The 54,964-nt window shown below is 67.1% G+C and carries 60 protein-coding genes, 1 tRNA gene and 1 other RNA gene (1 of these 62 cut by a window edge); 48 read left to right on the forward strand and 14 right to left on the reverse strand.

The window, feature by feature from the left end:
• Positions 1–2,204 (reverse strand): lamin tail domain-containing protein (locus tag PLZ73_06325; protein ID HOO77488.1); only part of this gene is annotated, 2,204 nt, incomplete at its 3' end.
• A gap of 143 nt (positions 2,205–2,347) precedes the next feature.
• On the opposite strand from PLZ73_06325, the gene PLZ73_06330 reads away from it, so the two are divergent.
• Positions 2,348–4,219: a phosphoenolpyruvate carboxykinase (GTP) gene (locus PLZ73_06330; protein ID HOO77489.1), complete on the forward strand. Its 1,872-nt coding sequence runs from the start codon at positions 2,348–2,350 to the stop codon at positions 4,217–4,219.
• A 22-nt stretch (positions 4,220–4,241) separates the two neighbouring features.
• Here the strand turns inward: PLZ73_06330 and PLZ73_06335 are convergent, their stop codons facing one another.
• Complete coding sequence (locus PLZ73_06335; GenBank protein HOO77490.1) at positions 4,242–5,489, reverse strand: acyl-CoA thioester hydrolase/BAAT C-terminal domain-containing protein; 1,248 nt, start codon at positions 5,487–5,489, stop codon at positions 4,242–4,244.
• A gap of 58 nt (positions 5,490–5,547) precedes the next feature.
• The gene (locus PLZ73_06340) at positions 5,548–7,206 is read right to left on the reverse strand and encodes a VWA domain-containing protein (GenBank protein ID HOO77491.1); all 1,659 of its coding nucleotides are present in this window, start codon (positions 7,204–7,206) and stop codon (positions 5,548–5,550) included.
• 622 nt (positions 7,207–7,828) lie between these two features.
• Here PLZ73_06340 and PLZ73_06345 point away from each other — a divergent pair.
• Both PLZ73_06345 and PLZ73_06350 read left to right on the forward strand, forming a co-directional pair.
• Positions 7,829–8,749, forward strand: coding sequence for a DUF1566 domain-containing protein (locus PLZ73_06345; protein ID HOO77492.1), 921 nt, complete (start codon positions 7,829–7,831; stop codon positions 8,747–8,749).
• Between the two features lie 17 nt (positions 8,750–8,766).
• Entirely contained in the window at positions 8,767–9,702 is a 936-nt protein-coding gene (locus PLZ73_06350) for a DUF1566 domain-containing protein (GenBank protein HOO77493.1), read from the forward strand.
• Between the two features lie 75 nt (positions 9,703–9,777).
• Here the strand turns inward: PLZ73_06350 and PLZ73_06355 are convergent, their stop codons facing one another.
• The 5 genes from PLZ73_06355 to PLZ73_06375 form a co-directional block, all read right to left on the reverse strand.
• A complete protein-coding gene (locus PLZ73_06355) occupies positions 9,778–10,875 on the reverse strand; it encodes a hypothetical protein (GenBank protein ID HOO77494.1) in 1,098 nt (365 codons plus the stop codon).
• An 84-nt stretch (positions 10,876–10,959) separates the two neighbouring features.
• The gene (locus PLZ73_06360) at positions 10,960–11,298 is read right to left on the reverse strand and encodes a NifB/NifX family molybdenum-iron cluster-binding protein (protein HOO77495.1); all 339 of its coding nucleotides are present in this window, start codon (positions 11,296–11,298) and stop codon (positions 10,960–10,962) included.
• Entirely contained in the window at positions 11,295–12,176 is an 882-nt protein-coding gene (locus tag PLZ73_06365; protein HOO77496.1) for an Mrp/NBP35 family ATP-binding protein, read from the reverse strand. The genes PLZ73_06360 and PLZ73_06365 overlap by 4 nt, the downstream gene beginning before the upstream one ends.
• On the reverse strand, positions 12,157–12,420 hold the full coding sequence (locus tag PLZ73_06370; protein ID HOO77497.1) for a DUF5320 domain-containing protein: 264 nt from the start codon (positions 12,418–12,420) through the stop codon (positions 12,157–12,159). The genes PLZ73_06365 and PLZ73_06370 overlap by 20 nt, the downstream gene beginning before the upstream one ends.
• 183 nt (positions 12,421–12,603) lie before the next feature.
• Positions 12,604–13,971, reverse strand: coding sequence for a sigma 54-interacting transcriptional regulator (locus PLZ73_06375; GenBank protein HOO77498.1), 1,368 nt, complete (start codon positions 13,969–13,971; stop codon positions 12,604–12,606).
• A 172-nt stretch (positions 13,972–14,143) separates the two neighbouring features.
• Here PLZ73_06375 and PLZ73_06380 point away from each other — a divergent pair, with 172 nt between their 5' ends.
• The 7 genes from PLZ73_06380 (at position 14,144) to PLZ73_06410 (ending at position 18,578) form a co-directional block, all read left to right on the forward strand.
• On the forward strand, positions 14,144–14,746 hold the full coding sequence (locus PLZ73_06380; GenBank protein ID HOO77499.1) for a DUF5320 family protein: 603 nt from the start codon (positions 14,144–14,146) through the stop codon (positions 14,744–14,746).
• 24 nt (positions 14,747–14,770) lie between these two features.
• A complete protein-coding gene (locus PLZ73_06385; GenBank protein ID HOO77500.1) occupies positions 14,771–15,118 on the forward strand; it encodes a DUF5320 domain-containing protein in 348 nt (115 codons plus the stop codon).
• A 104-nt stretch (positions 15,119–15,222) separates the two neighbouring features.
• Positions 15,223–15,708, forward strand: coding sequence for a NifB/NifX family molybdenum-iron cluster-binding protein (locus PLZ73_06390; protein HOO77501.1), 486 nt, complete (start codon positions 15,223–15,225; stop codon positions 15,706–15,708).
• A 64-nt stretch (positions 15,709–15,772) separates the two neighbouring features.
• Complete coding sequence (locus PLZ73_06395; protein ID HOO77502.1) at positions 15,773–15,973, forward strand: zinc ribbon domain-containing protein; 201 nt, start codon at positions 15,773–15,775, stop codon at positions 15,971–15,973.
• A gap of 39 nt (positions 15,974–16,012) precedes the next feature.
• Positions 16,013–16,885 (forward strand): ATP-binding protein, encoded by an 873-nt coding sequence (locus PLZ73_06400; GenBank protein ID HOO77503.1) that lies wholly within the window; start codon positions 16,013–16,015, stop codon positions 16,883–16,885.
• Positions 16,882–17,763, forward strand: coding sequence for an ATP-binding protein (locus PLZ73_06405; protein ID HOO77504.1), 882 nt, complete (start codon positions 16,882–16,884; stop codon positions 17,761–17,763). The genes PLZ73_06400 and PLZ73_06405 overlap by 4 nt, the downstream gene beginning before the upstream one ends.
• Complete coding sequence (locus PLZ73_06410) at positions 17,760–18,578, forward strand: HD domain-containing protein (GenBank protein HOO77505.1); 819 nt, start codon at positions 17,760–17,762, stop codon at positions 18,576–18,578. The genes PLZ73_06405 and PLZ73_06410 overlap by 4 nt, the downstream gene beginning before the upstream one ends.
• Here PLZ73_06410 and PLZ73_06415 read toward each other — a convergent pair.
• Genes PLZ73_06415 through PLZ73_06430 form a run of 4 tightly spaced genes read right to left on the reverse strand, consistent with a single transcriptional unit; the run spans position 18,575 to position 22,529 of the window.
• Positions 18,575–19,168: a hypothetical protein gene (locus PLZ73_06415; GenBank protein ID HOO77506.1), complete on the reverse strand. Its 594-nt coding sequence runs from the start codon at positions 19,166–19,168 to the stop codon at positions 18,575–18,577. The genes PLZ73_06410 and PLZ73_06415 overlap by 4 nt on opposite strands.
• Positions 19,169–19,211: 43 nt before the next feature.
• Positions 19,212–20,345, reverse strand: a complete 1,134-nt coding sequence (locus tag PLZ73_06420; GenBank protein ID HOO77507.1) for an N-acetyltransferase — start codon at positions 20,343–20,345, stop codon at positions 19,212–19,214.
• A gap of 5 nt (positions 20,346–20,350) precedes the next feature.
• Positions 20,351–21,532 carry an aminotransferase class I/II-fold pyridoxal phosphate-dependent enzyme gene (locus PLZ73_06425; GenBank protein HOO77508.1) on the reverse strand — a complete coding sequence of 394 codons (1,182 nt, stop codon included), beginning with the start codon at positions 21,530–21,532 and terminating at the stop codon, positions 20,351–20,353.
• 4 nt (positions 21,533–21,536) lie between these two features.
• Entirely contained in the window at positions 21,537–22,529 is a 993-nt protein-coding gene (locus PLZ73_06430) for an NAD-dependent epimerase/dehydratase family protein (protein ID HOO77509.1), read from the reverse strand.
• Positions 22,530–22,675: 146 nt separating this feature from the next.
• Here PLZ73_06430 and PLZ73_06435 point away from each other — a divergent pair, with 146 nt between their 5' ends.
• The 37 genes from PLZ73_06435 (at position 22,676) to PLZ73_06615 (ending at position 52,116) form a co-directional block, all read left to right on the forward strand.
• Positions 22,676–23,332: a hypothetical protein gene (locus PLZ73_06435; GenBank protein HOO77510.1), complete on the forward strand. Its 657-nt coding sequence runs from the start codon at positions 22,676–22,678 to the stop codon at positions 23,330–23,332.
• The gene (locus PLZ73_06440; GenBank protein ID HOO77511.1) at positions 23,332–24,162 is read left to right on the forward strand and encodes an XdhC/CoxI family protein; all 831 of its coding nucleotides are present in this window, start codon (positions 23,332–23,334) and stop codon (positions 24,160–24,162) included. Before PLZ73_06435 ends, PLZ73_06440 begins: the two co-directional genes overlap by 1 nt.
• Positions 24,159–26,435: a molybdopterin-dependent oxidoreductase gene (locus PLZ73_06445; protein HOO77512.1), complete on the forward strand. Its 2,277-nt coding sequence runs from the start codon at positions 24,159–24,161 to the stop codon at positions 26,433–26,435. The genes PLZ73_06440 and PLZ73_06445 overlap by 4 nt, the downstream gene beginning before the upstream one ends.
• Positions 26,432–26,911 carry a (2Fe-2S)-binding protein gene (locus PLZ73_06450; protein ID HOO77513.1) on the forward strand — a complete coding sequence of 160 codons (480 nt, stop codon included), beginning with the start codon at positions 26,432–26,434 and terminating at the stop codon, positions 26,909–26,911. Before PLZ73_06445 ends, PLZ73_06450 begins: the two co-directional genes overlap by 4 nt.
• Positions 26,911–27,765 carry a xanthine dehydrogenase family protein subunit M gene (locus tag PLZ73_06455; protein HOO77514.1) on the forward strand — a complete coding sequence of 285 codons (855 nt, stop codon included), beginning with the start codon at positions 26,911–26,913 and terminating at the stop codon, positions 27,763–27,765. Before PLZ73_06450 ends, PLZ73_06455 begins: the two co-directional genes overlap by 1 nt.
• Complete coding sequence (locus tag PLZ73_06460; GenBank protein HOO77515.1) at positions 27,762–28,397, forward strand: nucleotidyltransferase family protein; 636 nt, start codon at positions 27,762–27,764, stop codon at positions 28,395–28,397. Before PLZ73_06455 ends, PLZ73_06460 begins: the two co-directional genes overlap by 4 nt.
• A gap of 794 nt (positions 28,398–29,191) precedes the next feature.
• The gene (locus tag PLZ73_06465; GenBank protein ID HOO77516.1) at positions 29,192–29,953 is read left to right on the forward strand and encodes an imidazole glycerol phosphate synthase cyclase subunit; all 762 of its coding nucleotides are present in this window, start codon (positions 29,192–29,194) and stop codon (positions 29,951–29,953) included.
• A gap of 58 nt (positions 29,954–30,011) precedes the next feature.
• Positions 30,012–30,314 carry a (2Fe-2S) ferredoxin domain-containing protein gene (locus tag PLZ73_06470; protein HOO77517.1) on the forward strand — a complete coding sequence of 101 codons (303 nt, stop codon included), beginning with the start codon at positions 30,012–30,014 and terminating at the stop codon, positions 30,312–30,314.
• Positions 30,315–30,336: 22 nt separating this feature from the next.
• Positions 30,337–30,690, forward strand: coding sequence for a DUF1801 domain-containing protein (locus PLZ73_06475; GenBank protein ID HOO77518.1), 354 nt, complete (start codon positions 30,337–30,339; stop codon positions 30,688–30,690).
• Positions 30,691–31,094: 404 nt separating this feature from the next.
• Positions 31,095–31,709: a TIGR00730 family Rossman fold protein gene (locus tag PLZ73_06480; GenBank protein ID HOO77519.1), complete on the forward strand. Its 615-nt coding sequence runs from the start codon at positions 31,095–31,097 to the stop codon at positions 31,707–31,709.
• 158 nt (positions 31,710–31,867) lie between these two features.
• A complete protein-coding gene (tsaA, locus tag PLZ73_06485; protein HOO77520.1) occupies positions 31,868–32,335 on the forward strand; it encodes a tRNA (N6-threonylcarbamoyladenosine(37)-N6)-methyltransferase TrmO in 468 nt (155 codons plus the stop codon).
• 37 nt (positions 32,336–32,372) lie between these two features.
• Positions 32,373–33,239 carry an MBL fold metallo-hydrolase gene (locus PLZ73_06490; protein ID HOO77521.1) on the forward strand — a complete coding sequence of 289 codons (867 nt, stop codon included), beginning with the start codon at positions 32,373–32,375 and terminating at the stop codon, positions 33,237–33,239.
• 75 nt (positions 33,240–33,314) lie between these two features.
• On the forward strand, positions 33,315–33,827 hold the full coding sequence (locus PLZ73_06495; protein ID HOO77522.1) for a hypothetical protein: 513 nt from the start codon (positions 33,315–33,317) through the stop codon (positions 33,825–33,827).
• Positions 33,828–33,953: 126 nt separating this feature from the next.
• Entirely contained in the window at positions 33,954–34,283 is a 330-nt protein-coding gene (locus PLZ73_06500) for a DUF1330 domain-containing protein (GenBank protein HOO77523.1), read from the forward strand.
• 46 nt (positions 34,284–34,329) lie between these two features.
• A complete protein-coding gene (locus PLZ73_06505) occupies positions 34,330–34,728 on the forward strand; it encodes a hypothetical protein (GenBank protein HOO77524.1) in 399 nt (132 codons plus the stop codon).
• Between the two features lie 27 nt (positions 34,729–34,755).
• Positions 34,756–35,289: a GNAT family N-acetyltransferase gene (locus PLZ73_06510; GenBank protein ID HOO77525.1), complete on the forward strand. Its 534-nt coding sequence runs from the start codon at positions 34,756–34,758 to the stop codon at positions 35,287–35,289.
• Positions 35,286–36,077 (forward strand): hypothetical protein, encoded by a 792-nt coding sequence (locus PLZ73_06515; protein HOO77526.1) that lies wholly within the window; start codon positions 35,286–35,288, stop codon positions 36,075–36,077. Before PLZ73_06510 ends, PLZ73_06515 begins: the two co-directional genes overlap by 4 nt.
• Positions 36,078–36,126: 49 nt before the next feature.
• A complete protein-coding gene (locus PLZ73_06520) occupies positions 36,127–37,050 on the forward strand; it encodes a hypothetical protein (protein HOO77527.1) in 924 nt (307 codons plus the stop codon).
• Positions 37,051–37,069: 19 nt separating this feature from the next.
• Positions 37,070–37,330: a hypothetical protein gene (locus PLZ73_06525; protein HOO77528.1), complete on the forward strand. Its 261-nt coding sequence runs from the start codon at positions 37,070–37,072 to the stop codon at positions 37,328–37,330.
• Between the two features lie 13 nt (positions 37,331–37,343).
• Positions 37,344–38,090 carry an alpha/beta fold hydrolase gene (locus tag PLZ73_06530; protein HOO77529.1) on the forward strand — a complete coding sequence of 249 codons (747 nt, stop codon included), beginning with the start codon at positions 37,344–37,346 and terminating at the stop codon, positions 38,088–38,090.
• A 40-nt stretch (positions 38,091–38,130) separates the two neighbouring features.
• Positions 38,131–38,202, forward strand: a tRNA-Val gene (locus tag PLZ73_06535).
• A 42-nt stretch (positions 38,203–38,244) separates the two neighbouring features.
• Positions 38,245–38,976, forward strand: a complete 732-nt coding sequence (locus PLZ73_06540) for a C4-type zinc ribbon domain-containing protein (GenBank protein HOO77530.1) — start codon at positions 38,245–38,247, stop codon at positions 38,974–38,976.
• Between the two features lie 2 nt (positions 38,977–38,978).
• Positions 38,979–39,362: RNase P RNA component class A (gene rnpB / locus PLZ73_06545), an RNA gene on the forward strand.
• Positions 39,363–39,593: 231 nt separating this feature from the next.
• Positions 39,594–40,016 carry a division/cell wall cluster transcriptional repressor MraZ gene (gene mraZ / locus PLZ73_06550; protein HOO77531.1) on the forward strand — a complete coding sequence of 141 codons (423 nt, stop codon included), beginning with the start codon at positions 39,594–39,596 and terminating at the stop codon, positions 40,014–40,016.
• A 119-nt stretch (positions 40,017–40,135) separates the two neighbouring features.
• Positions 40,136–41,044 (forward strand): 16S rRNA (cytosine(1402)-N(4))-methyltransferase RsmH, encoded by a 909-nt coding sequence (rsmH, locus tag PLZ73_06555; protein HOO77532.1) that lies wholly within the window; start codon positions 40,136–40,138, stop codon positions 41,042–41,044.
• 2 nt (positions 41,045–41,046) lie between these two features.
• A complete protein-coding gene (locus tag PLZ73_06560; GenBank protein ID HOO77533.1) occupies positions 41,047–41,427 on the forward strand; it encodes a hypothetical protein in 381 nt (126 codons plus the stop codon).
• 91 nt (positions 41,428–41,518) lie between these two features.
• Entirely contained in the window at positions 41,519–43,168 is a 1,650-nt protein-coding gene (locus PLZ73_06565; protein ID HOO77534.1) for a penicillin-binding protein 2, read from the forward strand.
• Between the two features lie 2 nt (positions 43,169–43,170).
• Positions 43,171–44,628 carry a UDP-N-acetylmuramoyl-L-alanyl-D-glutamate--2,6-diaminopimelate ligase gene (locus tag PLZ73_06570; protein ID HOO77535.1) on the forward strand — a complete coding sequence of 486 codons (1,458 nt, stop codon included), beginning with the start codon at positions 43,171–43,173 and terminating at the stop codon, positions 44,626–44,628.
• Complete coding sequence (murF, locus tag PLZ73_06575) at positions 44,625–46,016, forward strand: UDP-N-acetylmuramoyl-tripeptide--D-alanyl-D-alanine ligase (protein HOO77536.1); 1,392 nt, start codon at positions 44,625–44,627, stop codon at positions 46,014–46,016. Before PLZ73_06570 ends, murF begins: the two co-directional genes overlap by 4 nt.
• A 4-nt stretch (positions 46,017–46,020) precedes the next feature.
• A complete protein-coding gene (gene mraY / locus PLZ73_06580) occupies positions 46,021–47,145 on the forward strand; it encodes a phospho-N-acetylmuramoyl-pentapeptide-transferase (GenBank protein HOO77537.1) in 1,125 nt (374 codons plus the stop codon).
• A 5-nt stretch (positions 47,146–47,150) separates the two neighbouring features.
• Entirely contained in the window at positions 47,151–48,527 is a 1,377-nt protein-coding gene (gene murD, locus PLZ73_06585; protein HOO77538.1) for a UDP-N-acetylmuramoyl-L-alanine--D-glutamate ligase, read from the forward strand.
• Positions 48,524–48,952 (forward strand): LysM domain-containing protein, encoded by a 429-nt coding sequence (locus PLZ73_06590; protein HOO77539.1) that lies wholly within the window; start codon positions 48,524–48,526, stop codon positions 48,950–48,952. The genes murD and PLZ73_06590 overlap by 4 nt, the downstream gene beginning before the upstream one ends.
• Positions 48,949–50,127: a putative lipid II flippase FtsW gene (gene ftsW / locus PLZ73_06595; GenBank protein HOO77540.1), complete on the forward strand. Its 1,179-nt coding sequence runs from the start codon at positions 48,949–48,951 to the stop codon at positions 50,125–50,127. The genes PLZ73_06590 and ftsW overlap by 4 nt, the downstream gene beginning before the upstream one ends.
• Complete coding sequence (locus PLZ73_06600; GenBank protein ID HOO77541.1) at positions 50,120–50,290, forward strand: hypothetical protein; 171 nt, start codon at positions 50,120–50,122, stop codon at positions 50,288–50,290. The genes ftsW and PLZ73_06600 overlap by 8 nt, the downstream gene beginning before the upstream one ends.
• Positions 50,287–51,378 (forward strand): UDP-N-acetylglucosamine--N-acetylmuramyl-(pentapeptide) pyrophosphoryl-undecaprenol N-acetylglucosamine transferase, encoded by a 1,092-nt coding sequence (locus PLZ73_06605; protein ID HOO77542.1) that lies wholly within the window; start codon positions 50,287–50,289, stop codon positions 51,376–51,378. Before PLZ73_06600 ends, PLZ73_06605 begins: the two co-directional genes overlap by 4 nt.
• A 105-nt stretch (positions 51,379–51,483) precedes the next feature.
• Positions 51,484–51,819, forward strand: coding sequence for a hypothetical protein (locus PLZ73_06610; GenBank protein HOO77543.1), 336 nt, complete (start codon positions 51,484–51,486; stop codon positions 51,817–51,819).
• A gap of 30 nt (positions 51,820–51,849) precedes the next feature.
• Positions 51,850–52,116 carry a SemiSWEET family transporter gene (locus PLZ73_06615; GenBank protein ID HOO77544.1) on the forward strand — a complete coding sequence of 89 codons (267 nt, stop codon included), beginning with the start codon at positions 51,850–51,852 and terminating at the stop codon, positions 52,114–52,116.
• Here PLZ73_06615 and murC read toward each other — a convergent pair.
• A complete protein-coding gene (gene murC, locus PLZ73_06620) occupies positions 52,094–53,521 on the reverse strand; it encodes a UDP-N-acetylmuramate--L-alanine ligase (protein HOO77545.1) in 1,428 nt (475 codons plus the stop codon). The two genes, PLZ73_06615 and murC, sit on opposite strands and share 23 nt — an antisense overlap.
• Positions 53,522–53,534: 13 nt before the next feature.
• Positions 53,535–54,065, reverse strand: coding sequence for an acyloxyacyl hydrolase (locus tag PLZ73_06625; GenBank protein HOO77546.1), 531 nt, complete (start codon positions 54,063–54,065; stop codon positions 53,535–53,537).
• A gap of 171 nt (positions 54,066–54,236) precedes the next feature.
• On the opposite strand from PLZ73_06625, the gene PLZ73_06630 reads away from it, so the two are divergent.
• On the forward strand, positions 54,237–54,964 hold the 5' portion of the coding sequence (locus PLZ73_06630) for a D-alanine--D-alanine ligase (GenBank protein HOO77547.1). 202 nt of this gene lie beyond the right edge of the window; the window shows 728 of its 930 coding nt (coding positions 1–728); its start codon is at positions 54,237–54,239; its stop codon lies beyond the right edge, outside the window.

Below are 54,964 nucleotides of genomic sequence, written 5' to 3' on the forward strand. Positions count from 1 at the left end.
GTCGGGCTCGGGGTGGGGGTGGCGGAGGGGGAAGGCGTGAGGCTGGGGCTGGGGCTGGGCGTTTCGTAGCCGTACGGGGAGGGGGGGGGGCTGATGGGCGAGGGGGTGACGGTGGGAGTGGGAACGTAGACGAAGGGTGAGCCGTCGATCCTGGTGCCGGGCGAATACAGGGAATCCTCGTCGCCGGCGGCCAGGGTGTGGAGCAGGAAACCCCCGTCTTCGTCCGGGCAACGGGTTAGGGACTGGTCCATGCCGCCTTCCTCTCCGTAGGTCACGGAGTCGAGGACCTCGCCGTCCAGTTCGAGGATGACGGTGTCTCCCCCGTTGGTGAGCCAGAGGCCGTACTCCGTGCCGACCGTGAAGACCGTGGCTTCGCCGAAAGCACCGGTGGGGGTGCCTCCCCCGAAGACCACCACCGCCGCCCCCGCTTCCAGGCTGAACCCATCGGGGAAGGTGAAGCGTTCGCTGGCGTTGTCGCTGATGGTCGCCCCGCCCAATTCCACGGGCAGGCCGGTCCGGTTGACCAGTTCGACGAATTCGTCCTGCCAGGAGGAAACCTCTCCGTCCCGGTTGGCGTCGCCGGCTCCCCAGTAGGGGGGGTCGGCCAGGATCTCGTTGATGACCACGGCTCCCAGGCGGGCGGTGGGAGAGGGGCTGGGGGTGGCGCTCGGGGTCGTGGTCGGAGTGGCGCTGGGGGTGGGGGTGACGGTGGGGGTGGTGGTGGGCGTGGGGGATGTGGAGGGAGTGGCGGAAGGGGTGGGCGAGGGCGTTTTGTAGCCGTAAGGGGTGGGGGAGGGGGTCTTCCCCCCCGTGGTCAGGGCGGAGACCTCGTTGGAGTAGCGGCTCTCGTAGCAGGTCTGATAGTAGGACTCCGTGTAGATCTGGCGGCAGGCCACCCGGTAGTAGTAGGTCCGGCCCGGAGTCAGGCCGGTGTCGGTGAAGCCGGGTTCGGTGACCAGGCCCGGGTTGACTTTTTCGTAAATCCCGGTGGCTTCGCAGCCGGGGTTGGCGTGCAGCCCGGCGCCGGAGTCGCCGCCGGAGACGTCGGAACGGAAGACGTCGTAGGAGTAGACGGAAGTGTCCTCTTCCCAGATCAGGGTAACGGTTTCGTCTCCGACCGATTCGACCTCGAGCCCGGCGGGCACGGCCGGGGGGGGGTAGACCATGTCGCTGGAGCCGCCGGGGGTCTCGGTCTCGTCGACGTAGGCGCGGGAACGGGTGATGTCGAAGTTGCCCCTGTCGTCGCATTTGACCAGGACGGTCCCGTCCAGGTCGACGCGGTAGACCACGCCCCCGGCCGACCAGACCCGGTCCAGGGCCTCCCGGGTGGGGTGGCTGTGGGACCCGGCTCCGTAGCCGTAGGCGACCGGGACCACTCCGTACCGGGGCGAGACGATATCCATGAAGTCCTGGTAGCTGGAGTACTTGCTCCCGTGGTGGTGGAACTTGTAGACGTCGGTGTCGGCCAGCTCGGCGCTCGCCCCCGCGTAGCTGTGGGGGGCGGTCTCGTTGACCAGCCAGTACTCCTGGTGGTTGCCGTCGGCGTCGCCCCCGGTGAGGAAGACGCTCTGGCCGCAGCGGATCTGGATCACCCCGGCCCAGTAGTTGTCGTCGGCCCCGTCCCAGGGTTCGTCGGAGTTGGCGCAGAGCACCCGGGCGCCGATGCGGGGGTCCCAGCCGTCGCCGACCGTGGTTTCGGTCCCGCTCAGCCAGTCGCCGGCGTCGTAGGTGTAGATGTCGGTTCCCTTGGCCTCGAGGGTCGCGATCAGGGTGTCGTAATCGGGTTTGTCGCCCTCGGGCCAGATCGTGTTTTCGAAGTAGCTGGCCACGGGGAAGTTGTCGGCCACGGCCTGCAACCCCCCGTAGTGGTCGGCCCCGGGGGAGGAGACCGACATGTTCCAGACGATCCCGTCCGTGCCGATCCGCTCGCGCAGAAAGGGGAGCAGGACGTCGTAGGCGAAGCCGGAGCGCCCGCCGTCCATGAGCAGGTTGCGGTCGTCCTCGGTGTCGAGGATGCCGTCTTCTCCGGGGAATTCGTAGAAGGCGCAGTCCCCGTAGAGCGCGGACTCTCCCTCGGGCACGTACTGGATATACCAGGCCCGCATGTAAAGGTCGTCGCCGGCGCGCGCCGTACGGCCCCCCCCGGCTGCGGCCAGTACCGCCAGCACCGCCACCGATATTCTTGACGGACGGATCCTCTTCATATCACGTAAGTTTCGCAGATTTAAGACTGCGGCGGAATAAAAACTCCCGAATTTTATTGCGCGACATGCCCCTGATCCGGATAATCCCGGTCTCCGGGGCCGCAGGGCCCGGGGCTGAAACGAGGATCGCGAGGAGGAAAACCATGAGCTCCGTTCATTCCGTATTGAAAGAAAAATGCGACGGGGACAGTCTGCGTCGGCTGCTGGCCCTGGAGAACCGCAAGCTGCACGAGTTCGTCGCCCACTACGCCGAAGTCTGCGACCCCGACTCCATCCGCGTCTGCGACGATTCTCCCGAAAGCATCGCCTACATCCGCTCCCGGGCTTTGGAGTTGGGGGAAGAGACGGCCCTGGCCATGGAAGGGCACACCATCCACTTCGACGGGTATTTCGACCAGGCCCGGGACAAGGCCCAGACCAAGTATCTGCTCCCCCCCGAGATGGACCTGGGTCCGCGGATCAACAGCATCGACGAAAAGAAGGGGTTCCAGGAGATGGAGGGTCTGCTCCGGGGGATTATGGCCGGCAAGCAGATGTACGTCCTGTTCTTCTGCCTGGGGCCGACCTTCTCCGATTTCTCCACCCCCTGCGTCCAGATCACCGATTCCGCCTACGTCGCTCATTCCGAGTACATACTCTACCGGCCCGGTTACGAGTATTTCCGGAGCATCGGCGATTCCCGCGACTTTTTCCGCTACGTCCATTCCGCCGGCGAGCTGGAGGGGAACGTCAGCAAGAACATCGACCAGCGCCGGGTCTATATCGACCTCAAGGAAAACATCGTCTTCAGCACCAACACCCAGTACGCGGGCAACACCGTCGGCCTGAAGAAGCTGGCCCTGCGCCTGGCCATCCGCAAGGCCTCGCGGGAAGCGTGGCTGGCCGAGCATATGCTCCTGATGGGCGTCCACGGGCCCGGGGGACGGGTCACGTATTTTTCCGGGGCCTTCCCTTCGGCCTGCGGCAAGACCTCGACCGCCATGTGCGCGGGCGAGGGCATCGTCGGGGACGACATCGCCTACCTCCGGGAAAAATCGGGGGTCTGCCGGGCCGCCAACGTCGAGGCCGGGATCTTCGGGATCATCCAGGACGTCAACCCCAAGGACGACCCGGTCATCTGGAACGCGCTGACCACTCCCGGCGAGGTTATCTTCAGCAACGTCCTCGTCGCCGGCGACGTCCCCTACTGGCTTGGAGACGGCCGCGACGTTCCCGAGGAGGGGGTCAACTACAGCGGGGAGTGGTACCGGGGGAAGAAGGACAAGTCCGGCAACGCCGTCTCCCACTCCCACAAGAACGCCCGCTACACCATCAGCCTCGCCCGGCTGGGGAACCTCGACGGCCGCGCCGACGACCCCGAGGGCGTCCCCCTCAGCGGGATCCTCTTCGGCGGCCGGGATTCCGATACCAGTGTCCCCGTACAGAAAGCCTTCGACTGGGCGCACGGAGTCCTGACCATGGGGGCGTCCCTGGAATCCGAAACCACCGCCGCCACCTTGGGGCAGGAGGGGGTGAGAAAGTTCAACATCATGTCCAACCTGGACTTCCTCTCCATTCCCCTGGGGCAGTACATCCGCAACTACCTGGCGTTCGGGAAACGGCTGGAAGTACCCCCCGCGATTTTCGGGGTCAACTACTTCCTGAGGGGCGCCGACGGGAAGTTCCTCAACGCCATCGAGGACAAGCGGGTCTGGCTGAAATGGGCCGAGTCGGCCGTCCACAACGACGTCGCCATGATCGAATCCCCCACCGGGTTCATACCCCGTTACCTCGACCTTCAGCGTCTCTTCCAGGAGGTCCTCGGCAAGGACTATTCCCGGGAAGATTACGTCCGCCAGTTCACCATCCGGATTCCGGAGAACCTGGCCAAGCTGGAGCGGATCGCGCACCTTTACTATGCCCAGGTCCCCAACACCCCCGACGTTCTTTTCTCGGTCTTCGAGGAACAGCAGGCCCGGCTGGACGAGGCCCGGCGACGCCTGGGGGAGTACATCTCCCCCCTGGACCTGCGCTGAGCCCGCCGTCGGCGGGGTTCGGTCAGAGGGTCTCGTCCAGGAACGCGACCAGCGCTTCCCAGGCGCGGGCTCCGGCGCGGCCGTCGGCTTCGAACGGCGCCCGGGAAAAGATCAGGTTGCGGCAGATCTGGGCCGGGGGCAGGTAGGGCAGGGCCACCAGGTGGCCGGCGTCCTCCACCAGGAGCCGGCACCCCGTGCCCGCTATCTTCCGGTCGGCCTCCAGCTCCCGAGCGAAGTCGGCGGCGGGCCAGACCCGGTCCCCGGTTCCGGCCACCGCCAGCACCGCTCCCCGGATCCTCCCCGCCGCGATGGCGGCGGCTCCCGGCGGCGCCGCGGCCAGTCCCCGGGAGTAGCCCCGCTCGAACGCCACTGGGCGCCCGAGCAGGAGGCGGGCGATGTCGCCGGCCGGGAGCCGGAAGGGAAGAAACGGCACCGGCGCGCCGCCCCGGGTCCAGGAGGAAGCCGGCCGGCCGAATTTCAGGCCCTGCCAGACCCGGGAACTCCCGGAAAATGAGGCCACGGCCCTGACCTCGGGGCGGAAGGAAGCCAGCAGCAGCGCCAGTTCCCCGCCCTTGGAGAACCCGTAGAGAGCCAGCCGCCGGTCGTCGGCGGCGGGATGGGCCGCCAGCCACGTCCGGGCCCGGTCGAAGAACTCCAGGGGAATTTCGCTGAGGGACCGGGGGAGGGAGCCCGAGCCGAAATAGGCCAGGGCCAGGGCGGCGTAGCCGCGCGCCGCCAGGAGCGCCGCCCGGGGTTCGCTCACTCCCCCTCCCGAACCGCTCAGGCAGACCACCACCGGCCGTGGGCCGCCCCCGGCCGGGTGGAAGAAGACGCCCGTCACCCCGTTTTCGTCGACCGGTTCCCGAACCACCTCTCCCCCCGGGGGGAGAAAGCGGCGTTCGAGGCCGGCGGCCGCCGCGGTCTGCCCGTCCGTCTCCAGGGACAGGTCGATCCGGACCGGCTCCAGGCCGTTCTTGCGGAAGAGGGGAACCGGGCCCCGCCCGCGGGCGGGGCGCAGGGACCAGAGGAGTCCGCCGGGGTCGGGAACGCTCCATCCTCCCGATTCCGGGGCCTGGAGGGAGAGGTCGACGTCGCCCCCGGCGTCGGCCCGGAAGACCCCGGCGGTCTCCCATTCCCGGCCGCCTTCGTCGACGGTTCGGGCCCGGACGGTGGCCCGGGAACCGGGTTTCAGCCCCCGGGCCATGACCCGGAAGGGCCGGTCGGCCTGGTCCCGCGCGGGGTACGCTTCCAGGAGGCAGGGCTCTTTCATATCCTCCTCCGGAGCCGGCCCGGCCGGCCCCGGGACCAGTTTACCACCGCCGAGCCGTTCAGTCCGCCGGAGACTCCGGTTTCTTGCCCCCGGAGTCCCGGGCGTCGTTCCGGCTGAGGATTTCCGCGGTCTCGGCCAGGCGGATGAACTCGGACCGGTAGCCTTCGGCGTCGGTCCCCTTCGCTCCCCGGGCCAGTTCCAGGACCTGGGGGTAGGAAGCGTCCCCTTTGTATTCGGAGCCGCGCAGGAGCAGTCCGAATTCGGCCACGGCGGCGGCGAAGCGGAAGTTCTCCGAGGACGCTTCCAGGGGTTCGGGGGTCCCTTCCACCGTCCGGGTGATGAGGATGCTCTCTTCCCCCTGGGGCTCCTTGTAGCGGAGCTTCACCGTCATCCACTCCCCGCTCTCCAGGCCCGCCGGGGAGATCCCGACGTTCTGGTACTTGAGCCCGCCGGCGTCGGGGACGGTCTCCTCGGACCCGGCGGGGATGATCTCGTAGAGGGCGGTTACGGAATGTCCGGCCCCCAGTTCGCCCGCGTCCTTGCGGTCGTCGGCGAAATCCTCGTTGTCGAGTTTACGGTTGACGTAGCCGATCAGGCGGTAGCCCTTGACCAGGGCCGGGTTGAACTCGACCTGGATCTTGACGTCCTTGGCGATGGTCAGGAGCGTTCCCCCCAACTGGTTGACCAGAACCTTCTTGGCTTCCAGGACCCCGTCGATGTAGGCGTAGTTGCCGTTGCCCTTGTCGGCCAGGGCCTCCATCTTGGAATCCTTGAGGTTGCCGGTACCGAACCCGAGCACGGTGAGGAAGATCCCGCCCCGGCGCTCGTCTTCGATCAGGCGGACCAGTTCCCCGTCGCTGGAGACCCCCACGTTGAAGTCGCCGTCGGTGGCCAGGATCACCCGGTTGTTCCCCCCCTCGATGAAGTTGTCCCGGGCGGTGCGGTAGGCCAGCTTGATGCCTTCGCCCCCCGCGGTCGACCCGCCGGCGTCGAGCTGGTCGATGGCGTCGAGGATGCGTTCCTTCTTGTCGCCCGCGGTCGAGGGCAGCACCGTTCCCGCCGCTCCGGCGTAGACCACGATCGCCACCCGGTCCCGGGGTCCGAGCTGGTCGACCAGGAGGCGGAAGGCTTTCTTCAGGAGGGGGAGCTTGTCGGGTTCGTCCATCGAGCCGGAGACGTCGAGGAGAAAGACCAGGTTGCTGTCGGGGAGGTCCGCCGTTTCCACCTTCTTCCCCTGGATTCCGATCAGGGCCAGCAGGTGCCCCCGGTTCCAGGGGCAGCCCGACAGTTCCGTGGTCACCGAGAAGGGGTCGGTGCCCTCGGGCGCCGGATAGTCGTAGGTGAAGTAGTTGATGAACTCCTCGATCCGGACCGCGTCCGGGGGCGGGAGCTGCGAGTCTCCGATGAACCGGCGGGTGTTGCTGTAGGAAGCGGTGTCGACGTCGATGGAGAAGGTGGAGAGGGGGTCGGCCACGGCGGTATGGAAACCGGTGTCCTCGATCCGCCCGTACTCCTCGGTGTTGAAATCGTCCCGGCCGCCCCTGAAGGGAACGGGCGCCACCGCCATCATGGGCGCGGACTCGGTCAGTAGCATCAATCCCAGATCGGGTTCGTCGGCGGCCGCCTTCGAGTCCTGTTTGTTTTTGTCCTCCGAGAGGTTGCTGCAGCCGGCGAAAAGTGCGCCCGCGAGGGCGAAAACGGCGAGCCGGGTTCTCATGGGTTCCCTCCTTTGCCCGCTGGCGGGCGTGCGCATGAAGAACGAACGGCACTACTTAGACGCGCCCCCCCCCCGGTTTGTTCACGGAGAAAGGAATTCACCATGTAGACATGCAGGGGCAGAGGGGAGGATTAGCCACAAAAGGCACAAGCGGGGAAAGGGTTGGCCACAAGAGGCGCAAGAGGCACAAGGATATTTTAAAGGTTTGATGACGGGCTGAAAATGCCCGGCGGCGAACAGTGGGAATACCCTACTATTTTTCAACCTGTGTAATTTCAGTCCCCCTATCTGTGTAAACCTGCCTGCCGGCAGGCAGGTCTGTGGACTCATTGAGGGGGGTCCAGGCGGAGGACCTGAACCCTGAACCCTGAACCCTCTCATCCTTCCCCCAATCAGAGTTAATCAGAGAAATCAGGTGCAAAATTCTCCTGGGGCCGTGGTGGGGGGCCTGAACCCTGACCCCCCCCTTTCCTCTACATGTATCACATGCTTATATGTGACAAAGGTTCAGGGGATGGGGTGGGGGCTACTGAATACTGGGTTCCGACTCCTGAAGTATCTCGGGGTTGGTTCTGTGATAAAATCAAGTAAAGGCATAGTTGTACCCCCTGGGAGGCGAATCATGAGATATCTCCGTTCGATCGTACCGGCGGCACTGGCCCTGGCGGCAGGGATAGCCTCGGCCGAGGATTTCAACGGGGACGGCACGGGAGACGTGGCCATCTTCCGCGATTCCTCGGGCCTCTGGGGGGTGCGGGGGGTGACCCAGTTTTATTTCGGAGGGGCGGGAGATCTCCCCAAGCCCGGCGACTATTCCGGCAACGGGACCGACACCCCGGCCGTATTCCGGGCAACGGCCGGCCTTTGGGCGGTCCGGGGGGTGACCCGGGTTTACTTCGGAGCTTCCGGCGACAAGCCCAAACCCGGCGATTACAACGGGGACGGAACGGAGGACATCGGGATCTTCCGGGAAGACGCCGGCCTCTGGGCGGCCCGGGGGATCACGCGTTTTTACTTCGGTGCCGCCGGCGACAAGGCCCTGGCCCCCGATGTCGCGTATGGCGAATTGCGGACCAGCGGCCTTCTCCGGACCGGTCAGACGACAATATATTATTCAGGCGACGACGGCGCCTATCAGGCGGGAAGAAGATTTTTCTATACCGACCACGGGGACGGGACGGTCACCGACAACGTGACCGGACTGATGTGGCCTACGGACGGGACCGGAGCGGGCTGTTTCAACGGCCAGACCGCCACCTGGGCGGAAGCTCTGGATTACTGTAATACCCTCACCTTCGCCGAGCACAACGACTGGCGCCTCCCCAACGTCCGCGAACTCCTCTCCCTTGCCGACTACGGTAGAACCACTCCCTGCCTGGACACCGGCATATTTATCAACACCATAGTCGGCTACCACTGGACCTCTACTCCGGATGACAGCGGGACCAGCGCCTGGAGCGTGCATTTTTACGACGGTGATTTGCACGTCTGGAATAAAACCGTGTACGGCCTTTATGTCCGTCCCGTTCGCGGCGGCATCTAACACCCAGGAGCCTTGAAATGAAAATAGCGGCAATCGGGATAACGATCGTTCTTGCCTTCTCGTTCATCCCCTCCGTGCCGGCCGCCGATTTTGACGGCGACGGCACCGGCGAGATCGCCCTCTTCCGCCCCTCCAACGGCCTCTGGGCGGTCCGGGGCCTGACCCGGATCTATTTCGGCGCTTCCGGGGACATACCGGAACCGGCCGATTACAGCGGGGCCGGATACGACCTTCCGGTCATCTTCCGGCCTTCCAGCGGGTTGTGGGCTGTGCCCGGCGCCGTCACCCGGATCTATTTCGGTACTGCCGCCGACAAGCCGAAGGCGGGGGATTACGACGGCGACGGGACCGAAGATCCCGCCATATTCCGGGAAAGCTCGGGGCTCTGGGCCGCCCGCGGCATCACCCGGTTTTACTTCGGACGCACCGGCGACCGGGCCCTCGCCCCCGACATCGCCCACGGCGCCGGCCCTGGGGGAGGGCTTCTCAAGACCGGTATGACCCGGATCGACCATACGGGAGACGACGGTTCCTACCGGACGGGGACGTCTTTTCATTACGTCGATCACGGCAACGGCACCGTCACCGATGTCGTCACCGGCCTGATGTGGCCCACCGACGGCGACGGCGTCGGCTGCTTTAACGGTCAGACGGCGACTTGGGTGGAAGCGCTGGATTACTGCAACGGCCTCACCTTCGCCGGGTACAACGACTGGCGCCTCCCCAATGTCCGGGAATTGCATTCCTTGGTCAATTACTCCTCGACTACCCCGAAAATCAGCACCACGATCTTCATCAACACCAAGAGCAACCGGTACGTCTCGTCCACCACCCATGCCGGTTTCACCGGCAGCGCCTGGTACGTTAACTTCAGTGATGGCGATATCGGGCCTTTGGGAAAAAATGACTTCGGGCCCATCTTCTACGTGCGCGCCGTCCGCGGAGGGGATTAACCACAAAGTTCACGGAGGGGTTTTCCCTATGCTCTCTGCTCCATGCTCTCTGCTTCTCTCCCCCGAACCCTCCCCCTATGCGCCCCGCGCCAGTATCCGCGCGGCGGCGACCTCGGCCCCGTTCAGGGGAACGTCGGCGAAGTCGTCCGGCTGGGCGAGCAGGTCCCGGGCGGCCGCGCCCAGTTTTCCGGCGCGCAGATCGTCCACCCCGATGTGGCGGCAGGGGAGGGAGGCCCGGGCCCCCTCGACCAGCACCGGGTATTCCCGGAATTCCCCGCGGTCGGTGTAGAGCATCCGGGTCCGGTTGGCGATGCATTCCGAAAGGATGCCGTAGCCGGGCTTGGTGGCGACGACGTCGGCGGCGCGGACCAGGTCGGGGTAGCCGAGACCGCGCGCCTTCAACTCCTCCCGGGAAACGTTGCGGATTCCCGGGACCCCGGCCCCGACCCGCTCGCTGGCCAGCCAGACCAGGCCCCGGTCGGCGCTCATGGCTCGGTAGAAGGCTTCGTCGAGGCTGAACCCCCCGAAAGAAAGGAGGACCACCGGGGCCCCGGGGTCGATCCCCAGCGCTTTCCGGGCCCCGGGGCGGTCGAACCGCGAATGCCGGCCGATCAGGGGGATCGGCTCCTGCCGGGGAAACGCCTCCAGCCCCCGGGAGAAGGGGAGGCGAAGGAGCATTCCGGCCTTGCCGTACCCGGCCCGGATCGTCTCCAGTTCTCCGCCCCGGCCGCCCAGGCGCTCCAGGTAGGGTTCGTAGATCCAGTCCCAGGAGAAGTTGGCCAGCGCCAGCGAGGGGACTCCGGCGCGCTCGGCTATCTCGAAGGCCACATGGGGGATGTCCCCGACCACGGCCCCCACCCCGAACTCGCGGACGAAGGCGGCCTCCTCTTCGATCAGGGCCGGGGCCTTCTCCAGGAAGCCCGCCAGCCGCTCGAGGGTCCGGCGGTAGAGGATGGTGAGGCTGTCGGCTTGGGAGACGCCGGGATCGCAGTCCCGGCGGTGGTAGGAAAAGGCTTCGCCGGCCTGCTCGCGCAGGAACCATTCCGGCGCCGAGCTGCGGACCGCGATCGCGATCTCCGGCGCGCGCGCCCGCAGGGCGCGGATGACCTCCGCCGAGCGGGCCGCGTGCCCGAACCCGTGGCCGGATATATAGAAGACGACGTTTCTGCCCATGCCCGCTCCGGTTTCGACGTCCGGGCGCCAGTGTAGCCCGGCCGGCCGCAATTTACCAGGGGGAGCCCGGGGCCGTAAGCGGGATCAGTGGTCGCAGGCGTTATCGCCCGCTTGCAGGGAACCGGCCAGGTAAGCCCGGATAAGATCCTCGGGCTCGTCCGAGGGCGCCCCGACCACCACCTCGATCCCTTGCCGGCTCAGAAGCATCTGAGCGGTGCGGCCCATGCCCCCGGCCAGGACCGTCTCGACCCCCTGCTCGTGCAGCCACCGGGGGAGGACCCCCGGTTCGTGTTCCGGCGGGGTCAGGTATTCGATTTCGGAAACGGTGCCCTTTTCGGGGTCGACCTCGGCCAGGGCGAACGCCCGGCAGTGGCCGAAATGCAGGCAGAGCCGCCCGTCGGCGGTGGGGATGGCGATTTTCATGGTTGTTCCTCCGTGGTGGTTGAGGCGCCGCCCGCTTCCGGGGCGGCCGCCGGCTTGGCGGTCAGGGCGGCGATGACGGCGCGCAGGGCCCGGGCGGGCGGCCCGTCGGGGTGCGCGCTGACGAAGGGACGGCCGGTCTCGCCGGAATCGACGATCCGTTCGTCCAGGGGGATTCGGCCCAAAAACGGGACCCCGGTCTCGGCCGCCAGCTTCTCTCCCCCTCCGCGCTTGAAAAGGTCGATATCCACGCCGCAGTGCGGGCAGACCAGGCCGCTCATGTTTTCCACGATCCCCGCCGCCGGCAGGTGCAGCATTCGGCAGAAGGAGACGCTCCGGCGAACGTCGTCCAGCGCCCGTTCCTGGGGAGTGGTCACCAGGACGGCCTCCGTCCCGGGCCCGGCGAGCTGAGCGATGGAGAGGGGTTCGTCCCCGGTGCCGGGAGGCGAATCGATGACCAGATAATCGAGCGAACCCCAGGCGACGTCCTTGAGAAACTGATGAATGGCCTTGTACTTCAAGGGGCCGCGCCAGATCACCGCTTCCCCCGTCCCCTGGAGAATCAGGCCCAGGGAAACCACTTCCAGCCCCTCGGGGGTAAGCAGGGGCCGGATCTCCCCGCAGCCGTCGGGCCGCAGCCGTTTCCCTTCCAAACCCAGGAGGCCGGGGATACTGGGTCCGTGCAGATCGACGTCGAGCAGCCCCACTCTGGCCCCTTCCCGGACCAGGGCCGTGGCCAGGTTGACCGCGAAGGTGCTTTTCCCCACGCCTCCCTTGCCGGACATGATCAGGAATTTCCGACCGATCCGGCGCATCCGGCCTTGAAGCTCGATCTCGTCCAACTGGCGTCCGAGATCGTCTTCAGTTTCCGCTTTTTCCATCCCGCATCTCTCCTTTCGGGGTTTCGCCCCCCGCCGCCGGGCGCTTTCGATCTTCCAGGTATTCTACCCGACCGCGGAGAAGACGCACCTGGAAACCGATCTCCCGGATCCGATCTTCCAGTTCGGCCGCCGGGCCGCGGGAGCTTTCCCCCGGGCCGGCGCCGAGCTTGAGGACGCAGTATCCGTCTCCACCTCCGGTCAGCGGTCCTTTCCCCGTCGGTCCCGTTCCGTCGAATCCGGGCATGAGTCTTCTTCCTCCCGGGCGTTCGCCCCGTACGCACCTGAATTAAAGCAAGGAGTATGCCAATACCGGCGGATGGGGAAAAAGCTCGGATTCCGGCGGCCGGCCAAGGGGAACGCCGCCTTTCCCGCGTTCTTCCGGCCCCGGTCGGTGCGCGGGAAACGCGGGATAATCATGCAGATTGCATCAATCCTGCCGGCGCCCCCGTCCGTCTCGAGCGGGTGGGCGGATGCCGAGGCTCTTGATTTTACGGTAGAGGGTGCTGGGATCGATTCCCAGTTCGAGCGCGGCCGTCCGACGGTTGCCGCCGGTCCGCGCCAGCGCCTCGGAGATGAGGGCGCGCTCCATTCCCGCCAGGCTCAGCGTCCGGCGCCCCGCTCGGGCTTCCCCTCTCCGGGCGCGCAGTTCCGGGGGCAGGTGGTCGAGTTCGACGATCTCGCCCCGGCAGAGGACGAACCCCTGCTCGATGATGTTCTCCAGTTCCCGGACGTTTCCCGGGTAGTCGTGGTCCATGAGCGCGGCCATGACTTCGTCGGAGACCCCGGCGACCGTGCGGTTCTGGAGGTGGTTGAACTTGGCCACCAGGTGCTCGACCAGCAGAGGAATGTCCTCCCGGTGCTCCTTCAGGGCCGGGAGCCGCAGGTGAACCACCCGGATGCGGTAAAAAAGGTCCTGCCGGAACACGCCGTCCGCGACCAGGGCGTCCAGGTCCCGGTTGGTGGCCGCGATCACCCGCACGTCCACCGGGACCGGTTTCACGCCCCCCAGGGGCTCGATCACCCGTTCCTGCAGGACCCGCAGGAGCCGGACCTGCAGGGCCGGGGAGACGTCCCCGATCTCGTCCAGGAAAATCGTCCCCCCCTCGGCCAGGGCGAAGCGGCCCGGTTTGTCCCGCTTGGCGTCGGTGAAGGCGCCGGCCAGATGGCCGAAAAGTTCGCTCTCCAGGAGGGTGTCGGGGAGGGCGGCGCAGTTGACCGCGACGAACTTCTTCTTCTTCCGGGGGGAGAGGTCGTGAATGGCACGGGCGAAGAGTTCCTTCCCTGTCCCGCTGGGACCTTCGATCAGGACCGTACTGCTGCTCGAGGATATCTGGGGGAGCAGATCCAGGAGCCTGGTCATGACGGCGCTGCGGCCGACGATGTCCTGAAAGGTGTATTTCCCCGTCAGTTCCTTACGGAGGCGCTCGATCTGGGTCAGGTCCTGAAACGATTCCACTCCGCCCACCACCTCTCCCCGGTCGTTTCTGAGAAGGGCGGTGGAAACCCGGATCGGTATCTGTTCCCCGGTTTGGTTGACGATGCGGGCGGGGGCGTTGACGATCGGTTTCCCGTCGGCCATGGTCCGGCGCAGCACGCAGTGTTTCTCGCAGATATCGGTTCGGAAAACGTCGGAGCAGGAACTGCCGATCGCCTGCTCCCGGCTTACCCCGGTGATCCGTTCCGCCGCGCTGTTGAAGGCGGTGATCCGCCAGTTCAAGTCCACCGTGAACACGCCCTCGTTGAGCGAGTCCAGGATGGCGGCTTCCCGCTCCCGTAATCTCGTTGCCGTTCCCATGGTTCCGACCCTGGTTTCACCTTGCCCAGTAATTATGCAAAATGCAATAAAAAAGCAGAGATATAATTGCAAAATAACCGACTATTGCCGGTCCCGCGGACCGCCCCGGCCCCGTTTCCGCGCCCTCGTTCCCGGATTCGGGGTTTGGCACGGCATTTGCTAAATTCAAGGCGTGAAAGTTGCGATACCACAATGGCAGGGCCGGGTCTCGCCCGTCTTCGACGTGGCCGGGGAAGTCCTGGTGGCCGATTCCGACGGCGGCCGCATCCGCCTGGAGCTCGGCGAAGCCGCCGGCTTCGAGCGGGTGCGGCGCTTGGTCGAAGGGAACGTGGGGGTGCTGCTCTGCTGCAGCATCTCCCGGTTCCTGGAAGCGGCGGTCCGGGAAGCGGGGATCGACCTCATCCCCCATGTCTGCGGGGAGGTGGAGGAGATTCTGGCGGCGTGGACGTCGGGCCGGCTGCGGCCGGAGCTGTTTTTGATGCCGGGTTGCCGGTCTCGGGGGCGCTGCCGCGGAGCGGGCCCGGGGGAACGGAGACGCCGGTCTTGCCTGGAACCGGAACAGGAGGTGACGAACATGCCTGCGGGAGATGGAACCGGACCTCGGGGAGAGGGACCGATGACGGGGAGAGGAGGGGGGCGCTGCGGCGGCCGCGGAAGAAGGCCGTCGGCCGGGGCGCCCGGAGGTGGTTCAGGGTCGGGAAAGACGGGAGCGGGCCCGGGACGGGGCCGAGGGCGGCGTTCGCCCGGACCCGGAAGCCGGGGAGAGCAACGCTGACCGTAAACTACGGAGGTAAACATCATGCCAGGTGGAGATGGAACAGGACCGAATGGGATGGGACCGATGACGGGCCGCGCCGCCGGATTCTGCGCGGGCAACGCCGCGCCCGGCTTTGCGGCCTGGGGAGCGGGACCCGGATACGCCGGCGGCTTCGGCCGCGGCGGGGGCCGGGGGCGCCGTTACCGCTATTACGCGACCGGTTTGACCGGCCGGCAGCGGGCGGGTTTTTTCCCGTGGGGAGCGCCCGCCGCTCCCGAAAACGAGCTCGAGGCACTGAAAAGCCAGGCCCGGGCGTTTCAGGGGGCGCTGGACGGGATCCTCAAACGTATCGACGAACTCGGCTCCCGGAGCCCCGAAAGCCCGGAGTAAACCAACCGCCGATCCGGGGAGGATACGCCGGCGAGCGTTTTCTCCCCGGGTCGGTTCCGGAGGGAAGGGAACCCGCCGGAAAAGAGGAGATAAGGAAACCGGTTATGAAAATCGCGATTACGGCCACGGGCCCGACCCTGGAAGACCGGGTGGATCCCCGGTTCGGGCGCTGCTCCTGGTTCCTGGTGGTAGACCCGGAAACACTGGAGTTCGAGGCGCTGGAAAACCCTCACGGATCGCTGGGGGGCGGCGCCGGGATTCAATCGGCGCAGCTCATGGCCGAAAGGAACGTCGGTGCGGTTCTCACCGGAAACTGCGGGCCCAACGCCCACCGGGTCCTGACCGGCGCCGGCATCGAGGTGATCTCGGGCTGCGGCGGCGCCGTCTCGGAGGCGATCGCCGACTTCGCCGCCGGGCGGTTGCGCTCCGCGGAAGGACCCAGCGTGGAGAGCAAGTTCGGCGTCGCCGCCGGCGCCGCCGGCGCCGCCGGCGGGGACGACGTGGAGCGCTTGAACGAGGCCGCGGCCGAGTTGAGCGGCCGCCTGCAGGAGCTGCAGAAAAGAATCGCTCTTTTGGAGAAAAAACAGTAGAAATTCCCCGGCCCGCGCCGGCCGGTCCGTTCCGACCGGGCGCCGGGAAACGAGGATGCCGACCATGCCCATCTATGAGTACGAATGCAGGAAGTGCCGCCACCGCTTCAGCCACCTGTCCCGGACCGCTTCCGCGCCCGCGCCCCGATGCCCCGCCTGCGGCGAAGGCCGTCCGCTCAAGAAACTCTCCACCTTCAACGCTGCCGCGCCGGCGTCGAATTCGTCCTCGGGCGGATCGTGTTCGACGGGTTGCTGTTCGCTGTGAAAAGTCCCGCGCCGGGTGGAGCCGGGAGCTGAGACGGCCGTGAAATTGGCGGTCGCCAGCGGCAAGGGGGGGACGGGCAAGACCACGGTGGCGGTCAATCTGGCGCTCGCCGCCGCGGGGCGGGGCCTCGACGTCGCCTACCTGGATTGCGACGTGGAAGAGCCCAACGGGCATATCTTTCTCAAACCCGAGATCGAAACCGAGCGGCCGATCGGGACCCCGATCCCCGTGGTCGACCGTGACGCCTGCGTCGGGTGCGGGGAATGCGGCCGGATCTGCAGGTTCAGCGCCATCGTTCAGGTGGCGGCGGAAGTCCTGGTCTTCCCCGAACTCTGCCATGGCTGCGGCGGGTGTTCCCTGGTCTGCCCGACCGGAGCCGTCAGGGAGGTGTCCCGGGAGCGGGGGCGGCTCCGCCTCGGCGCGGCCGGCCCCATCCGCTTCGCGGACGGCCTCCTCAACGTGGGGGAGGTGGCGGTTCCTTCCCTGATAAAGGCGGTGAAGACCGCCGTTCCCCCCGCCGACCTGACGGTGATCGACGCCCCGCCGGGAACCTCCTGTCCCGTGATCGAAAGCCTGCGCGGGTCCGATTTCGTCCTTCTGGTCACCGAACCCACTCCCTTCGGCCTTCACGACCTCAAGCTGGCGGCGGAGACGGTCCGGGTCATGGGCCTCCCCTTCGGGGTGCTGATCAACCGCGCCGGGTTCGCCGACGCCGAGACCCGCGGCTACTGCCGGGACAACGGGATCGGCATCCTGGGCGAGATTCCCGACGACCGCCGGGTGGCCGAGGCCTATTCCCGGGGAGAGACGGCGATCGGGAGCCTTCCCGAATACCGCGGGGTCTTCGCCGCGCTCCTGGACGCCGTCGCCGCCGCGGCCGGGCCGCTTGCGCCCGGCGGGGAGGGCGCGTGAAGGAACTGGCGATCATCAGCGGCAAGGGGGGGACGGGGAAAACCTCGATTACGGCCTCGTTCGCGGCTTTGGCCGGCAACGCGGTGCTGGCCGACTGCGACGTCGACGCCTCCGACCTGCACCTGATCCTGAAGCCGACCGTCCGCCGCCGCGAGGATTTCTCCGGTGGCTCGCGGGCCGAAATCGACCCCGCGGCCTGCCCCGGCTGCGGCAAGTGCCGGGAACTCTGCCGCTTCGACGCGATCGAGGGCTCGGGGGACGCGCCGGCGGTTTTCCGGGTCGATCCCCTTTCCTGCGAGGGTTGCGGGGTCTGCGCCCGCTTCTGTCCGTCCGGCGCCATCCGTTTCGCTCCCGTCGTCAACGGGGAGTGGTACGTTTCCGACACCCGTTTCGGGCCCATGGTCCACGCCCGGCTGGGACCGGGGGAGGAGAACTCCGGCAAGCTGGTCAGCCTGGTCCGCAAGGAAGCGGGACGCATCGCCCGGGAACTCGGCCGCGGGCCCGTCATCATCGACGGATCTCCCGGGATCGGCTGCCCGGTCATCGCCTCGATCACCGGGGCCGACCTGGTCCTGGCGGTAACCGAGCCCACCCTGAGCGGCGCCCACGACCTGGAACGGGTGGCCCTGCTCACCCGGCATTTCGGGGTCGAAACCCTGGTCTGCGTCAACAAATGGGACCTGAACCCGGATCAGGCCGCCGCCATCGAGGCCCTGGCGTCGCGGTTGGGCCTGAAGGTGGCGGGGAAGGTGAGGTACGATCGGGCGGTGACCGAGGCCCAGGTCCGGGGGGAGGCCCTGGTCGAAAACGGCGGGGGCACCGCCGCCGCCGGGGAGATCGCCGATCTCTGGGCCCGGGTGAGCCTTCTCCTGCGATGATCGCGTTTCCCTCGCCGGGCCGGGCGGCGGAGCACTGCCGGAGCTGGCTCGAGGATTATCTGATGCGGTTCCCGGGGGACGACGACGACCAGAGGCGGAACTTCGCCGTGAAGCGCGGCCACACCTACCGGGTGCGCGCGGAGATCATGGCCCTGGGGAGGAACCTGGGACTGGTCGCGTCCGCCATGGAACTGGCCGAGATCCTGGCCCTGGTCCACGACGTGGGCAGGTTCGAGCAGTACGCCCGTTTCCGCACCTTCGTCGACCGACGTTCCCTCGACCACGCCGCTCTGGGAGCCGACATCCTCCGCTCCTCGCCCGCGCTCGACCCTTTGCCGCCGCGTCTTCGCGAACTGGTTCTGCGCTGCGTCTCCTACCATAACCGGGCCGAGCTGCCCGCGGGGGAGGGGAGGGAGTGCCTGTACTTCACCAGGCTGCTGCGCGACGCCGACAAGCTCGATATCTGGAGGGTGGTCACCGACTACTACCGGGCCGGCCCCGGGGAGCGCAACCCGGCCCTGGAACTGGAACTGCCCGATACCCCCGGGTTTTCGGACGAGGTCTGCCGGTCCCTGCTGGAGGAGCGGATGGTGGATTCGGGGCTCCTGGCCAACCTCAACGATTTCAAGCTGCTCCAGGCCGGCTGGGTCTACGGGATCAACTTCACTCCCTCCCTCCGAGCGGTCCGGGAGCGCGGGTACCTGGAGTCGATCAGGGCGGCCCTGCCTCCGTCGCCCCGGCTCGACCGGATCTTCGGCCGCCTCCGCTCCCGCCTGGAAGTCCCTGCCGCCGACGGGGCGGCGCCCCGCCTCTAGAAAGAGGCGTTGACCACGGGGAGCACGGGGATGGCGGCGTTGGTGGCGATGTTGACCACCCCGATCTGTATTCCCGACAACTGGGGGGTGATGTTGACCAGCCCCAGCTGCAGCCCGGTGACCGCGCTCGAGTAGTTCACCGCTCCCAGCTGGACTCCGACCGCCTTTTCCCCTCCGACGATGTTGACCGCCCCTTCCTGGAAGCCGACGAAACCGTCTCCGTCGATGTTGAGGAAGCCGTTCTGCCACCCCACCGCCTTCTTGCCCACGATGTTGACGGTCCCGAACTGGACCCCGACCGCCCGCTCCTCGACGACGTTGACCAGGCCGAACTGGAGGGCGGTCAGGTCCTCGGTGGTCCAGGTCAGGACCCCGGCGTCGAATCCGGTCATATCCGTGTTCATGCTGAAGAGCCCGAGCCGGAACCCCTCGATCGGGGTATGGGTCGAGACCAGTTGGACCGGGGGGAAGAGGGAGAGCTGGAGAAAGGCCGATTCCACCGTGCCCGTTTCCTGGGCGCGGGCCCCCGCCGCCAGTATCGTGACCGCGGCGGCCGCCGCCGCCCGGAGGAAAACCATCGTCGTGCGCATCCTAACGCTCCTTGCTCGGTTTGAGGTTTCAGCTCCTTTTTCTTTAGAGGGAATCCTTGGCGAAGATCCGGTAGCGCTTGGAGAGGGTCCCCCCCATGGCTTCGGTGGCCCGGATCACCAGGGTGTTGTCTTCCAGCAGCCAGGAGATCTCGGAGTCGACGTAGCCCAGCTCCCGGGAGTTTTTCGCCGACTCGTGGAAGAGAAGGACGTCGAGCCCCTTCTTGCGGTACTCGGGCCTGATCCCGGCGATCATGAGCCTGATGGCGGAGATCTTGCGGCGCCCGAGCAGGAATTTGAGGATCTGGACGGGGCCGAGTTTCCCGCCCATGGTCTTGAGAACCTGGTTGTAGTCCGGGAGGACGATGTAGACCCCGGCCGGTTTCCCTTCGTACTCGGCGAAAAAGGCCAGGCGGGGCTCGGCCAGGGGCTTGAGTTCGCGGGCCATGTGCGCCGCCTCCGCCTCGGTCAGGGGCACGAACCCCCAGTTCTCGGCCCAGGCTGAGTTGTAGATCTCCCGGACGACGGCGATCTCCCGGTCCAGGCGCTTGAGGTCGATGTAGCGGATCGATCCTCCCCGCCGCCGGATCCCTTCGAGCAGTCGTCCCAGGCGCGGGTTCATGCGGTCGGGGTTTTCGGGGACGGGGATGTCGTAGGCCAGCAGGTCCTTGGCCTTGGCGTAGCCCGCCCCCTCGATCAGGTTCCGGTACCAGGGGGGGTTGTAGGGCATCATGATCCGGGGAGGCGAATCGAACCCTTCGATCAGGAGGGCGCAGACGTCGTTGGTCGAGGGGTTGAGGGGCCCGATGCTCCGTTCCAGCCCCCGGTTCCTCATCCATTCCTCGGCGGCGGCGAAGAGCGCCGCCGCCGTCTCCGGATCGCGGACCGATTCGAAGAAGCCGAAAGCGCCGGTCTTCTCCCCGTGGTAGCGGTTGTAGAGGAAGTCCTCGACCGCGGCGATCCTCCCTACCGGCTCGTCCCCCCGGAAGGCCAGAAAGAGCGCCCCCTCGGCGTGCTCCCAGAAGGGGTTCTTCCCCGGGGTCAGTTTCTTGATCTCCTCCCGGGTCAGGGGGGGGACCCAGCAGGGGTCTCCGGAGTAGAGGCGGTGGGGGAGAGCGACGAAGGCCCGCAGTTCGCGCCGGCTCGCGACCGGCCGGATGCTGATCGCCGCGGCGCCCATGTCCGTCAGATGACGCCCAGGCGCTTCCCGATCCGGCCGAAGGTCTCCAGGGCGAAGTCGAGCTGGGCGTCGGTGTGGGTGGCCATGAAGCTGGTCCGGATCAGGGTCTGATCGGGGGGGACGGCGGGGGGGATGACCGGGTTGACGAAGATCCCGGCGTCGAGCAGGAGCTTGCGCATGAGGAACGTCTTTTCCAGGTCCCCGATGAAGAGGGGGATGATCGGGGTCTGGCTGGGGCCGGTGTCGAAGCCCAGCGCCTGGAAGCCCTCCTTCATCTTGCGGGTGATCTCCCAGAGCCGCGCCCGGCGCTCGGGCTCCTCCTCGATGATGTCCAGGCAGGCCATTACCGCCCCCACCGAGGCCGGGGGGAGGCTGGCGCTGAAGATCAGGGGCCGGGCGTGGTGCTTGAGGTAATGGATGACCTCCTCGCTGCCGGCGGCGGCGCCGCCGATGGAGGAGAACGACTTGCTGAAGGTGATCGTGATCAGGTCGATTTCCTTTTCCAGGCCGAAGTAGGCGGCGGTGCCCCGCCCGCCCGGGCCCAGGACCCCGACGGCGTGGGCGTCGTCGACCAGGACCCGGGCTCCGTATTCGCGGGCTAGGTCCAGGATCGAGTCCAGGGGGGCGATGTCTCCTTCCATGCTGAAGACTCCGTCGACCACGATCAGCTTGCCCGCGTCCCCGCAGGAGATCAGGACCCGCTCCAGGTCCTCCATGTTGTTGTGCCGGAACTTCTTGATGCTCCCGAAGGCCAGCCGGGTTCCGTCGATGATGCTGGCGTGGTCGAGGCGGTCGATGAGAACGTATTCGTTTTTGGCCACCAGGGCCGAGATGGTGCCCAGGTTGGCCTGGAACCCGGTGGAGTAGACCAGGGCCGATTCCTGGTTGAGGAAGGCGGCCAGGCGCTCTTCCAGGTGGCGGTGGATGTCCAGGGTCCCGTTGAGGAAGCGGGAGCCGGCGCACCCGCTCCCGTACTTGTGCAGGGCCCGCTCGGCCGCTTCGATCACCCGGGGGTGGCAGGTCAGTCCCAGATAGCAGTTGGAGCCGAGCATGAGCACCTTCCGCCCCCCGATCTCCACCTCCGTCTCCTGAGCGGAGGCGATTTCGGTGAAGTAGGGGTAGATGCCCTGTTCCATGACCTCCCGGGCCCGGGTGAATTCATGGCATTTCGCAAACAGGTCTGACATCTCGCTATCCTAAGGTTCGAACCGGTTTCAACCAGCCCTGGTTCCGATACCAGGCCACCGTTTCCTCCATCCCCGTCCCCAGGTCGAACCGGGGATGGAACCCCAGGTCCTTCCGCGCCCGCGCGATGGAGCAAGTCCAGTAAGGGTGGGCCAACTCCCGGAGTTTATCAAGGAAAAAGGAGCCGTCCAGGCCCGGCAGTTTCCGCCCTCCGGCGGCGGCGAGGGCCATGGCGCCCAGGGGAAGGGGAAGGGGTACGGCGCCGCGGCCCATGATCCGGGAGATCTCTCGGAGGCTCCGCCTCCAGCTGTAGACGTTCCCGTCGGAGACGAACCAGGTCCCGTCGTCGCCGACCCCGGCGGCCGCGACCAGGGCCTCGACCAGATCGTCGACGTAGACGGCGCTGAAGAGGCGGTCCGCTCCCGTGGGCTGGGGGCGGAACCCCCGGGCGATCCAGCGCAGGACCTGAAAGACGTCCCGCTCCCCGGGTCCGTAGACCACGGCGGGCCGGAGGATGGCGGCGCCGAACCCCCGTTCGGCCCCGATCAGCGCTTCCTCGGCCTCCAGTTTGCTCCGCCCGTAGAAACTGACCGGTGCCGGGGGGTCCTCCTCCTCCCGGGGCCGGTCTTCCCCGCTGGGTCCGGCGGCGGCCAGGCTGCTGACCAGGACGAACCGGCGCAGCGGGGCCCCCTCCTCCCGGACGGCATTCAGGAGGTTGACGGTGCCGTCGCGGTTGGTGGCCCGGAACTCTTCCAGGCTCCGGGCCTTGGTTTTCCCCGCCAGGTGGAAGATGGTCTCGACCCCGGCCACCGCTCGCGGGAGCGTCTTCGGGTCGGTGACGTCCCCCCAGACCGTTTCCGCCCCCGCCGGCCCCGAACGGCCCGGAAGGGGCCGGAGCAGGCAGCGGACGCGCCGGCGGTCGCGCACCAGCCGCGCCACCAGGTGGCCGCCGATGAAGCCGCCCCCGCCGGTAACCAGCACTGTCGAACCGGTATTCACGGAAATTTTCGCGCCATGATCTTCGGATAGTAGCAGATGAGGCCGGAAACGGGCAAACTGCCTTTGGCGCGCCCGGAAGAGGGCGCTTTATAGTGGTTGAAGCCGACCCGAGCGAAAGGATATTATTCTTAACCGAGGTTGTATCGATGAATATCATTTGCCCGATTCTGGCGCTGGCGGTTTCGCTGGCCTCCCTCCCCGGGGAGTACCTGGAGGTGTCCCCGGACAGCCTGGGGGTCACCCCCGACGACTATATCGGGGTCAAAATCAAGCTCAAGTGCCGGTTCCTGAAACTGGATTCCACCTGGATCGGGGACCCGGAAGTCTACCGCTCCGCCGCAGACTACGTCGGGTTTTCGGTCCAGGCCGGAGACCGGGTCTTGGCCCAGCTCTTCGCCCCCGTCGCCCTCAAGCCGGAGCTGGATCGGTTCGACAAGGGGGACCGCCTGATCGTCTACGGCCAGGTTTTCAGCTCCCGCTACAACTTTCCCTGGATCGACGTTTCCCGGGTGAGCGAGGGTTGGGTGGTGGGCGAGGAGGCCGCCGAGGTCAGCGATGAACGCCGGGAGCTGGCCCGGGACTACGAGGATTTCCTGCGCAACCGCCAGGGGCTGCTCAAGGAACTGGATGTCGAGACCGCGCGCCGGCTCTACTACCGGCAGGAAGCCCTGATCTGGCTGCTTCTGGAGAAGGGGGTCTTTTCCCGGGAGGAGTTCGACGCCGCCGTGGCCCGGCAGGGAGCGGCTCCCAGCCCCGTCCCCCCCTGGCAGCATTACCTGGAGGGGGTCCCGGCGGAGGACTGATGGATATCTTCGATTTCATCCGGGAGAAGCGCGCCGCCGGCCAGGCGGTGGTGCTGGCGACGGTGACGGCCGCCCGGGGCTCCGTCCCGGGGGAGCCGGGGAAAAAACTGGCCCGCTCCGCCGACGGGGGCCTGGAGGGGACGGTCGGGGGCGGCGAGCTGGAGTCTCGGGTGATCGAGGCCGCGGACGAGGTGCTGGCCGAGCGCCGGGGGCGCCTCCTTTCCTTCGAATTGGACCGGGAAGCGGCCGGAGGGCTGGGGATGCTCTGCGGCGGCAGCCAGGACATCTACCTGGACTACATCGGAACCGCTCCCGCCCTCGTCATCTTCGGAGGAGGTCACGTCGGCCTGGCCCTGGGGGTCCTGGCCCGGGCCGCCGGATTTTCTTTCGCCGTCGCCGACGACCGGGAGGAGTTCGTCTCCGCCGAGCGCTTCCCCGGGGCTTTCTCCCGGCACCTGATCGATTTCGAAGCCTCCTGGGACGGCCTCCCCGTCGACGATGAGTCGTTCGTGGTCATCCTCACCCGCGGGCACGCTTTCGACCGGGAATGCCTGGAACGGGCCCTGGCCTCCCCGGCCCGCTACATCGGGATGATCGGGAGCGAACGCAAGGTCCGGGCCATCTTCGACGGCCTGGAGGCGAAAGGGATCCGTCCCGGAGACGACCCCCGGGTCTATTCGCCCATCGGCCTCGAACTGGGGAACGACTCCCCGGAGGAGATCGCCGTCAGCATTCTCGCCGAGATCGTAGCCGTCAAATCAGGAGGGAGCTGCCGCCATATGCGCGAGCGGCTCCGGCCCGGCCCCGGGTCGGGCGAAGGGGAAGGATGAGCGAATTTACCTATATCGGGAAAAAGGTCCCCCGGATCGACGCCCGGGAGAAAGTGACCGGGAAGACCCGTTACTCCACCGACCTTTATCCGGCGGGGATGCTCTGGGGTAAAGTGAAGTGGAGCGACCGGGCCCACGCCCGCATCGTCCGACTGGACGTCTCCCGGGCGCGGGAACTTCCAGGGGTGGCGGCCGTGCTCACCCACGAGGACGTCCCCGGCCATAACGGGTTCGGGATCATCACCCCCAACTGGCCGGTGCTCTGCGTCGACCGGGTCCGCTACCGCGGCGATGCCCTGGCCCTGGTCGCGGCCGAGGACGAGGAGACCGCGGAACGGGCGGTGAGCCTGATCGAGGTCGAGTACGATCCCCTGCCGGTCATCGACACCCCGGAACAGGCCCTGGCCCCGGGCGCGGTCGCCATCCACGAAAACGGCAACGTCATGCACACCATGGAACTCTTCAAAGGGGACGTGGAACGGGCCCTGGCCGCCTCGGAGCTGGTCCTGGAGCGGACCTACGCCACCCAGTTCATGGAGCACGCCTACATCGAGACCGAGGGGGGCCTGGCCGTCCACGACCCGGAGACGGGGGTGATCACCATCTGGTGCGGCGACCAGTACGCCTTTCGGGACCAGCTCCAGGTCGCCCGCAGCCTGGACTGGGACCCCCTCAAGATCCGGGTCATCGGCTCCCCCACCGGGGGCGCCTTCGGAGGGAAGGACGAGATTTCGGTTCAGATCCACCTGGCCCTGCTGGCGGTGCGCACCGGGAGGCCGGTCCGCCTGCATTGGACCCGGGAGGAATCGATCCGGGTGGGGCCCAAGCGCCACGCCATGACCACCACCTTTCGGATCGGGGCCGGCCGCGACGGGACCCTGCGGGCCATCGACGTCAAGGTCGTGGCCAACACCGGCGCCTACGACACCATCGCCGCCCCCGTCCTCAACCTGGCCCTGGAATCGTCCCCGGGACCCTACCGCTACGGCGACTCCCACTTTCTGGGGGTCGCGGTCTACACCAACAACGCCATGGGCGGCGAGTTCCGGGGGTTCGGCGCCCCCCAGGTGGTCTTCGGAGTGGAACAGGAGCTGGACCGGCTGGCGGAGGAGCTGGGGATGGACCCGATCGACCTGCGCCTGCTCAACGCCGTGGAGCTCGGGGACGTCTCCGCCCTGGGGCACGAACTGCGCACCAGCGTCGGCATCAAGGAGACCCTGGAGGCCGCCCGAGAGAACGATCTCTGGCGCCGCCGGGAAGCGATCAAGGCCGAACTCGACGCCGCCTTCCCCCACCGCCGCCACGGGGTGGGAGTGGCCTCGGAGTGGCACGCCGTCGGGCTCGGGGTCGGTATCCCCGACTTCTCCAACATCGTCCTCGAGTTCGACTCCGAAGGCAGGATCACCATGCGCACCGGGGCCATCGAGATCGGGCAGGGCAATCTGACCGCCTACGCTCAGATGCTGGCCGAGGCTCTGGAGTACCCCATCGACCGGATCGAGGTGATTCACGGGGACACCTTCGAGACCCCGGACTCGGGCACCGTCACCGCTTCCCGCTCGATCCTGATCAACGGCAACGCCATCCTCGACGCCGTGGCCCGGCTCAAACCGGTCCTGCTCGAGCTGGGGGCCGAGGTCCTGGGCGTACCGGCCGCCGACCTGGTCTACGGCGGCGGCCGGGTCTCGGTCGCCGCCGACCCGGGCCGGAGCGTCGACATCCCGGCCCTCGCCGCCCGGGCGGAGGCCGCCGAGCGCCCCCTCAAGATCACCGGGGCGGCGATCATGGCGGTGGCCGACAAGGACTACGGGGAGGGGCTCCCCCATAACTACTACACCTACATCACCCAGATGGCCCTGGTGGGCGTGGACACCGGCACCGGCGAGGTCTCGCTGATCCGGGCCATCTCGGTTCCGGAGATGGGTCGGGCCATCAACGTCCACGGGGTTGAGGGCCAGTGCGAGGGCGGCCTGGTCATGGGTCAGGGCTATACCCTCTACGAGGAGGTGGTGGTCCGGGAGGGCCGCTTCCTCAACACCGGTTTCACCACCTACATTCTCCCCACCTCCCTCGACGTCCCCGAGCAGGAGACGATCATCGTGGAGAAGCCGGAGAAGACCGGGCCCTTCGGGGCCAAGGGGGTGGGGGAAGCGGGGACCGTCCCCATCACCCCGGCCATCGCCAACGCCATCCACGACGCCGTCGGGGTCAGGCTTACCGAGCTGCCCATTACCCCCGAACGGGTATTGGCGGCCATGAGGGAACGGTTATGAAGGAAATCGTCGTCACCTTCCGGCTCAACGGGAAGGAAACCACGGTCTCGGTGCCTCCGGCCCTGACCCTGCTCAAGCTTTTGCGCGAACGCCTGGGTCTGACCGGGGCCAAGCCGGGCTGCGAGCGGGGGGAGTGCGGGGCCTGCACCGTCCACCTCGACGGCGCGCCGGTGAACTCCTGCCTGGTCCTGGCCGCCCAGGTCGACGGGCGCGAAGTCGTGACCGTCGAGGGGCTGGAACGGGGCGGGGAACTCCACCCCCTGCAGGAGGCCTTCATCGAGGAGAGCGCCATCCAGTGCGGGTACTGCACCCCGGGCATGGTCATGGCCGCCAAGGGGCTGCTCGACCGCACCCTCGACCCCTCGCCCGAGGAGATCCGGCGGGCCGTCTCCGGCAACATCTGCCGCTGCACGGGCTACACCAAGATCTTCGCGGCCGTCCGGTCCGCGGCCGAAAAGATGAGAGGAGGTGCTTGATGCGCTTCGACTACAGCCGTCCCCGCGATCTGGCGAAAGCGGTCGAACTCCTCTCCCGGGACCCCGAAGCCCGTCCCCTCGCGGGCGGAACCGATATCCTGGTCGGCGCCCAGGAAGGGACCGCGCGGCCCAGCCGGCTGGTCGACCTGGCCGGGATCCCCGAGCTTGAGGGGATCCGCGAGGAAGACGGGAAGATCTTCGTCGGGGCCGCGGTCACCCACGCCGGGATCTGCGCCAGCCCCCTTCTGGCCGCGGCCGCGCCCCTCCTGATCGAGGGTTGCGCCGAGGTCGGTTCCCCCCAGATCCGCAACCGGGGCACCATCGGCGGGAACCTGGTCAACGCCTCTCCCGCCGCCGACGGCATCCCCCCGCTGCTGGCCCTGGGGGCCGAGGTCAGGATCTTCGGCCCCGCCGGCGCCCGGACCCTCCTCTTGGAAGAATTCCTGCTCGGGGTGAAGAAGACCGCCCTCGAGCCCGGGGAGGTCGTGGTCGGGGTCGCCTTTGCGCCCCTGGGTCCGGACGAGGCCGGTTTCTTCCTCAAGCTCGGCCAGCGCCGGGCCCTGGCCATCGCCAAGGTCTCCGCCGCCGGCCGCGTCGCCTTCGCGGGCGCGGCGGTGAAATCCGCCCGGATCGTCCTGGGGGCGGTGGCGGTCACCGCCGTCCGCGCGGCCTCGGCCGAAGCTTTCCTGGAAGGGAAGGAACTGACCCCGGAGACGATCGCCGAGGCCGGCCGGCTGGCCGCCGGGGATTCCCGGGCCATCGCCGACATCCGCTCCACCGCCGCCTACCGCGACGAGATGGCCGGGCTCCTGGTCGCCCGGGGCCTGGAGCGCCTGGCCGCCTCCCGCTCTTGAAACCGGCCCCGGAGAGGGAGGTCTGGGGCGTCGTCCTCGCCGCCGGGTTCTCCCGCCGCTGCCCACCCGGGAAACTCCTCCTTCCCTGGGGAGCTTCCTCCGTGGTCGGGACCGTCGCCGCCCACCTCCTATCCGCCGGCCTGGGGCGGGTGCTGGTCGTGGTCGGGCACGAAGCCGAAAGCGTGAAGCGGGCCCTGGCCGGCCTCCCCCTTGAAATCGTCCCCAACCCCGCCTACCGGGAGGGGATGGGGACGAGCGTGGCCGCGAGCCTCGATCGCTGCCTGAACGACCCCGGGTTCCCCTCGGAGGCGGGGATGCTCCTCCTCCCGGCGGACACCCCCTTCATCGGCGTCGCCGTCCTGAGCGCGGCGGCCGCGGCCTACCGGGAGGGCCGGGGCGACATCGTGGCCGCCTCCCACGCCTTCCGCCGGGGCCACCCGGTCGTCTTTTCCCGCCGCTTCGCCGCCGAGCTGCGCAAAGCCTGTCTGGAAGGGGAGGGTGCCCGCCAGGTGGTCCGGGCCCACCCCGAGGCGGTCTTCCACCTCGACGCCGGCCCCGAGGTCCTGGAGGACATCGACACCATGGAGGACTACGGCCGCCTCCGGGGGCTCTACGATAAAGGGGAGGCATAGGGCAGAGTGCATGGAGCATAGGGCATAGAGCATAGAGCATGGAGCATAGAGAAAAACCCCTCTGCCACGGCCCCCTTGGGGCTCAGGGTTCGGGGTTCAGGAGGGGAGAGAGCAAGCCGGCTGGAGTTTTACCATGAAGGGCACGAAGGGGGGAGGGGAGAAGCGCGGGAGCGCCGGTTCCTTTTTGTCACAAAAGTTGTCACACATCTTTTGTGACATTTTTTGCTACGGATAGGGAAAGCGAAGAGCAGGGAGCATAGCGTAAATCTGTCATTGCGAGCGGAGCGAAGCAATCTCCTTATATTTGAACTGCTCCGGAGATTGCTTCGTCGTCCCGCGAGACGCGGGACTGCGCGCAATGACCTCAAATATTCTGTACCCGCTACTCCCCCTCATCAGAGTTAATCAGAGTAATCAGGTGCAAAAATCTCCAGGGTCCGTGACGGTGTTTTTTTACGCCATGCTCTATGCTCCATGCTCTCTGCTTCTCTCCCCCGAACCCCGAACCCTCTTCTTTTCCCGCTTCATGCCCTTTATGGTTAAAAAGAGCATAAAGCATGGAGCATAGTGCAGAGAGGGTCTCTTTCATCTGTGTAAATCTGTGGACTCCTTCTCTTCCTGAACCCGCTGTTTCCCCTTCATGCCCTTCATATGGCAGAATGCTCCCTGAACCCCGAATCCTCAATGCCCTTCGCTTGGCACGGGAAAAATCCCCGGGACTGCGGGGGTGGAACCCACGGCCGGGAGGATGTAGACTTATACAACGCTATTTCAAGCACCCGGGAGGAACTTGAATGGGAAAGACGGTCAGGATCATGCCTTGCCTGGACATGATGAACGGGCGCGTGGTCAAGGGCGTTCACTTCGTGGATATCAAGGACGCCGGTGACCCGGTGGAATGCGCGCGGGCCTACTGCGCGAACGGCGCGGACGAACTGGCGCTCCTGGACATAACGGCCACGGTGGAGGAACGTCCCACTATGCTCGACGTGGTCAAGCGCGTGGCTCGTGCCGCGACCGTGCCGTTCACCGTCGGCGGGGGAATCTCCGACGTGACCGCCGCCGAGGCGGTCCTGAAGGCGGGAGCGGACAAGGTTTCGGTGAGCAGCGCCGCTTTCAGAGACCCCGGCCTGGTCGAGGAGATGGTCAAGGAACTGGGAGCCGAAAAGGTGACGGTGGCCATCGACGTGGACCGAAACGCCTCCCTTCCCTCGGGCTACGAGGTCTATATCGACGGGGGACGGACCGCCACCGGCGCCGATGCGGTCGAGTGGGCCAAGCGGGTCGACGGGTACGGCGTACCCGTCATCCTCCCCACCAGCAAGGCCGGGGACGGCGCCCGGACCGGGTACGACCTGCCGGTGATCCGGGCCATCAAGGGGGCGGTTGCGGCCGAGGTGGTCGCCTCCGGCGGCGCCGGGGAACTGGCTCACTTCTACGAGGCGGTGGAAGCGGGGGCCACCATCCTCCTGGCCGCCTCCGTCTTCCATTTCGGAATTATCGGCATCCCCGAGCTGAAGGACTACCTGCGCTGCCTGGACGTCCCCGTGATCTGAAAACCGCCGACGGGATCGCTCCTGGCCGAGATACGAAACCAAGTAACGGAGTTCCGTCATGATCGAGCGAAGCGAATCGCCTTACGTCGCGCATGTCTTCGTCTGCACCAACGACCGGGGGGGAGCGCGAAGATCCTGTGCCGACCACGACAGTCCGCTCGTCAAGGCCAGGCTCAAGGCCGCCGTCGCCGAGAAGGGGTGGAAAGGGAAGGTCAGGGTCTCCACGTCGGGATGCATGGGGCTCTGCGACGGCGGACCCAACGTGATCGTTTACCCCCAGAAAATCCGGTTTTCCGAGGTCTCCCCCGACGACGTCGACGAAATCGTGGAGGCCATCGGCCGTATCCTGGCGGATGGTTGAAAAAAACACGGAGGCAGCGGGAATGGCGAAAAAAGGGCCGACCACGGTAACGGAGTACATCGAGGCCGCCGTGCCGGAGGCGAGGCCGCATCTGCGGACCCTGTATCGGATATTGAAGACCGTTGCGCCCGCGGGGACGGAAGCGATCAAGTGGGGGGTGCCGGTGTTTTGGGAGGGCCGGGTCCTCTTCGGCTTCGCCGCGTACAAGGCGCACGTCAGCTTCGGGCCCGGGGAAGCCGCCGTCGAGCGCTTTTCCCGGGAACTGGCGGAGTTCGAGTCCGGCAAGGGCACGGTCCGGTTTCCTTACGATCGGCCCATCCCCGAAGACCTGGTGCGCCGGATCGCCGCCTTCTGCGTCGCCGTCCCGCGAAGCTGAACAGGGGCTTGGAAAGCAAAGAGCAAAGATCTGACCGTCGAACTCTGCCCCTGAAGATTTTTGCACCTGATTTCTCTGATAGGGAAAGAATTCAGAATACAGTATTTAGAATTCAGTAGTCCCCCACGTTGCCCCCTGGAGATTTTTGCACCTGATTACTCTGATTAACTCTGATTGAGAGAGGAATGGGGCCCCTGAACCCTAAAGGGTCCGTGGCGTAGGTGCACTCTGCTCTATGCTCTTTGCTCCCCTCCTGAACCCTGAACCCTCTTCTCCCCCTACATGCCTACATGGTGAGGTTCACCCCCCCGTCTTTCAGCGTTTTTTCGGACAAATGTCCGAAAAAACGCTCAACGACGGCGGGGAAGGGGCTTATTCTGTAGTTTTCTGGGAGAGGGCGAGCGATGAAACGAATCTGCGTGTTCTGCGGCTCCAGCCCGGGTGCGGACCCGGAGTACGTCCTGGCCGCCCGCCGGCTGGGGCGGGCCCTGGCCGCCCGGGGCCTGACCCTGGTCTTCGGAGGGGCCCGGGTCGGCATCATGGGGCAGCTCGCCCGGGCCGCGCTGGAGGCGGGCGGCGAGGTCATCGGCGTCATCCCCCGGCAGCTGGTCGAGATGGAGGTGGCCTATGCCGCGCTCCCCGAGCTGCGTGTCGTGGAATCGATGCACGAACGCAAGGCCCTCATGGCCGAGCTGGCCGACGGTTTCATCGCCCTGCCCGGCGGCCTGGGCACCGTCGAGGAGTTTTTCGAAGTTTTGACCTGGGCGCAGCTGGAGATCCACCGCAAGCCCTGCGGCCTGCTCGACACCCGCGGGTATTACCGGAAGCTCATGGAATTCCTCGGTCACGCGGTCGAAGAGAAGTTCATCGAGCCGGTCCACCGGGAGATGATCCAGATCGACGAAAGCCCCGCGGGGCTGCTCGACAAGTTCCGGGACTATCGGGCGCCGCGGGTGAACAAGGCGGCCTGGATCCGGAAATTGACCGACGAGATCTCGCCGTCGCTCGACGTCCCGTGATGCGCGGACACTGAAGACGAAGAAAACGACATTGGATTCGTCATCGGGGTCGCGGGCCGGACGATTCCGGTCCCGATAGCGATGTGGAATTACCGAAAAATTCCCGCTCCCCGGCCGGAAACCGGGAACCGTCCGGCGGGGAGCCGAGGAGAAAGATAATGAAAACGTTCAACGTGGAACCGATCGGCATTATCCATTCCCCCTTCGCCACCAAGGAGGAATGCCCCATCCAGCCCGGCCTGAGCGAAGCCCCGGGCCGCGTCGAGGTCTTCCCGCGGTACGGGGAAGGCCTGGAGACGATCGAGTCGTTCACCCACATCTATCTGTTCTACGTCTTCGACCGGGCGGGGGAGATCATGCTGTCGCGGCCGACGTTTCTGGACGACGACCGGCACGGGGTGTTCGCCTCCCGGCACCCCTGCCGGCCCAACGGGATCGGCATGTCCATCGTCCGGCTGGAGGGTCGAACCGGGAACGAACTGAGGGTGCGCGGCATCGACGTTCTCGACGGGACGCCTCTGATCGACATCAAGCCCTACATCCCCCGGTTCGACTATTTCGAGAACGCCGGAAACGGCTGGGTGGAGGGAAGGGACAACCGGCCCAAACCCGCCGATCGCGAATAACGGGATAACGTAAGCAGCCACGCCGGAGAGACGGACGGTGAACATCACCCCGAACGTCCACGCCCTGAAACACGGGTTCTCGATCCCGCTCGCCCCGGGCCTGAACCTGCCCCGGTTCGTCTACTCGTTCGTCATCTTCGGGGAAGAGGGAGTCTACCTCATCGACAGCGGCGTGGCCGGCGCGCAGAAGCCGATCCTGGAGTTTATCCGGGAACACGGCCGGTCCCCCGGCGAGGTCAAGCTGCTGCTTCTGACCCACTCCCACGCCGACCACATCGGGGGCGCCGCGGCCATACGGGAGGAAACCGGTTGCCGGATATCCGCCCACCCGGCCGAAAAGGGCTGGATCGAGGACATCGACGAGCAGTTCTCGCGGCGCCCGGTGCCCGGGTTCAAAACCCTCGTCGCCCGCCCGGTCGCCGTCGACGCCGTCGTAGCGGACGGAGAAACCATCGAACCGGAGCCGGGCCTGAGCCTGCGGGTCATCCACACTCCCGGCCATTCCCGGGGGTCGATTTCCCTGTTTTCGCGGGAGGAACGGGTGCTGATCTGCGGCGACGCCCTGGCCCTTCCGGGGGACCTGCCCATCTACGAAGACGCGCCGGCCGCCCTGAACTCCCTGATCGAACTGAAGAAGGTCAGGGACGCGGACTGGCTGCTTTCCTCCTGGGCCGAGCCCGTTCCCGGTTCCCGGGCCGAGGCGGAACTCGAGCGGGGGATCGGCTACCTCAAGGCCATCCATCGCTGCGTCAGGGAGATCGAAAACGCCGGGGAACTCGCCCCGATGGACCTGTGCCGCCGGGCCGCGGAAGCCCTGGGGCTGCCCCCCGCCGCCGTCAACCCCCTGGTGGCGGCGTCGCTGCAATCGCACGTCGCCAACCGGGACAACCCTCTGCTACTATAAACATCGAGACGAGCGACTCGAATCCGAACCGGGTCGAACCTGCGCCGCTCCCGGGATCGCTTCAAGGAGGCTCAGATGATTCTTTTTTCGTCGAGAAAGCTGGAAAAGGCGTTGGTTACGGGAACACTCGACAACTGGGTCAAGGCGAAATATATCGTTATCCCCGCCGTGGTTTTCGCTCCCTTCGCCGCGACGGTGGCGTTCTTCAGTCCCCGAATCGGGGAAAAGCCTTCGGGACTGTATCTCCTGACACAATTCGCGTTTTATATCGCCACGATGTTCATCACCTACTTCGGCATGAAGCTTTGCTTCCGGGCGAACGAAAAGATCGACGGGAAGAACTTCATCGAAAGATTCAGCATTCTCTTGTTGCCCGTCGCCTTGAAGTTATATTGCATCTGCCTCCCCCTCACCATCGTCGCCACCATGATTGTCTCCGCCCTCGTCGGAGCCGATTCGGGGCTTATCCGCGCGAACCTTCTTATATTCGGGCCGCTTATGGTTGTTTTTCCCCTGATTTATTATGCGCTTCTGTTCAGGTCGTTCCGCCGGCTCGGCTATTTGTTGAGACGGATCAACCATGAATAAACCGACGCACGCTCTTCGGGATCCCGAGTCCCCTTGCTATAATAGACAATAGATTTCTCCGGATGACGACGGCCCCCGGGGCCTCGTCGCGGCGGTTCGCGCGGGACGGAGAGGGAGGAATGCTCGATGCCGTTTTATCTGATAATCGCGGTCGACGTCGCCGACGCCGAAACGTACTCGGAGTACGTTCGAAAAGTCTCCGGGATCGTGGCGAAACACGGGGGGAAGTACCTCGCCCGGGGCGGCGAAGTTATCCCGATATCCGGCGGTTGGAACCCGGAGCGGGTGGTATTGATCGAGTTTCCCACCGAGGAACTGGTCCGGAGATGCTTCCGATCGCCGGAGTACCTCGAAATCGCGCCCCTGAGAGAGAGGGCGACCCGGACGAAGGCGATCGTGGTCGAGGGGTGCGACAGCCGGGAATCACCACCCCAATGTTTGCGCGGCGGAGCTTGATCCGGCCCCATCGGACAACCCCACATAATCTGGGCGGAAGATATACATGAGTCTATTGAGCGGTTTTCTTACGGTCGTGTTCCTGACTTCCGCGAATCCGCGCCCGTCGCCGCCGCCGCCCCCGGCGGCGTACGGGCTTTCGGCAAACGACCCCATCCCGGTGGGAGGGGAGTCGTTCGAATCGGGTCCCCGCTACGAACGCGCCTACCTGAACCATTTGCGGGGTCCCCGGGGAGAGCGGATCGCCTACGAACGGACGGGGAGCTGCTGCCCTTTCGAGACCCCCAACAGCCCCTTCGGCGCGGGGCTGCTCGATGTCTACCGGGTAACGTACCCGGGGATGGCCGAACCGGTTGACTTGTATCTGAACATGTACGACCCCCCGCCGGCACGCGCACCGTCCGCTCCCGTTCCGGCGCCGCCCGGGTTCACGTATGTTGAATAGGACCAGTTGCAAAGGAACGGCCGGAACATGATCGACGTTCGCGGTATTCGGCTCGAGGATTGGGAACTGGTGAAGGCCGTGCGCCTGGCCGCGCTCCGGGATTCTCCGGAGGCGTTCGCGGAAACCTACGCCGAGTCCTTGGCCCGTCCCGACGGGTTCTGGCGGGACCGGGCGCAGCGGAGCGCCCGGGGGGAGAGCGCCATCACCTTCCTCGCCTTCGCCGGTGACGAGCCGGCGGGGATGGCCGTCGGCCTCGCGGACGAAACCGGTCTGTCCGCCGCCTACCTGGCCGCCGTGTGGGTTGCGCCCCCGTTCCGGGGCACCGGTCCCGCCGCCTCTCTGGTCGCCGCCGTCGCCGGTTGGGCGCAGTCCCGGGGCGCGGCGGTTCTCTTCGCGGGAGTGCGGCGGCGGTACTCCCGGGCCGAGGGGTTTTACCGCAAGATCGGTTTCGACGAGCCCGTGGGCCCGGTTCCCGACCACCCGGCCACGCGCGGCTGCGGGATCGTCCTGATTAAAAAACTCGAGCCGCGGACGGGTCCGTCCCGGGGGACGGGGTTGTGAGAAAAGCCGTGGCCGCCATTCTCTTGATCGTCCTCCCGGCGGCGGTTGTGCTCGCGGGCGTCTGGATCTTTCTCCCCTTCGCGTTTTTCGGCCCCCGGGCGGTGAAGGATGCCTGTCTCTCCTTTTTCGAAAAGAACGAGACCGTCCGCTCGGGCGAAGCCTACGGGTTCCGCGTGGGCGAGACCAAGGAACAGACTTTCGCCGCCGTCCGGGAACTCTTCGCCGAGGGGGAGTTCTCCGGTCTCGCCCCCTGGGCGGACCGGGACGGATACTATCGGGTCTATCCCCACCTCTTCGGCTACCAGCCGCCGGAGAAGTTCGTGGAGGTGTTCGCCGATTGGGATTCGTGGAAAATCCGGGGCTTTTCCGACGGAGAGACCAAAGAAGTCCAGCTTTTCTTTACCGGGCCGGACAACGATCTGCGGCAGATCGATCGGACCCGGGAAACGTCCGCCGGCTGGCCCACGGAGTATCCCGACGCCTGGCCGGAGAAGGACGGGCTCCCCGCCGTCCGCCGGGGAATGTCGCCGCGGGAGACGTTCGCCGTCCTGGTCCGGTTGGCGGAGCATCCAGGTTACGAGGGGATGGAGATGGCTCCGCTGTATCTAGCCTGGCGCTCGATAAAGCACCTTACGCCGGAGGAACTGGAGAGAATTCTCCCCTTCGACGAGTGGTATATGCGCAAGAGCGAAACCCCTTTCACCACCGACAGCATCCATCTCGGCTTCACCGACGGCAGGCTGACGGAGATCGGCAGGTACCGGAGTTACGACCCGTTCCCGATGTAAGGAGGCGAACCGGAGGCCGCCCTCCCGGGCGGCGGATAAGGCGGTGGCCATGAGCGCCCTGGACCGGCTGTTGGAAAACGCGGACCCCTCCCTGGAGTACCAGGCGACCCGCGACCTCCTCGGGGGGGCGCCCCGGCGCTGCCGGGAGCTTCGGGCGCGGATCGCCGCCGCCGGCCACGGGAAGCTGCTCCTGGACAAGCGCGGCCCCGACGGCCACTGGGGCCGCGGCGCCTACGGCCCCAAATGGACCTGCACCCACTACGTCCTCTTCGAACTGCTCCAGCTCGGCCTCGATCCGGACAACCGGGCCTGCCGGGAATCGGCGGAGCTGCTCCTGCGCCATCCCCGGGGGAAGGACGGCGGGATCAACTACGCCCGGACCGTCGAATACAGCGACGTCTGCGTCAACGGCATGCTCCTGTCCATCGGCGGCTACTTCCGCCTCGGGGAGCGGCTGCTGGAGACGCCGGTCGATTTTCTGCTCGAGACGGAGATGGCCGACGGCGGCTGGAACTGCGAATACTTCCGCGGGGCATCGCGCAGCTCCCTCCACACCACCATCGCCGTGATCGAGGGCATCGAACGGTACCTGGCTTCCGGCGGATCCCGTCGGGCGGGGGAACTGGAAGCCGCGAAAGCGAAGGGGATCGAGTTCATCCTCATCCATGAGCTCTACAAGACCCGGACCACCGGAGAGGTCATCAAGGACGAGTTTCTGAAATACGTCTTCCCGGTGCGCTGGAAGTACGACATTCTGCGCTGCCTCGATTATTTCCGGGAAGCGGGGTTCGGCTACGATCCCCGCCTGGAGGCCGCGCTGAGAATCGTCGAGGAGTCGGGCCGGAAGACCGGCCGATGGAAGGGTGGGGCCCAGGCCGGCAGAACCTACTACAGATCCGACTCGGGCAAATGGAACACCCTGCGCGCGCTGCGGGTCCTGAACCACTTCGGCCGGGAGACGCCCGGAATATGATCACAAGGAGGAAGAAACCATGGCTAAAACCGCGTTCGTGATGTCGGCGCTGCTGGCGCTCCTGGGAGCGGTCCTGACCGCCGCCGGGATCTTCGCCCGGGTCATGCTCCCCAAGATCGGCTACCTGGTCTTCTCCGCCTCGGGCCCGGGGAGCTACAGCCCGGGGAACTACGCCGTCGACCTGGGGGGCTACTACACCCTGACCGGGGCCTGCCTGGCGGCGGGCGTCGTTCTCTGCGCCGCGTTCTACCGGGCGGGGAGAAAAGAGCCTCGCGCCTAGGGCGAAACCGGAGATGGAAACCTACCGGGGCGACGTACTCCTTCTCCATGGCGGTTCGCACGGGGCCTGGTGCTGGGAAGAGGTTCTCCGGGAACTGGAGCGGGCCGGCTGCCGGGGACACGCCCCGGACCTGCCCGGCGCCGGGGCCGATCCCACGCCGCGGGCGAGCGTGACCTTCGAGTCTTGCCTGGCGGCGGCGACCGCCTTCATCGAGTCCGAGGGGATCGAGGAATTCGTGCTGGTCGGCCATTCCCTGGCGGGAATCCTTCTTCCCGAGCTGGCGGCCGCCCACCCCGGAAAAATCCGCGGGGTCGTCTTCGTGGCCGCGTTCGTCCTAAACCGGGGCGAGCGGGTCATCGACCTGATCGCGCCCGAACGGGTCCCCGAGTATCGCCGTCTGGCCGAGGCCGACCCCGGGCGTTCGGTGATGCTTCCCTACGCCGCCGCCCGGGAGCGCTTCTTCAACGACCTGGACGAAGCCGCCGCCCGCGCGGCCTACGCCCGGCTGACCCCGCAGCCGCTCGCCCCCTACTTCGCGCCCGCCCGACTCGACCCCCGCGGCGTCGGGTCCCTTTCCCGCTACCTCGTCTGCCGCCGCGACCGCAACCTGCCCCCCGGCGTCTGCCGCGGCTACGCGGCCAAGTTGGTCGTTCCGGTCGAGGAGATCGACGCCGGTCACGACGCCATGCTCTCCCGGCCGGCCGAACTGGCGTCCCTTCTCCTCCGCCGGGGCCCGGCCCGCGGCGACAACTGTGCTTGACACTCCCCGAAGCATTTCCCTAGTATGCCCTTCGAGGTTCGGGCGATTAGCTCAGCGGGAGAGCACCTGGATCACAACCAGGGGGTCACTGGTTCGAACCCAGTATCGCCCATGCGGCCATGCCTTTCGGCGCCGGCTCAACGAAGGAGAGGAAATGAGAGACGACCTCCGGCAACTGTTGCATCTCCAGAGCGTGGACATCCGGATGTCCGAGCTGGAGGAGGAGAAACGGGGGCTCCTCTCCCACCTGGAAATGCTGGACCGGCGCATCGCGGAGCAGGAAGCGGCGGCGCGGAGAGAAAAGGAAGCCTGCAACCAAGGGCAGGTGACCCTGAAGATGCTGGAGCTCAAGGTCTCCGAAAGGAAAGGCCAGATGCAGCATCACCAGCAGCAGTCGGTCAACGTCAGGAACAACCGCGACTACCAGGCCCTGATGAGCGAGATCGAAGGATGCAAGGCCGATATCAGGCAGATCGAGGACGAGATGCTCGAGGCCATGGAGCAGATCGAGGCGGAGCGCGACGAGCTGACCCGGATAGAAGCCGACCTCGACCGGGCCCGCGAAGAGTTCGGCGCGGAGAAGGAGAAGGCCGGGGCCGAGATCGAGTCGATCGATCGGGAGCTGGCGAATCTGGCCGCCGAACGCGTGGCGGCGGCGGCGGGGATGGACGGGGAGAACCTCGAACGTTACCAGCGGATCTATGACAACCGCAAGGACCGGGTGGTGGTCCCGGCCGTCGACGGATCCTGCCAGGGTTGCTACATGCAGCTCACCCCCCAGCAGGCCAACGACGTGCTCAAGGACGACCGGCTGTACTTCTGCGAGAACTGCGGCCGGTTCCTCTACCTCCCCGAGACGGAGGAGGAACCCGGTTCCGAAAGCTGATCAGGGGCGGAGTGGCGGTCGCCCTCCCTCGTCCGCGGGGGAGGGAGGAAAGTCCGAACTCCGCAGGGCAGGGCGCCCCGGGAACACCGGGGGGGCCCGGGGGGAGACGCCCGGGCCACGGAAAGTGCCACAGAGACGAGACCGCCGATGGCTCCTCCGGGAGCACAGGCAAGGGTGAAACGGTGCGGTAAGAGCGCACCGCCCCGAGGGCAACCGAGGGGGCACGGCAAACCCCGCCCGGAGCAAGACCAAGCAGGACCGAGGCGCGGCCCGCGCCGTTCGAGGTCCGGGTAGGTCGCACCGAGCCCGAGGGCAACCGAAGGCCCAGATAGATGACCGCCCTCCCGCAAGGGAGAACAGAATTCGGCTTACGCCCGCCCCGCTTCAGGCCGGGGCCGCTTAACGGCGGCCCCGGCTTTTTTTCCCCCCGAGCGGCCTCCGGTCCCCTTTTCTGAACCCGAGGCTCCTCCGTTTCCCGCCCCGGCGCCGGCCGGATTCCGGTTAAAAGCCGGTCCCTCATAAAAAACAGAAAAAATTTTTGACAGTGGGGGGCTCGCATACTATTATGGCACCAGGTGGGGAAAAGTGGGGGAAAGTGGTGAATCTGGAGGTCTCGGGTGTTCCTGGGCGAATACAGACATGCGGTCGATTCCAAGGGGCGCCTCTTTATCCCCTCCAAGTTCCGTTCCCGGGAAAACCAGCGGTTTTTCCTGGCCCGGGGCCTGGAAAAATGCCTCTTCGTCTTCCCCGAGGACGAATGGGAGAAATGGCAGTCCCGGATCGGGGAGATGGACATGATGAAGCGGGATGCCCGGGCCTTCAACCGCTTCTTCTTCGCGGGGACTGCCGAAGCCATCTGCGATCGCCAGGGCCGCATCAACCTCCCCGAACACCTGATCGAGTACGCCGGCCTGGGAAAGGACGTGGTGGTGATCGGAGTCTCCTCCCGCTTCGAAATCTGGAGCGAAGAGAACTGGAAGGCCTACGAAGAAGAGTCGGCGAGCCGCTATGAAGAGATTGCCGAAAACCTTGTCGAATAGTCCGGGGACGACCATGAAGCCGAGAACCAGAAATCTGATCGAGTTGATGTGCCTGAACAAGTGCATGCGGCCGGACTGGGGTTTCACCGTCCGGTACCGCCTGCCCAAGGCGCGGGCCGTTGACCGAAAAAAGTAGCCATGCGGCCCGGTCCCACCGGCCGGTGATGGTCGGGGAGGTGCTGGAGTACCTGGCGCCGGGACCGGGGAACCGGGTGCTCGACGGCACCGTGGGAGCCGGCGGGCACGCCGAATCGATCCTTGAAAGCTTGGGGCCGGACGGATTCCTGCTTGGGGTGGACCGCGATCGCGAGATCCTCGATGAAGCCCGGGAACGCCTGGAGCGTTTTTCGGGCCGGGTGAGGCTGGAGAAAGGCAACTTCGCCGAACTCGGGGAGATCGAGCCCTTCGACCGGATCCTTCTCGACCTGGGGGCGAGCAGCCTCCAGCTGGACCGGGCGGAACGGGGTTTCAGCTTCCGGGAGGACGGCCCCCTGGACATGCGGATGGATCGGGACGAGGCCACCACCGCCTTCGACCTGGTCGACAGGCTCGGAGCCGCAGAACTGGCCGACCTGATCTACCGCTGGGGGGAAGAGCGCGGATCTCGCCGGATCGCCCGCTTCATCGTCGAACGGCGGCAGCGGGAACCGATACGGAGCACCGCCGACCTGGCCCGGATCGTGAGCCGCGCCCTGGGGCGCAGGGGAAGAATCCACCCCGCGACCCGGACGTTTCAGGCCCTGCGGATCGGGGTGAACCGGGAGCTGGAAAACCTGGAGGCTTTCCTGGCCCGGGCGCCCTCGCTCCTGCGGCCGGGAGGGAGGATCGCGGTCATCTCCTTCCACTCCCTGGAGGACCGGGCGGTCAAGCAGGCCTTCCGCACCTGGAAGAGGGAGGGGTGGGGCGAAATCCTGACCCCCAAACCGATCCGGGCCGCAGAGGACGAAAAAAAAGAGAATCCGCGCGCTCGCAGCGCCAGGCTGAGGGCGGCGCGAAAACATAACGGGAACAACGTACCCGGGGAATGATCATGAGAGAAGCAGTCATACAGTTCGAACGCGCCGGAATTTCACTGCACGGTTTTTCCCGGCACCTGGGGGCTTTGATCGCGGTCGTGCTGCTTCTGGGGTTGGGCAGCCTCTGGATCCAGGGCCGCAAGGTCGATGTCGGCCGCCAGATCAAGGCGCACGAGCAGGAACTGGCGGAACTGGAGAGCCGGATCACCGGAGTGCAGAGCGCCCTGGCCCGCCTCGAGGCCCCCGCGGTCATCCGGGGAAAGCTCCTGGAGCAACAGATAACCATGGTCGTTCCCTTCCCCGAGGACATCGTCCGGCTGGACGGTTCCCCATCACCTTCCGGCGCCGTTTCGGCGCGGGCGGGAGGCATGTCGCTGGCCAGCGCGATTCCATGAACCCGGGAGAAGGGGGGAACGGCCGGAGCCACGCGGGTCCGGGTCGTTGGTAGGAAGAGTTCACAGAGCGAGAACCGTCATTCTGGCCGCGATGCTGTCGATCTTCGCGGCCGGCGTTCTGGCGAGACTCTTTTTCGTTCAGTGCCTGGGCCATGAAGTCTGGATCCACCATGCCGTCGACCAGCACCGCCGCCTGGGAAAGATCCCGGCGCGCCGGGGCAACATTCTCGACTCCCGGGGGAGCGTGCTCTCCTGCAGCGTCGATTCCCCCTCGCTCTACGCCGTTCCCCTCGAAGTCGACGACCCGGCGGCCGCGGCCGCTCTCCTGGCGCCGGCGCTCGACCTCGACTACGAAACCATCCGCGCCCGACTCGATTCGGACCGCAGCTTCACCTGGATCAAGCGCCACCTCTCCCCCGGAGAAAAGGAAGCGGTCGAAGCCCTGAACCTCCCGGGGCTGGGCTTCCGGGTGGAGAAGAAACGCGTGTATCCCAAGGGAACCATGCTCTCCAACGTCCTGGGGCTGACGGACGTGGACGGCAACGGCATCGAGGGCCTGGAGGCGATGTTCGACCGGCAGCTCCGGGGCCGGGACGGATGGCGCCTGACCGAACGGGACCGCATGCTCCGGGAGGCGGTCTGGTTCCGGATCGAAGACATCCCCCCCGTGGACGGATGTTCGCTGGTCCTGACCGTCGACGAGGTCATCCAGGATATCGCCGAGGACGAACTGCGCCAGGCCGTCGCCGAACACGAAGCCGCCTGGGGTACCGCCCTGGTCATGGACTGCAGGACGGGAGACGTGCTGGCTCTGGCCAATCTTCCCGATTTCGACCCCAACCGTTTCCCCCGCCCGGCGGCGGGCGTGCGCCGCAACCGTGCGATCACCGACCCGATCGAACCCGGCTCCACCTTCAAGGTATTCGCGGGGGCGGCGGCCCTGGAAGCCGGAGTGGTCACCCCCGAAACCAGTTTCTACTGCGAGAACGGCTCTTTCCGGATCGGGGGAGTGGTTCTCCACGACAGCCACCCCCTGGGCACGCTCACCTTCGCCGAGATCATCCGTCACTCCAGCAACATCGGGATGGCCAAAGTGGGAATGCTCCTGGGAGAGGACGACCTCTACCGGACCTTGAAACGTTTCCTGGTCGGGGAAAAGACCGGGATCCAGCTCCCGGGGGAGTCGGCGGGAATCCTCCGGCCGGTCGGCCGCTGGAGCAAGATCTCGCTGCGCAGCATCACCATGGGGCACGAAGTCTCCCTCACGCCGCTGGGCCTGCTGATCGCCTTCGCCGCCTTCGGGAACGACGGGATCGTCCCCGCACCCCGGCTGGTGAAACGGATCGAGACCGCGGACGGCGCTGCGCTCCGGTCCTACCCGGTCTCGAACCTGGGCCGAGCGGTCGCCGCCGCCACCGCCGCCGAGATGCTCGAAATCCTGACCACGGTGGTCGAGGAAGACGGCACCGGCTCCCGGGCCCGGATTCCCGGCTACCGGGTGGCGGGGAAGACCGGGACCGCCCAGAAACCGGGGCCGGACGGAACCTACTCACACCGCCTCTACCGGTCGCTCTTCATGGGAATGTTCCCGGCGGGCGACTCCTACATCGCTATTCTGGTCATGCTCGACGAACCGCAGGGGGCCTATTACGGGGGAACGGTGGCGGCGCCCGCCTTCAAACGGATCGGGGAACGGATCATCCGCTACCTCCAGCTGCCCCCCTCGGAGGAAACCGCGTGAGAATGCAGGACCTGGCCGCCGCCGTCCCCGGTTCCGCGCTCAAGGGCGACGGCCGGATCCGCATCGGCGGCCTGAGCATTCACTCCTCCCGGACCGCGCCGGGAGACCTCTTCGTCGCCCTTCCGGGGACCAGAGCCGACGGCGCCGATTATCTGCACGAAGCCGTCGAGCACGGCGCGGCGGCGGTGGCGGCGCGGGAGTTTGCGGTGGGGCTGCCGCCCGCCGTCTGCCAGCTCCGGACCCCCGATACCGTCCGGGCGCTTCCCCTCCTCGCCGAGGAGTTCTTCGGACACCCCTCCCGGCGCCTGCGCCTGGCGGGGATCACGGGGACCAACGGCAAGACCACCGTGGCTTTTCTGCTCCGGTATCTCCTGGAACGGGGGGGGGTGCCGGCGGGGCTCCTGGGCACCGTCCGATACCAGATCGGGGAGAGGAACCTCCCCTCGGAACTGACCACGCCCGCACCCCCGCTGCTTCAGGAACTTCTGGCCTCAATGGTCAAGGCCGCGCTTCCGGCCGCGGTTATGGAAGTCTCCTCCCACGCTCTCTCCCAGCACCGTCTCGACGGGCTGGTTTTCGAAACCGCCGTCTTCACCAACCTCACCCCCGAGCATCTCGACTACCACCGGGACATGGAGGAATACGGTCGGGCCAAGATCCGACTCTTTTCGGAGCACCTCTCCCCGCGGGGAACGGCCGTCCTCAGCCGTTCCGACCCGTTGAGCGGCCGGATCCGGGATGTGTTTCCCGGGCGCGTTCTGACCTTCGGCCCGGAGGAGGATGCCGATTTCCGGGCCCGAGATATCGTTCTCGAGGCTTCTTCCAGCCGCTTTACCCTGGCCTGGCCCGGAGGAGAAGAGCGCCTGCGCATACCCCTGGTGGGCAGGTTCAACGTGCTCAACGCCCTGGCCGCGGCCGCCGCCGCCTCCGCGTTCGGCGTCTCCCCGGAGCGTGCCGCCGGGATCCTGCAAAGCGCCCCCGGCGTCCCCGGGCGCCTGGAAACGGTGGCCGAAAAGCCTTTCCGGGTCATCGTCGACTACGCGCATTCCCCCGACGCCCTGGGGAACGTCCTGGCTGCGCTCCGGGAGACTTCCCCCGGATCCCGGGTGATCCTGGTCTTCGGCTGCGGGGGGGACCGCGACCGGAGCAAGCGCCCGCGGATGGGGGCCATCGCCGCTGCCGGCGCCGACCTCAGCATCGTCACTTCGGACAATCCGCGTTCGGAAAACCCGGAAGCGATCATCGCCGAGATCGCCGCCGGGTTCGGATCGGCCGGCGCGCGGGCGGAGATCGAACCCGACCGCCGCCGGGCGATCCGGACGGCCCTGGCCGCCGCTCGTCCCGGGGACACGGTCCTGGTGGCGGGGAAAGGACACGAGGAGCGCCAGATCTTCGCGGACCGGGTAGTTCCGTTCAGCGACCGCCTGGAGGTACTGGGCGCGCTGGAGGAGAGGCAATGAGGCCGCTGCGTCTCTTCGACGCCCTGGCCTGGTGCGGGGGGGACCTGGAAGGCGACCCCGGGACCGCCTTCAATTCGGTGACCGTCGACAGCCGCCGGGCCGTCCCCGAATGCCTTTTCGTCGCCTTGCGCGGGCCGCGCTTCGACGGCCACGAGTTCGTGGCCGCGGCCGCGGCGGCCGGAGCGTCGGCGGCCATGGTCGAGACGGATTTCCCGGCGCCTCCCGGTCTCGATCTCCCCCTGTTGCGCGCGGACGGGACCGCACGGGCCCTGGGAGCCCTGGCCCGGGGGTATCGGAAGACGCTGGAAATCACCGCTTGCGCCGTGACGGGGTCCAACGGGAAGACGACGACCAAGACCCTGCTCGGCTCGCTGTTAGGGAGCGTGATGCCCACGGCGGTGGCTCCGGCCAGCTACAACAACCTGATCGGCGTTTCCCTCAGCGTCCTCGCCGTCGAGGGCGGCGACCGGGCCGCGGTCTTCGAACTGGGGATGAACCGCTCCGGAGAGATCGCCGCCTTGGCCGCGATCTCTCTTCCCGAAATCGGCGTGATTACCAATATCGGAGCCGCTCATCTGGGAATGCTGGGGAGCATGGAGGCCGTGGCCGCGGCCAAAGGCGAACTGCTCCCGGCCCTGGAGGGACGGAGGGCCGCGGTCGTCAACCGGGACGATCACCGGGCCTGGGCCCTCCTGGAGCGGTTCCGGGGAGAAGCGGTGGGGTTCGGGGCCGCCCCCGAAGCCGACCTACGGGTCCGCGGGTGGGAGCAGACCGGCGAGAGCGCCCGGGCCGCCCTGACCTGGCGCGACCGCGCCGCGGTGGTGGAGCTGCCGTTCCCCGGCCGCCACAACCTCTACAACTATCTGGGTGCCCTGGCGGCGGCCCTTACTGCCGGGGTCCCATGGGAGTCGGCGCTGGAAGCCACCCCGGGTCTGCGTCTGCCCGCGATGAGGTTTCAGCGCGTGTCCTGCCGGGGCGTCGAGCTGATCAACGACGCCTACAACGCCAACCCCGATTCGATGCGGGCGGCCCTGGCCGCCTGGCTGCTCCTTCCGCGCTCGGGGCGCCGGATACTGGTCAGCGGCGACATGGCGGAACTGGGAGAGCACACCGTTCGCGAACACAGGCTCTGGGGCGAAGCCGCCGCCGGGGCCGGTCTCGACGCCCTGGTTTTCGTGGGACCGGAGTCCGCGGCGGCGGCCGATGCGGCCGCCGCAGCCGGGGCCGCGGAAGTCATGCGGTTCCCCGATCCGGTTGAGGCCGGGGCCGTTCTCGCCGGCTACGTCCGGGAAGGAGACAGTCTCCTCTTCAAGGGGTCGCGCCGGGCGGGCATGGAACGCGCCATCGAGGAAATCCGAAAAAACGCCGAAGGTTCCCCGGGAGGATAAGCGCATGTTCTACCATCTTCTCGTTCCCCTGTCCCACTATTGGATCGGGTTCAACGTCTTCCGGTACATCACCTTCCGGGCCACCTTCGCCGCGGTCACCGCGTTCGTCATCTCCCTGATCTTCGGCCCCGGCCTCATCCGCTGGCTGGAGTCGCGGAAGTTCGGCGAAAAGATCCGCAGCGGGGACGATTACCGGGACCTCGCCGACCGCCACCGGCACAAGGCGGGGACCCCGACCATGGGCGGCATCATCATCCTCCTGGCGCTTCTGATTCCCACCCTGCTCTGGGAACGCTGGGACAATCCCTTCACCTGGATGGCCTTCGGCGCCGCGGCCTGGATGGGAGCGGTCGGGTTCGCCGACGACTGGATGAAACTGCGGGGACGAGGGAAGGGCCGGGGGATGTCGGGGCGGATCAAGCTGGGCGGCCAGGTGCTCCTGGCCCTGGCCATCTGCTTTTTCCTCTATTCCGATCCGGAGACGCGGGACTGGGCGGAGCAGCTGCGGATACCCTTCTACAAGCACCCGGTCGTTCTCAGCATGGGGCTGGTCTGGATACTCTTCACCATCATGGTGATCGCGGGATCGAGCAACGCGGTCAACCTTACCGACGGGCTCGACGGTCTGGCCATCGGGTGCATCGGGATCGCGGCCTTCGCCAGCGCCGTCATGGCCTACCTCACCGGCCACCGGGAAATCGCCGACTACCTCAACATCCTCTACATCCCCTCCGCGGGGGAACTTACCGTCTTCTGCGCCGCTTTGATAGGGGCCAGCCTCGGGTTCCTCTGGTTCAACGCCTACCCGGCCCAGGTCTTTATGGGCGACACCGGGTCCCTGGCCTGCGGCGCGGCCATCGGGACGGTGGCGGTCCTGCTCAAGAAGGAGCTGTTTCTCCTCCTGATCGGTGGAGTCTTCGTGATCGAGGCGCTCTCGGTTCTGCTTCAGAAATCCTACTTCAAGTATTCGCGGCGGCGGTGGGGAGAGGGCCGGCGGATCCTGCGCTGCGCTCCCCTCCACCACCATTTCGAAAAATCCGGCTGGGCGGAAAACAAGATAACGGTCAGGTTCTGGATCTGCGCCATCATCTTCGCGCTTCTGGCCGTGGGGGCGCTGAAACTGCAGTGAACGGGATGGAGGGGAAAAACCGAGCGGCCGCGGTAATGGGGCTGGGAGCGGCCGGCACCGCCGCCGCCCTGCTGCTGGCTTCCCGGGGCTGGACGGTGACGGGGTTCGACGACGACCCCGCCCTGTTGAGCTCGAAGGCGGTCCGGGAGCTTTGCTCGCGGGGAATCGAACTCGCGCCGCCTGACCGATTTCCGCTTTCGGGGAAGTTCGATCTGACGGTCGCCAGCCCGGGCGTCCCCCCCTCCCATCCTCTTCTTCGGCGGGCGGCGGCCGCGGGGATCCCGGTGCTGGGGGAAGTGGAGCTGGCCTCGCGTTTCCTCGACGTTCCCTTCACCGCCGTGACCGGGACCAACGGCAAGACCACCACCACCGCACTCTTGGAAGCCGTATTCCGCCGCGCGGGGCGCCGGGTCGTAGCCGCCGGAAACAACGGCGTTCCTCTCAGCCGCATCGCCGCGGACCCCGGCGGTCTCGAAGAGGCGGTCGTGGAGCTGAGTTCGTTCCAGATCGAGCGCCTGACGACGTTCCGGCCCCGGCGGGCGGTTCTGCTCAACCTCGCCCCCGATCATCTCGACCGGCACGGCGGTTTTGCCGCCTACGCCGAGGCCAAGCTTGGACTGTTCTCGCTCCAGCGGGCCGGGGACGTAGCCGTCTTCCCGGAGAGCCTGAGGAAAGACGTCGCCCCGCGGCTCCGTCCGGGAGTTCGGGCGGTTTCCTTCGGGGAAGGGAGCGCCGATATCCGGATCGAGAAAGGGGAGATCGTCAGTTTCCTCGGGGGCGAGCCGACGACGTTGGTCGCGCCCGGCGCGCTCCGGCTGCGAGGGGGGCACAACCTGGAGAACGTGATGGCGGCGGCGGCGGTCTCCCTGGCCGCCGGCGTCGGTCCCGGAACGTTCCGGGATGCTGCGGTCGCGTTCGCCGGGCTTCCCCACCGGCTGGAACTGGTGGGGGAAGCCGACGGCGTCAGTTGGTGGAACGATTCCAAGGCGACCAATCCCCATGCCGTGGCGGCGTCGCTGGCCGCTTTTCCCTCCGGCGTCGTCTGGATAGCCGGGGGGAGGGGAAAGGCCGCGGATTTCGCTCCCCTGCGACCCCTCGTCCGCGACCGGGTGCGGCTCGCCCTCTACCTGGGGGAGGCCGCTTTGCAGCTGGCGGAAGAACTGGGCGCGGAAGCCCCCTGGCGCCGGTGCGCCTCCCTGGAGGAAGCCGTGGTCGAGGCGCGCCGCGCGGCCGGTCCCGGGGATCGGGTGGTCCTGGCGCCTGGGTGCGCCAGTTTCGATATGTTCAAGAACTACCGCGAGCGCGGCGACCGGTTCCGATGCCTGGTCGAGGAAACGCTGTCGGCTCCAACGCGCCCCCCCCGGGGGGAGGAGGTAACATGAAGAAGCTCAGGGTGGTCTCATACGTCTGCGTCGGTACGCTGCTTTCGGTGCTGCTGTGGCACTTCATCTGCGGATGCCAGGCCCCGGTCAAGGGGAGAGAGGAAGCCGTCCCGGCCCCGACGCCGCTGCCCGCTCCCGAGACCAGGGAGGACCTGATCGAGGAAGGGATCATCATCGAGGAGGAGCCGGCTCCGGCCGTCGCCCGGCCGCGCCCGGCGGAGGCGCCCGCCCCGGCGGTGGTGTCCGCGCCCGCGCCCGCCCCCGCGCCGGAAAAGCGCAGCTACGTGGTGGGCAAGGGCGATACGCTCTGGGGAATCAGCCGCCGGTTCGGGGTCTCCCTGGCGGAACTGCAGGCGGCCAACGGCATCACCGATCCCGGCCGGATCTCGGTCGGCCAGGAGCTGACCATCCCCGGAGGCAGTTGAGAAGACCGTTCGACAGGCCCTCGGCGCTGCTCCCGGTCCTGGTCGGCTCCCTCGCCGCCGTGGGAGTGCTCATGGTTTTCAGCGCCAGCGCGGTGTTTTCCCGGGACGTCTACGGCGATTCCCTTCACATCCTCAAGCGCCAGCTCTTCTGGCTTGCCGCCGGGATCGGATTCTGCCTGGTCGGCGCCCGCGTCGATTACCACCGTTGGCGGCGCTGGTGCCGCCCCCTGCTCTTGGGCGGAGCCGGACTGCTGCTCCTGCTTTTTCTCCCGGGGCTGGGGCGGTCGGGAGGGGGAGCCCGGCGTTGGCTCTCGCTGGGCGGTTTCAACTTTCAACCCGCGGAGCTGGTCAAGTACCTGATGATCATCTACCTGGCCGATTTCCTGGCCCGGAAGCAGGAAGTGATCGCCGGCTTCCGCCGGGGTTTCCTCCCGCCGCTGGCGGTGGTGACGGTCCTGGCCGCGCTGGTGGTGGTGCAGCCCGACCTCGGAACCGCGCTCTCCCTGGGAGCGGTCGGCTGGGCGATGCTCTTCCTGGCCGGTGCCCGGATCCGCCACCTGCTGCTGCCCCTGCTTCCGGCCCTTCCCGGGATCGCCTATCTGGTCTGGTCGAAACCGTACCGCGTCCGCCGGCTGGTGGCTTTTCTCGACCCCTGGCAGGACTCGCGCGGGGCCGGTTTTCAGATCATCCAGTCGTTGATCGCGCTGGGTTCGGGAGGAGTCACCGGGGTCGGGCTGGGCGAGAGCCGGCAGAAGCTCTTTTATCTGCCCGCCGCCACCACCGATTTCATCTTTTCCATCCTGGGAGAGGAATTGGGCTTTCTGGGCGCTGCCGCCGTCCTCGTTCTCTACGCCGCGCTGATCTTCACCGGCTTCGCCATCGCCCGCCAGGCCGCCGATCTCTACGGGCGCCTGCTCGCCCTGGGGATCGTCTTGATGTTGGGGCTTCAGGCCCTGGTCAACATGGCCGTGGCCAGCAGCCTGCTCCCCACCAAGGGCCTGCCGCTCCCCTTCATCAGCTACGGCGGTTCGAACCTGATCTGCAGCTTTTTCGGAATCGGGATCCTGCTCAATATCGCCGCCCACCGCGACCGGCCCTGCGCGGCCGCGGCCGGGCTTCCGGACACTCTCTTTTTAAACCGGCCGACCCCCAAAGGAGGAACGGACCATGAATGAACCCCGCTGCCCGCACCTGGAATCCTGCTTCATCGCCGGGCTGCTGAAAGCGACGCGCATCCCCACCCTGGCCTCGTACTGCGGCGAACACTACCCGGCCTGCGTCTATTTCCGTCAGTTCGACCGCCGCCGTCCCCGCGAAACCGCGGAGACCTTCGATTGAAAATCGCGGTGGCGGGAGGGGGCACGGGCGGCCACCTGGCTCCGGCCCTGGCCCTCGCCGACGCCATCAGGGCGGAGGGAGGGAAGATGATTTTCCTCACCAGCCTGCGCTCCGCCCCCGCGTTCGAGCGCCAGCTCAGGGGAGTCCGGATCGAGGAGATCCCCACCGCTCCCGTTTCCCGGAGCCCGGCCGCCGCCGCCCGCTCGGTCGTCGTCAACTGGCGGGGATACCGCCGGGCCCTCCGGGTTCTTTCCCGGGAACGGCCCGCCCTGGTTCTGGGAACGGGGGGATATCCTTCCATCGCCCCGGCCCTGGCCGGGCGCCGTCTGGAGCTGCCCCTGGTCCTCTACGAGGCCAACACCGTCGCCGGCCGGGCCAACCGCTGGTTGGCCTCCCGCGCCGCCGCCCTGATACGAGCGCTTCCTCCGGCTCCCGGCTGGACCTCTCCGGTCCCCGAGTTCGTGACCGGCCCGGCCGTCTGGGAGAAGGCACTGCGCCCGGCGCCGACCGGGTTCCGGCAAAGCCTGGGATTGGACCCGGAGATCCCGACGGTGCTGGTCATGGGAGGGAGCCACGGCGCCCGGGGCATCAACCTGGCCGTCTCCGCCGCGCTTTCGGAATGGCGGCAGCGGGGGTGCCGGCTTCAGTTCGTCCACCTGGCCGGAAAAGGGATGGAGGAGGGGCTGGCATCGCGCTACCGCGAAGCCGGGTTCCGCGCCCGGGTCTTCCCGTTTTATGCGGAGATGGGCCGGCTTTATTCGATCGCCGACCTGGCGATCACCCGCGCCGGGGCCTCGACCGTGGCCGAACTCGCGGCCAACCGGGTGCCGGCGGTGTATATCCCCTATCCCGCCGCCGCCGACGATCACCAGTACGCCAACGCCCTCTACATGCAGGAGCGGGGAGCCGCCCGGGCGATTCGGGAAGAGGAGGGGCCCGGTACGGTCGCCGCCGCCGTCGCGGACCTGGCCGCTTCCCCCTCCGCCCGGGCCCGGATGTCGGCCTCGGCGCAGCAGGCCCTACCTTCCGGGGCCGTGGCCTCGATCATGAACGTGCTGAGGGCCGCGGTCGCCCGCCGCCTGGACTGAAGCGGCTGCCGCTCCCGAACTCGGGTTGCCACCCCCGCCTCCGATACGCTAAACTCCGGTTCACGCTGTTCAACCCGGGATTTCAGGGTCCCGAAAGGAGGAACGATGAACCATCGCGCGGTTCTGCTGACGCTTCTGGGTCTGGCGCTTCCCGCCGCGGTTTCGGCCAACCCGCCCCGCTCCATCGAACTCTCGGTCAAGGGCAAGGTTCTCGAGGTGACGGTCGATCACCCCGTCTCCGACCCCGGCTCCCATTACATCGACCAGATTCTGGTCAAGCGCAACGGGAAGGGAGTGGTCAGGCAGTTTTTCGCGACCCAGTCCGGGGACGAACAGAAAGTCGCCTACACCATCCCCTCGCTCAAGTCCGGCGACGTCATCCAGGTTCAGGCGACCTGCTGTCGCGGCGGGGAACTCGTCCAGAGCCTGACGGTGCCCTGATCCGGCGCCGTCGCCGAGAGCGTAAACTCCATGGATGAAAGAACGGTCAACCGGATAGGATGGTTCGCTTCGGCGATGGCCATGCTCATGTTCGCCTCCTACCTCGACCAGATCCGGCTCAACCTCAGCGGACGGCCGGGGTCGGTGATCCTGCCCGTGGCCACCACCGTCAACGGGATCGCCTGGGTCTGCTACGCTCTCTTCAAGGCCAGGACGGACTGGCCGATCGTGGTCTGCAACGCGGTGGGAGCGGTCCTGGGTTTCGCCACCACGGTCACTGCCCTGCTTTCGAACTGAGAGGGGAGGGGCCCCGGGAGCGGACCAGGGCCGCCAGCCTCTCCGCCGCCGTCGAAACGGCACCGGCACCCATGAGCAGGACGGTGTCTCCCGGTTCCAGGCGTTCCGCCACCAACTCGGGCAGCTCTTCCACCGGGACCGGGCCGGCGGCGTCGCGCCCCAACTCCGCCAGATCCCGGACCAGCAGGCCGGCGTCGATTCCGGGCAGCGGGGTTTCGAAGGCGGGGTAGAGGTCGGCGACGACGATTTCGTCCGCGCCGGTCAACGACTCCGCCAGTTCCCGGTGGAACCGCCGCAGCCGCGAATAGCGGTGGGGTTCGAAAACGGCGAGCAGGCGTTTTCCGCTCGCTTCCCGGACGGCGCCGATCGCACCGGCGACCTCGGTGGGGTGGTGGGCGTAATCTTCGATCACGGTAATGCCGCCGGCGCGGACTTTCAACTCCAGCCGCCGCCGGACGCCGCGGTAGGAAGCCAGGCCTTCCCGTACCGCGTCGGGCCCGAAGCCGGCCTCGAAAGCCGCAGCGGCCGCCGCCGCGGCGTTGAGGAGCCCGATGACCCCGATCACCCGGGAAGAGAGGCCGGAAAGCCCCCGCCCCGCGGCGACGAGGCCGAAATCCGTCGACCAGTCCCGTCGCCGGGCGTCGACGATCCGGTAATCGGCCTCCGGCCCGAGACCGAAGGACCGGATCCGGACTCCCGGTTCCAGCCCGTCGAGGGGCAAAGGCTCCCCGAGAGGGTGGATGAGAAAACCGCCGGGTCGGATCCGGCGGAAAAAGGAGGCGAAGGCCCGGCGCAGGTTTTCCAGGTCGGGGTAACGGTTGACGTGGTCGAGTTCGATCCCGGTCAGCACGACCCCTTCCGGCCGGTAGGCGAGGAAGGAGGCGTCGCTTTCGTCGGCTTCCGCCACCAGGAAAGGCCCTTCGCCCCAGAGCCCGTTGACGTCGGGTCCGATCAGGGTCCCCCCCACGGCAAAGGCGGAGTCGCCGCCGCCGGCGCGGGCGATCAGGCTCAGGATCGCCGCGGTCGAGGTCTTGCCGTGGCTTCCGGCGACGGCCAGGCCCCGCTTGGCCTCGAAGAGGTCAGCCAGGAGCCGGGAACGGTGTAGAACGGGCACCCCGGCCGCCCGGGCCGCGCGCAGCTCGGGGTTGTCCGGGGAAACGGCCCCGGAGTAGACCGCCGCACCCGTGCCGTCCGGGATACCCTCGCCGTGCCCGATTCGGATTTCGGCCCCGAGGGCCTGCAACGCTCTCAACCCCGGGGAGGAGAAAAGGTCCGATCCGGTCACCCGCAGGCCTTTTCCCGCCGCCACGCGGGCCAGCGCCACCATCCCGGCGCCGCCCGCCCCGATGAAGTGCAGGCCGCCCGTGAACCCGTCGAGAAAAGGATTGAGGTCGGGCTCGCTCATCCCGTCACCGCGCTCAGAAGCGGACCCCGACCGCGGCGGTGATCAGGTCGACGCCCCGGTTGTAGGGCCCCAGCCCGGCGTTGCTGCGGTGCTCGTAAGCCCCCTGGAGGAGAAAGTCGTCGAAACGGAGGGCGGCCCCGGCCCGGGTGACGATGTTCCAGTAGGTGGTCCGGGAGTAGCGGACCCCGGAATACGAGGCCCCGCAGCCCGCGAAGAACTCCAGCCCCAGCCGCCGCAGGAGGGGAAGGTCGTACCCGAGGTTGAGGAGGATCGCTCCTTCTCCCCTCGGTTCGGGATCGACGAGGAATCCGGCCCGGCCCTCGACCCCCCAATGAAGAGGGCGGGGGTGGAGAACGCCGAAGCCGTCGTCGGGGTTCTCCGGGAGAAACCAGCGCCGTGCGGCGACGGTTCCGCCATGGGTATCGCGGTTCCGGATCGTATCGACGTAGATCCCGAAAAGGATTTCCCGGTCCGTCGGCGTCCCCGGCCGCGCCCGGCCGGAAGCGGCGGCGGCCAGTAGGAAAAGGGGGATCAGCCCCTTCATGTTTTCGCGCGGCCTTCCATAACGATCGGTCGAAGATTATGCCTCCCCGGGGCTTTTCCGGGCAAACACTATCGGCTCCGGCTCCGGCTACCGGAAAAAGGGATTACAAGGCGCAGCGGGGAGAGGGTATACTAACCTTTTACGGTTTAACGCCTCACCAGTCGAGTCGGCATGGTTCTGGAACGGGAATGTCAACCGGGCAGGGTCGGGGTTCTGCTGGGAGGGCCCTCCTCCGAACGGGAGATATCGATCAAGTCGGGCAAAGCGGTCAGCCGGGCCCTCCGGTCGCGCGGGGTGGAGGTGGTGGAGATCGGGATCGAGGAAGAGGTTCGGGAAGGGCTGGCCCGGGAAGCCCTCGACGCCGCTTTCGTGGTTCTGCACGGGCGGTTCGGAGAGGACGGCCAGGTCCAGGCCCTCCTCGAAAAGATGGGGGTTCCCTATACGGGCTCGGGCGTGGAGGCCAGCCGCCTGGCCCTGGATAAAGCCGCTTCGCGGGCCGTTTTCCGCGGTTGCGGTCTCCCGGTCCCGGAAACGGTGCTGGTCCGCAACGGCTCCGCCCCGGCGCGCCTCCCGTTCCCTTTTCCGGTCGTGGTCAAACCTTCCCGGGAAGGTTCGAGCATCGGCCTGGGGATGGCCCGCGACCGGGAGGAACTGGAAGCGGCCTGTCGGACGGCCTCGGCCTACGACCGGACCGTTCTGGTGGAGCCGCTGATCGCGGGCAAGGAGATCACGGTGGGGATACTCGGGGACCGGGCGTTGCCGGCGGTCGAGATAATCCCGTCCCACCCCTTCTTCGATTTCGAAGCCAAGTACACTCCGGGCGTTTCCGAATTCCTGGTGCCGGCCCGGCTGGAGACTTCCGTCGCCGAGCGGGCTGCCCGGGTCGCCCTGTCCGCGCA

The organism is bacterium, from assembly GCA_035380285.1.
In the GTDB taxonomy this organism is placed as follows: Bacteria; Auribacterota; Erginobacteria; order Erginobacterales; family DAOSXE01; genus DAOSXE01.

Coding starts and splice junctions, on each gene's coding strand:
- PLZ73_06560 (HOO77533.1), top strand. CDS start 41,047: ATGAGAGAAGCAGTCATACAGTTCGAACGCGCCGGAATTTCACTGCAC.
- PLZ73_06510 (HOO77525.1), top strand. CDS start 34,756: ATGATCGACGTTCGCGGTATTCGGCTCGAGGATTGGGAACTGGTGAAG.
- murC (HOO77545.1), bottom strand. CDS start 53,521: ATGAGCGAGCCCGACCTCAATCCTTTTCTCGACGGGTTCACGGGCGGC.
- PLZ73_06590 (HOO77539.1), top strand. CDS start 48,524: ATGAAGAAGCTCAGGGTGGTCTCATACGTCTGCGTCGGTACGCTGCTT.
- murD (HOO77538.1), top strand. CDS start 47,151: ATGGAGGGGAAAAACCGAGCGGCCGCGGTAATGGGGCTGGGAGCGGCC.
- PLZ73_06410 (HOO77505.1), top strand. CDS start 17,760: ATGATCGCGTTTCCCTCGCCGGGCCGGGCGGCGGAGCACTGCCGGAGC.
- PLZ73_06625 (HOO77546.1), bottom strand. CDS start 54,065: ATGAAGGGGCTGATCCCCCTTTTCCTACTGGCCGCCGCCGCTTCCGGC.
- PLZ73_06415 (HOO77506.1), bottom strand. CDS start 19,168: ATGCGCACGACGATGGTTTTCCTCCGGGCGGCGGCGGCCGCCGCGGTC.
- PLZ73_06505 (HOO77524.1), top strand. CDS start 34,330: ATGAGTCTATTGAGCGGTTTTCTTACGGTCGTGTTCCTGACTTCCGCG.
- PLZ73_06570 (HOO77535.1), top strand. CDS start 43,171: ATGCAGGACCTGGCCGCCGCCGTCCCCGGTTCCGCGCTCAAGGGCGAC.
- PLZ73_06480 (HOO77519.1), top strand. CDS start 31,095: ATGAAACGAATCTGCGTGTTCTGCGGCTCCAGCCCGGGTGCGGACCCG.
- PLZ73_06360 (HOO77495.1), bottom strand. CDS start 11,298: ATGAAAATCGCCATCCCCACCGCCGACGGGCGGCTCTGCCTGCATTTC.
- PLZ73_06420 (HOO77507.1), bottom strand. CDS start 20,345: ATGGGCGCCGCGGCGATCAGCATCCGGCCGGTCGCGAGCCGGCGCGAA.
- PLZ73_06335 (HOO77490.1), bottom strand. CDS start 5,489: ATGAAAGAGCCCTGCCTCCTGGAAGCGTACCCCGCGCGGGACCAGGCC.
- PLZ73_06475 (HOO77518.1), top strand. CDS start 30,337: ATGGCGAAAAAAGGGCCGACCACGGTAACGGAGTACATCGAGGCCGCC.
- PLZ73_06615 (HOO77544.1), top strand. CDS start 51,850: ATGGATGAAAGAACGGTCAACCGGATAGGATGGTTCGCTTCGGCGATG.
- PLZ73_06345 (HOO77492.1), top strand. CDS start 7,829: ATGAGATATCTCCGTTCGATCGTACCGGCGGCACTGGCCCTGGCGGCA.
- PLZ73_06445 (HOO77512.1), top strand. CDS start 24,159: ATGAGCGAATTTACCTATATCGGGAAAAAGGTCCCCCGGATCGACGCC.
- PLZ73_06565 (HOO77534.1), top strand. CDS start 41,519: ATGCTGTCGATCTTCGCGGCCGGCGTTCTGGCGAGACTCTTTTTCGTT.
- PLZ73_06525 (HOO77528.1), top strand. CDS start 37,070: ATGGCTAAAACCGCGTTCGTGATGTCGGCGCTGCTGGCGCTCCTGGGA.
- PLZ73_06455 (HOO77514.1), top strand. CDS start 26,911: ATGCGCTTCGACTACAGCCGTCCCCGCGATCTGGCGAAAGCGGTCGAA.
- PLZ73_06355 (HOO77494.1), bottom strand. CDS start 10,875: ATGGGCAGAAACGTCGTCTTCTATATATCCGGCCACGGGTTCGGGCAC.
- PLZ73_06520 (HOO77527.1), top strand. CDS start 36,127: ATGAGCGCCCTGGACCGGCTGTTGGAAAACGCGGACCCCTCCCTGGAG.
- PLZ73_06440 (HOO77511.1), top strand. CDS start 23,332: ATGGATATCTTCGATTTCATCCGGGAGAAGCGCGCCGCCGGCCAGGCG.
- PLZ73_06425 (HOO77508.1), bottom strand. CDS start 21,532: ATGTCAGACCTGTTTGCGAAATGCCATGAATTCACCCGGGCCCGGGAG.
- PLZ73_06385 (HOO77500.1), top strand. CDS start 14,771: ATGCCAGGTGGAGATGGAACAGGACCGAATGGGATGGGACCGATGACG.
- PLZ73_06500 (HOO77523.1), top strand. CDS start 33,954: ATGCCGTTTTATCTGATAATCGCGGTCGACGTCGCCGACGCCGAAACG.
- PLZ73_06450 (HOO77513.1), top strand. CDS start 26,432: ATGAAGGAAATCGTCGTCACCTTCCGGCTCAACGGGAAGGAAACCACG.
- PLZ73_06330 (HOO77489.1), top strand. CDS start 2,348: ATGAGCTCCGTTCATTCCGTATTGAAAGAAAAATGCGACGGGGACAGT.
- PLZ73_06610 (HOO77543.1), top strand. CDS start 51,484: ATGAACCATCGCGCGGTTCTGCTGACGCTTCTGGGTCTGGCGCTTCCC.
- PLZ73_06465 (HOO77516.1), top strand. CDS start 29,192: ATGGGAAAGACGGTCAGGATCATGCCTTGCCTGGACATGATGAACGGG.
- PLZ73_06540 (HOO77530.1), top strand. CDS start 38,245: ATGAGAGACGACCTCCGGCAACTGTTGCATCTCCAGAGCGTGGACATC.
- PLZ73_06495 (HOO77522.1), top strand. CDS start 33,315: ATGATTCTTTTTTCGTCGAGAAAGCTGGAAAAGGCGTTGGTTACGGGA.
- PLZ73_06435 (HOO77510.1), top strand. CDS start 22,676: ATGAATATCATTTGCCCGATTCTGGCGCTGGCGGTTTCGCTGGCCTCC.
- PLZ73_06390 (HOO77501.1), top strand. CDS start 15,223: ATGAAAATCGCGATTACGGCCACGGGCCCGACCCTGGAAGACCGGGTG.
- mraY (HOO77537.1), top strand. CDS start 46,021: ATGTTCTACCATCTTCTCGTTCCCCTGTCCCACTATTGGATCGGGTTC.
- PLZ73_06370 (HOO77497.1), bottom strand. CDS start 12,420: ATGCCCGGATTCGACGGAACGGGACCGACGGGGAAAGGACCGCTGACC.
- PLZ73_06350 (HOO77493.1), top strand. CDS start 8,767: ATGAAAATAGCGGCAATCGGGATAACGATCGTTCTTGCCTTCTCGTTC.
- tsaA (HOO77520.1), top strand. CDS start 31,868: ATGAAAACGTTCAACGTGGAACCGATCGGCATTATCCATTCCCCCTTC.
- PLZ73_06470 (HOO77517.1), top strand. CDS start 30,012: ATGATCGAGCGAAGCGAATCGCCTTACGTCGCGCATGTCTTCGTCTGC.
- PLZ73_06530 (HOO77529.1), top strand. CDS start 37,344: ATGGAAACCTACCGGGGCGACGTACTCCTTCTCCATGGCGGTTCGCAC.
- PLZ73_06340 (HOO77491.1), bottom strand. CDS start 7,206: ATGAGAACCCGGCTCGCCGTTTTCGCCCTCGCGGGCGCACTTTTCGCC.
- murF (HOO77536.1), top strand. CDS start 44,625: ATGAGGCCGCTGCGTCTCTTCGACGCCCTGGCCTGGTGCGGGGGGGAC.
- PLZ73_06395 (HOO77502.1), top strand. CDS start 15,773: ATGCCCATCTATGAGTACGAATGCAGGAAGTGCCGCCACCGCTTCAGC.
- PLZ73_06600 (HOO77541.1), top strand. CDS start 50,120: ATGAATGAACCCCGCTGCCCGCACCTGGAATCCTGCTTCATCGCCGGG.
- PLZ73_06375 (HOO77498.1), bottom strand. CDS start 13,971: ATGGGAACGGCAACGAGATTACGGGAGCGGGAAGCCGCCATCCTGGAC.
- PLZ73_06365 (HOO77496.1), bottom strand. CDS start 12,176: ATGGAAAAAGCGGAAACTGAAGACGATCTCGGACGCCAGTTGGACGAG.